The sequence below is a fragment of the Actinomyces bouchesdurhonensis genome (genome assembly GCF_900128465.1).
GTDB lineage: Bacteria > Actinomycetota > Actinomycetes > Actinomycetales > Actinomycetaceae > Pauljensenia > Pauljensenia bouchesdurhonensis.
In genome coordinates, this window is record NZ_LT635862.1 from 7,779 (window position 1) to 64,737 (window position 56,959).

The window sequence follows — 56,959 nt, forward strand, 5'->3', positions numbered from 1 at the left end:
GCGCAGGGCGGGCACGCCGAGGAGGACCTCGCGGCCCTCGCCGTCTTCGGCTGCCCCCACCTGGAGCGGATCCTCGCCGCCTACGACGAGGCCTCGCCCCTGGAGGACGGCTGGCGCGAGCGCATCGCCCTGCACCAGGCGCACATCATGATGATTCACTGCGCCGTTTTCGGGCGCTCCTACGTGCCCGAGGCCATCGCCATCGCCCGCCGGTACGCCTAAGAACGAGGCCGGAGCCAGGTCGCGCTGTGCGACTCAGCCCCGGCCTCGTCCCCGGAGGCCCTCCCGAGGGGACCTACAGGCGCGGGATGTTGCGCATGTTGGAGGTGGCCATCGAGAAGNGTTCTCACCCACTACACGATCACCCCAGAAAGTCAAGGAAGCTGCGCGATTAACCGCCCGAACCTAAATAACAGCGACTTTCGCCCGCAATCCCAACCTAAACCCGGAACTTAAGCACCACGTTCGTGACCGATAGTCCGAAAAATCGGTATTGAAGTTGGTGGCAGCCAACTTGGAGGATGGACAAAACGTGTTGGTTTTGTGGCGACTTTTCGGCTTGCTGGTGCGGGAAAAGCCACATTGAAGTTGGTTGTTTCATCGTGGGGGGTATGAATACCCCCAAATGCCCGGCGTGCGGGCGAACGCGTGGCTTGGTATGGGCACTCAGCTTCAGCGGACAGTTCGCTGAGGTGCACTGGCTGCCTGCGCTTCTCGTCGCGCACTTGGGCAGCGCCGCCCACGCGCATATCGAGAGGTTGGCGTGCGTATCAAGGGGTTAACGCGCATATTCAGCGGTTCGCGTGCGAGCGACACACGAGGCCAGGCATCGCTGCCACCAAGACGCAGGACACCTCGCCCACAACCCCCGTTGTCAGCGTTTTCGGCGAGGTGGCCGGCGATGTGGGCGCCTCCCCACCGCGAACCGTAACACCACCGCCCCGAACGGCAACCTCACTGCCAGCAAACGGGGGGAATTGCACCACTAGAGCCGCGACTCGCCGGACTCCGTCCTCCTGCTGGAGCAGCGGATGGGGGGAATTGCACCATTAGAGGCGCACGGACGAGCTCGCCCCACGTCGAGAGCGCCACCAAACGGGAGAATTGCACTACACGAGGCTCCAGGAGCGGCTTGCCTGCCGATGACACCGCCAGCAAACGGGGGGAATTGCACCATTAGAGGCGCGACACGCCGGCGACACGCCGAAGAAAGGCTCCTAATGGTGCAAAACCCCCACGTCAGCCCGAAATGCACCGCCGGTATGGAGGGCGTCGGAGGAACCGGATCGCGCGGGCAGGCTTCGAGGCACGGGCCTGACCGTGGTGCCCGGTGGGCGGCGGTGGCCTAGCCAAAGGGCAAACCCCGCAGCGCGAACGCCACGCGAACTGGCAGGCCACGCTGCAATCTGACATCCAGAGGAGCGACACTCCAACACGAAGCGTGCTGTGCCCCCAATTTCGCATGCAATCCCTTCGCGACTTGTGTGCAGCACAGAACTGCATCGTTGGAATTGCAACGTTTTCGCGTTATGTTGAAAGTTCAGTCAATCGAATTACATGCGAAAACGCCTCGGTCGCGCCCGAACACCGCGCACTGGGCCCGATAATGTGTGCCTGGGTCCTCTTATCTGCACGTGGGCGCGTTAGTGTACGCCTGGGCAGCGCCGCCCACGTGTAGAACATCGGGTAAGCGTGCGAGATACCGGGTTTACGCGCACAGTGAGGAGCCCACGTGCAAGCGGGCGAGCGTGCCGCTTGCTCCGGTCTTGACACGGCTTCTGGCGCACGTAGAAGCAGGGGCCGCCGCGCGTCGCGCGGCGGCCCCTGCTGTCACAACTTACGAGGCGAATCGGCTCCTGTAGCTGTCCCACAGGTCGCGCAGCTTCTTGCCGTCGGACTCGCGCACGAACACGTCGAGGGCGGCGGCGCTGCTGGTGCCCGTCAGGGCGGCGACAGCCGCCGACGGGGAGGACACTTCCTGGCCGTCAGGCAGGACGATAGTGCCCCCCGGGGAAATGGTCACGACGTAGACGTTGCCGAGGTTGCGGCGCCGCCACGTGAACGTGTCGCCGGGGGAGATGATGCCGGTCGCGACGACGTCAGCCAAGCGCACCTGGCGGCCGCGAGCAGCAGACCGCTTATCCACGGCGGCCTCAAGTTCAGCGCTGGACAGGACAGACAGGTCCACGCCATCGGAATCTCGTCGAATATCCCAGTAGTCCAAGATCAGCTGGGTCAGGTGCCGCTGACGCTCCTCCAGGTCGGCGGCGTGAATCTCGCCCCCGGCGCAGGGCAGGGAGCCGACCGCGAAGTCGCCGAGCGTCATCACGTGGCGGGCGGCGCGCGCCACCGTGTCCCAGTCGGGCGCCTGGTTGACGGTGCGTGACTTGATGGTGGACAGAATGAAGCTCCCCAGGCGCTTGTTCCACGCGCGCAGGTCGATGTCCTCGTCGACGCCGCGAATGTGGCTGGCCGGAAGCCCGCACAGGACGCCCATAGAGCGCGGCAGGCGCGTCGGGAAAGACCCATGCTCGGCGACCATCGCGTGGTAGAGGAGGACCTTGCGGATGGAGGACTGCGGCAGGGGCCTCGAGATCGTCTCGGCGGCCCGGTGGCGAACGCTGTCCGGCACGGAACAGGCGGCGTTGAGGGATTCGCCGTCCTCGAATGCCGCGATGAACTGGGTGACGATCCCGGTGCGCGACGAGGGGCTGAGGCGCGCGGCAACAGCCGTGCCGTAGACGCGCTCGAGGAGGAACAGCAGCGCGGTCTCCTCGTCGCCGCGACCTGCGCGCAACACGCTCATCGCCGCGGGCTTCCAATCCGAGGAGTCATACAGGCGCAAAAGTTCAAGCGGCGTGGCCGCGTGGTGCCCCACCAGAGGCTCCAGCGTCGCCAACGTGTACGCGCGAGCGGAAGGAACCAAGACCTCGTCGATGAACTCCTCGCCGCTCCTGGAGGCGAAGAACGGCGCGAGGACCTGCTCGTCGAACGAGTCGATGAGGGCCCTCCTGGCGGGCGCACGCAGCGTGAGCGTGAGTAGGTGCCCGAAGAACGCGTCCGGGTTCTCCGTGCCCAGCGAGTCGATGCACTGCTCCCACAGGGCCGCGTAGCGGGCGCGGGCGTCGGGCTCCACGCGGGACAGGACGCGCGCCTTGAAAATGTCGGCGGCAGACAGAGGAACGCCGCGCGTGTTGAGCACCGAGAAAATGCGGTGCGCCGCCTGGTAGGAATCGGTCGACACCTCGATGAGGGACACGTGCAGGGTCAGGTAGCGGATAAAGTCGCTGATCTCTCCGGGCATCAGCGTGTCAGGGTTGCCCAGCACGTCGAGCATGGCGCGCGCGTTGGCGACGATGCGGCGCACCGAGGGGCGCGTGAGACTGTCGCCGTCGACGTCGAGCAGGGAGTCGATGTTGTCGCCGATGATGAACGTGTTGAAAAACTCGCGGTCGCATTCGCGCACGCTCAGGCGCGGCCGCTCGTCCAAGCCCTTGATGCGCGACTGCGGAATGAGGAGAAGATCGCCGAGTTCACCGCGCAGCGCGGAATCCTCCTCCAGGTGACGCAGCAGAGACACGAGGATGCACAGGGTGGTGAGGCGCTGCTGCCCGTCGATGATGTCCACGTCGTCGCAGCTGGTGTGCTGCACCAGGACGATCGACCCCAGGAAGTAGTCCCCGTCGTTCGTGCGCCACGCGCCCAACAAGTCATTGACCAGGGTTTCCGCCTGCTGCTCCTCCCACACGTAGGGGCGCTGGAAGTCGGGAATCTGATACTGGCGGTCGCCGTGTAGCAGCTCTTGAATGGACTTCTGTGTCGTCGTGAGGGTCATGGAGACCTACATCCTCATTGTGGCGGACTGTGTTCTCCTGGCAGTATATCGNATCGCGCGGGCAGGCTTCGAGGCACGGGCCTGACCGTGGTGCCCGGTGGGCGGCGGTGGCCTAGCCAAAGGGCAAACCCCGCAGCGCGAACGCCACGCGAACTGGCAGGCCACGCTGCAATCTGACATCCAGAGGAGCGACACTCCAACACGAAGCGTGCTGTGCCCCCAATTTCGCATGCAATCCCTTCGCGACTTGTGTGCAGCACAGAACTGCATCGTTGGAATTGCAACGTTTTCGCGTTATGTTGAAAGTTCAGTCAATCGAATTACATGCGAAAACGCCTCGGTCGCGCCCGAACACCGCGCACTGGGCCCGATAATGTGTGCCTGGGTCCTCTTATCTGCACGTGGGCGCGTTAGTGTACGCCTGGGCAGCGCCGCCCACGTGTAGAACATCGGGTAAGCGTGCGAGATACCGGGTTTACGCGCACAGTGAGGAGCCCACGTGCAAGCGGGCGAGCGTGCCGCTTGCTCCGGTCTTGACACGGCTTCTGGCGCACGTAGAAGCAGGGGCCGCCGCGCGTCGCGCGGCGGCCCCTGCTGTCACAACTTACGAGGCGAATCGGCTCCTGTAGCTGTCCCACAGGTCGCGCAGCTTCTTGCCGTCGGACTCGCGCACGAACACGTCGAGGGCGGCGGCGCTGCTGGTGCCCGTCAGGGCGGCGACAGCCGCCGACGGGGAGGACACTTCCTGGCCGTCAGGCAGGACGATAGTGCCCCCCGGGGAAATGGTCACGACGTAGACGTTGCCGAGGTTGCGGCGCCGCCACGTGAACGTGTCGCCGGGGGAGATGATGCCGGTCGCGACGACGTCAGCCAAGCGCACCTGGCGGCCGCGAGCAGCAGACCGCTTATCCACGGCGGCCTCAAGTTCAGCGCTGGACAGGACAGACAGGTCCACGCCATCGGAATCTCGTCGAATANGGGCCGGGCGCCGCGAACGCCTCACGGTACGCGCCCTCCAGGCGCGACGCGTCCTCGACGCGCTCCGCGTGGAAGCCAATCGCTCGGGCGATCTCCGCGTAATTCGTGTCGGGGACGTCCGTCTGGAAGTCCGGGAGGCCGTTGACCAGCATCTCCAGCTTCACCATGCCCAGCGTCGAGTTGTTGAAGACGACCACCTTGACCGGCAGGTCGTACATCTTAGCGGTGATGAGCTCGCCGAGCAGCATGGACAGTCCGCCGTCACCCGACACCGACACGACCTGCCGGTCCGGGTAGGCGACCTGGGCGCCCAGGGCCATCGGCAGGGCGTTGGCCATCGAGCCGTGCAGCAGCGAACCGATGATGCGGCGCGTGCCGAGCGGATCAATGTAGCGGGCGGTCCACACGTTGCACATGCCCGTGTCCGCCGTAACAATAGCGTCCTTCGCGGCCGTCTCGTTGAGGAGGTGGGCGGCGTACTCGGGGTGGATCGGGCGCATCTTCTCCACGTTGCGCGTGTAGGCGCCCACGGGCGCGTGCATGATCTCCGCGTGCTTCTTGATCTTGGCTTTCAGGAAGGAGTCGGAGCGGCCTGCGCGCAGGTGGGGGAGCAGGGCCTCGATGAAGGGCTTGACCTGCGCGTGAATCGCGAGGCCGACGTCCGTGCGCCGACCCAGCTTCTCCGCGTGCGTGTCCACCTGGATGGTCGGGGTGTCGGGCAGGAACTGGTCGTAGGGGAAGTCGGTGCCCAGCAGGATCAGCACGTCGGCGTCGTTCATGCCCTCCGCGGCCGCGCCGTAGCCCAGCAGGCCCGTCATGCCCACGTCGAAGGGGTTGTCGTACTGGATGAAGTGCTTGCCGCGCAGCGAGTGGCCGATCGGGGCCTTGAGCGCGTCGGCCAGGGCGATGACCTCGTCGTGGGCGCCCTCAACGCCCGCGCCGGCGAAAATCGCGACCTTGTCCGCCTTGTTGAGGAGCGCCGCGGCCTCGTCGATGTCCGCCGGGTTCGGGGTCAGCGTCGCCGGGCGCGCGGGCGCATAGGTGGGAACGTGCTCAACGGCCTTGAGGTCGGTGATGTCTCCGGGCAGCGTGATGACCGCGACGCCTCCCAGGCCGACCGCGTGGCGGATCGCGGAGTTCACGGTGCGCGGGGACTGGGCCGCGGAGGAGATGAGCTCGTTGTAGACCGAGCACTCCTCGAAGACGCGATCCGGGTGCGTCTCCTGGAAGTAGGTGGAACCAATCTGGACGCTCGGGATGTGCGAGGCAATGGCCAGGACGGGTGCGCCCGTGCGGTTTGCGTCGTACAGGCCGTTGATGAGGTGCAGGTTGCCCGGGCCGCACGAACCCGCACACACGGCGAGCTTGCCCGTAAGCTGAGCCTCAGCCGAAGCCGCGAACGCCGCCGCCTCCTCGTGGCGCACGTGGATCCAGTCGATGCCGCCCTTCGCCGAGCCGCCGGTCTTGCGCACGGCATCCACGATCGGGTTGAGCGAATCGCCGACGATGCCGTAGATCCGGTGGACTCCCGCGTCGACGAGCTGAGCCACGATCTGTTCCGCGACGTTCATGCCATCTCCTTACAATAGCTGGCTGTGACCTTGTCAAATCACCATAGGCATGACTAAGGTCCTATGTCGCTGTAGCGTGACCGACAGATCAAGGAGAGGGCGCCGGTGGAAGAGTGTCGCCTTCCTCCGCTAAGATAGCCACGCCCCAATAGCTCAGTCGGTCAGAGCAGCGGACTCATAATCCGTGGGTCGTCGGTTCAAGCCCGACTTGGGGCACCATCAGCCACAACTGGGAGCCGCGCCCGCCGCACCTGACGGGTAAGTCGGCTACGGCCTCATCGATGGTGATGGTCTCAGATAGCGCCTTGTGGTGCTGTTGATCCTCAATATGGTGGATTGTGAGGTCGTTGGGCGGAGGACCGTATGAGCGACGAAATTCCCGATGGTTTCTATGACTTTGACGAGGTGGTGCGCGAAGCGCGCGCCACATACACGCCCGAGGAACTGGCGTGGGAGCGCGAGTTGGAGGAGCGCGCTGAGGAACAGCTTGAACGTGCTGAACTCGTCTACGCGATGCGCACGGGCGCCCCTAGCAGCGTTGTTCATAAACCGTGAAACGATTGTCCAGCCTGTCTCGCGTGGTGGCGGAACCTGTAGTCCGTCGTTAACATAGTGACCCGCGACCAATTGCAAGCGTAGCGATCGGTCGTCAGTTGCCCTGATGTCGGTCGTCGGTTCAAGCCCGACTTGGGGCACCGCCACCCCAGCCCGGGAGCGCCGCCGTCGCGCCTGATGGATCAGCCAGCCACGGCCTCGTCGCCGTGAGACCCTGCACATATCACACGGACCCTTGACTCGCGACGCGACTCACGGTAGTCTGAGTATTTGCGCCTTATCATGCCCGAGGTGACCCGTATCCAGCCGTCGTAACAGGCGCTTGACGGACCAGGACGCGTCAGATAATGGGTGATAAGGAAGCGTGCGCACCGTAACAGCAGGGAAGGACCCCCTTTGGCTGCCAACAGCACCGCCAAACAGCCCAGCCACCGCGTTTCGTTCGCGAAGCTTCGTGAACCCCTCCAGGCCCCCAATCTGCTGGGCCTGCAGGTCGAAAGCTTCGACTGGCTGCTGGGTAACGACGCGTGGAAGGCCCGCGTCGAAGCCGCACAGGCATCTGGCCGAAATGACGTCCCCGACGTCTCCGGCCTCGAAGAAATCTTCCACGAGATTTCCCCCATCGAGGACGTCGCAGGCACCATGAGCCTGTCGTTCCACGACCACCGCCTCGAATCCCCCAAATACTCCATGGAGGAAGCTAAGGCAAAGGACTACACGTACTCCGCACCCATGTACGTGACCGCCGAATTCATGAACTACGAAACCGGCGAAATTAAGTCCCAGACCGTGTTCATGGGCGACTTCCCGCTCATGACCCCCCGCGGCACCTTCATCATCAACGGCACCGAGCGTGTCGTCGTCTCCCAGCTCGTGCGTTCCCCCGGCGTGTACTTCGAGAAGCTCTCGGACCGCTCGACCGACAAGGAAACCTTCGGCGCGAAGATCATCCCCTCGCGCGGCGCATGGCTCGAGTTCGAGATCGACAAGCGCGACGCCGTCGGCGTGCGCATCGACCGTAAGCGTAAGCAGTCGGTCACCCACTTCCTGAAGGCCATCGGCATGACCGAATCCGAGATTCGCGACACCTTCGCCGACTACCCGGTCCTCCTCGAAACCCTCGAAAAGGACACGGTCGCCACGCAGGAAGAAGCCCTGCTCGACATCTACCGCAAGCTGCGTCCCGGCGAGCCTGCGAACGTCGACGCCGCCCAGACGCTGCTCAACAACTTCTACTTCGACTCTCGTCGCTACGACCTGGCCAAGGTCGGTCGCTACAAGATCAACAAGAAGCTGGCCATCGAAGCTGACCCCAAGGCCTCGACCCTCTCCCTCGAAGACATCGTCGCCACCGTCAAGTACCTCCTCGCCCTCCACCAGGGCGACAAGACCTTCGCGGGCACCCGAGGCGGCGAACCCGTTGAGGTCCGCGTCGAAGTCGACGACATCGACAACTTCGCCAACCGTCGCATCCGCGCCGTCGGCGAACTCATCCAGGGTCAAGTGCGCACCGGCCTCGCCCGCATGGAACGCACCGTGCGCGAGCGCATGACCACCCAGGAAACGGACTCGATCACGCCCCAGACGCTGATCAACATTCGCCCCGTCGTGGCCGCGATCAAGGAATTCTTCGGAACCTCCCAGCTCTCGCAGTTCATGGACCAGAACAACCCGCTGGCCGGCCTGACCCACAAGCGCCGCCTGTCGGCCCTGGGCCCCGGCGGCCTGTCCCGTGACCGCGCCGGCATGGAAGTCCGTGACGTCCACCCCTCGCACTACGGCCGCATGTGCCCGATCGAGTCCCCTGAAGGCCCGAACATCGGCCTCATCGGCTCGCTCGCGACCTTCGCGCGCATCAACCCCTTCGGCTTCATCGAGACGCCCTACCGCGTCGTCAAGGATGGCAAGGTCACCGACGAAATCCGCTACCTCACCGCGGACGACGAGAAAGGCCACTTCATTGCCCAGGCCTCGTCGCCCCTGACGACCGACGGCTCCTTCGCCGAGCACGACGTCCTGTGCCGTGTCGCCGGCGAAGACCCAACCCTGATCGCCCGCGATCGCGTCGACTACATGGACGTGTCCGCACGTCAGATGGTGTCCGTCGCCGCGGCCTTCATTCCCTTCCTCGAGCACGACGACGCGAACCGAGCCCTCATGGGCGCGAACATGCAGCGTCAGGCCGTGCCGCTGCTCACCACGGAAGCGCCGCTGGTCGGCACCGGCATGGAGCTGCGCGCCGCGCACGACTCCGGCGAAATGATCCTCGCCGCCCACTCCGGCGTCGTCTCCGAGGTCTGCGCGGACCTGATCGTCGTCTCCACAGACGAGGGCGGCCGCGACTCCTACCGCCTCGAAAAGTTCGAGCGCTCCAACCCCGGTAACTGCACCAACCAGCGCGTTATCGTCGACGAGGGCGACCGCGTTGAGGTCGGCGACGTCCTCGCCGACGGCCCCGCCACCTCCAACGGTGAGGTCGCGCTCGGCAAGAACCTGCTCGTCGCCTACATGTCATGGGAAGGCCTCAACTACGAGGACGCCATCATCCTGAGCCGCCGCGTCGTCGAAGAGGACATCCTGACCTCCATCCACATCGAGGAGTACGAGGTCGATGCCCGCGAGACGAAGCTCGGTGAGGAAGAAATTACCCGCGACATCCCCAACGTCTCCGAGGAATCTCTCGCCGACCTGGACGAGCGCGGCATCATCCGTATCGGCGCCGAAGTCACCGCCGGCGACATCCTCGTCGGTAAAGTCACCCCGAAGGGCGAAACCGAGCTGACCTCCGAGGAACGCCTGCTGCGCGCCATCTTCGGCGAGAAGGCCCGCGAAGTACGTGACACTTCCCTGCGTGTTCCCCACGGCGAAGAAGGCATCGTCATCGGCGTGCGTGAATTCAACGACGACGAGGACGACCTCAACCCCGGCGTCCGCCAGACCGTGCGCGTCTACGTCGCCCAGCGACGCAAGATCACGATCGGCGACAAGATGGCCGGTCGCCACGGCAACAAGGGCGTCGTGTCCAAGATCCTCCCGATCGAGGACATGCCCTTCCTGGAAGACGGAACCCCCGTCGACATCATCCTCAACCCGCTGGGCGTCCCCGGTCGAATGAACGTCGGCCAGGTGCTCGAGTACCACCTCGGATGGCTCGCCCACCAGGGCTGGGATGCCTCGGCCGCTGTCGAGGCCGGCGAAGAGTGGGCAGCGCACCTGCCCGCCGACGGCATCAAGACCGAACCCGGAACGCGCGTCGCGACCCCCGTCTTCGACGGCCTCGAGGCCGACGAACTCGCGGGCCTTCTGCGCAACGTCAACCCGAACCGCGACGGCGACGTCCTCACCAACTACGAAGGCAAGGCGCGCCTGTTCGACGGACGCTCCGGCGAGCCGTTCCCGTACCCGATCTCGGTGGGCTACACCTACATGCTCAAGCTCCACCACCTGGTCGACGACAAGATCCACGCCCGCTCAACGGGTCCGTACTCGATGATCACGCAGCAGCCGCTGGGCGGTAAAGCCCAGTTCGGCGGCCAGCGCTTCGGCGAAATGGAGGTGTGGGCCCTGGAAGCCTACGGCGCCGCCTACGCCCTCCAGGAACTGCTGACCATCAAGTCCGACGACACCACCGGTCGCGTCAAGGTGTACGAGGCCATCGTCAAGGGCGAGGACATCCCCGAGCCCGGCATCCCCGAGTCCTTCCGAGTCCTCATCCAGGAAATGCGTTCGCTGTGCCTAAACGTCGAAGCACTCGACGCGGTCGGCAACGTCATTGACCTGCGTGAGCAGGACGAGGACTTCAATGCGCGTGAGGACCTGGGTATCACCCTCGATGCCCGTCCGAACGCTGCGGCGACCATCGATGCGATCTGATAGGGAGAGATAACTTTGCTGGACGCCAAAACGTTCGACAGCCTGAAGATCACCCTGGCCACCGGCGACGACATCGCCACCTGGAGCCACGGTGAAGTCAAGAAACCGGAGACCATCAACTACCGTACGCTCAAGCCCGAGCGCGACGGCCTGTTCGGTGAGCAGATCTTCGGCCCCACCCGTGACTGGGAGTGCGCGTGTGGCAAGTACAAGCGCGTGCGCTACAAGGGCATCATCTGCGAGAAGTGCGGAGTCGAGGTCACTCGTTCCCGCGTCCGCCGTGAGCGTATGGGTCACATCGACCTGGCCGCCCCCGTCACGCACATCTGGTACTTCAAGGGTGTTCCCTCGCGCCTGGGCTACGTGCTCAACCTCGCGCCCAAGGACCTCGAGAAGGTCATCTACTTCGCTGCCTACATGATCACCGAGGTCGACGAATTGGGTCGCCATGAGGATCTGGCTGAACTGCGCGCCGAACTCGAGGTGCAGAAGAAGCAGATGGAGAACAACCGCGACGCCACGATCAACGACTTCGCGGAGCAGCTCGAATCCGACATCGCCGCTCTGGAGAAGGACGGCGCCTCGCAGGCTGAGCGTGAGCGCGCACGCAAGCAGGGCGAGCGCGAAATGGCCAAGATTCGCCGCCGCTTCGACGGTGACATCGACGGCCTCGAAGCCGTGTGGGAGCGCTTCAAGGACCTCAAGGTCGGCGACCTCGAGGGCGACGAGCGCCTCTACCGTGCGATGGTGGCCCGCTACGGCACCTACTTCAAGGGCGACATGGGCGCGTCTGCCATCCAGAAGCGCCTGGAAACTTTCGACCTGGAGGGCGAGGTTGCCGCGCTACGCCAGACCATCTCCTCCGACTCTGGTCCGCGTAAAGCTCGTGCCATCAAGCGCCTGAAGGTCATTAACGCCTTCGTCGCCACCGGCAACTCGCCGGCCTCGATGGTGCTCACCAAGATCCCCGTAATCCCGCCGGACCTGCGGCCCATGGTTCAGCTCGACGGTGGCCGCTTCGCGACCTCCGACCTCAACGACCTGTACCGTCGCGTCATCAACCGCAACACTCGACTCAAGCGCCTCCTCGAGCTGGGCGCCCCCGAGATCATCGTCAACAACGAGAAGCGTATGCTTCAGGAGTCTGTTGACGCCCTCTTCGACAACGGTCGCCGCGGTCGCCCCGTCGCTGGCCCGGGCAACCGTCCGCTGAAGTCGATCTCGGACATGCTCAAGGGTAAGCAGGGTCGTTTCCGTCAGAACCTGCTCGGTAAGCGCGTCGACTACTCGGGTCGTTCCGTGATCGTCGTCGGCCCGCAGCTGCAGCTGCACCAGTGCGGTCTGCCGAAGCAGATGGCCCTGGAGCTGTTCAAGCCCTTCGTCATGAAGCGCCTGGTCGAGAAGAACTACGCGCAGAACGTCAAGGCCGCCAAGCGCAAGGTGGAGCGCCAGCGCCCAGAGGTGTGGGACGTCCTCGACGACGTTATCCGCGAGCACCCGGTGCTGCTCAACCGTGCACCTACGCTGCACCGCCTCGGCATCCAGGCGTTCGAGCCCCAGCTGATCGAGGGTAAGGCCATCCAGTTGCACCCCCTCGCCTGTGGCGCGTTCAACGCCGACTTCGACGGCGACCAGATGGCTGTCCACCTGCCGCTGGGCGCTGAGGCGCAGGCCGAGGCCCGTATCCTCATGCTGTCGACGAACAACATCTTGAAGCCTTCCGACGGTCGCCCCGTGGCCATGCCATCGCAGGACATGATCATCGGATTGTTCCACCTGACTTCGAACCCCGACCCGTCGGTCCCGGTCGAGAAGGACGAAGACGGAAATCCCGTGATTCCGTACTTCTCCAGCCAGGCGGAAGCCCAGATGGCGTTCGACGCCGGCAACCTGGACCTGAACGCGACCGCGCGCATCCGCTTCGCCGACGGCACCGTGCCGCCCGAGGGGTGGGAAGCCCCCGAGGGCTGGGAAAGCGGCGATGATTTGATCCTCGAGACCAGCCTTGGCCGCGCGATCTTCAACGAGCAGCTGCCCACCGACTACCCGTTCGTCAACGAGGTCGTCGGTAAGAAGCAGCTCGGTAACATCGTGAACACGCTCACCCAGCGTTACCCGAACGTGCTTGTCGCGGACTGCCTCGACGCGCTGAAGTCGGCCGGTTTCCACTGGTCGACCTGGTCGGGCATCACGATTGCGTTCTCTGACATTCAGGCCTCGCCGCGTAAGCGCGAGATCCTGGCTCGCTACGAAGCCAAGGCCGCTGAGATCGTCGAGCAGTTCGAGACGGGTATTATCCTCGAGGAGACCCGCTACGAGGAACTCGTGAAGCTGTGGCTGCAGTGCACCGAAGAGGTCGCTGAGGATATGCGCGCGAACTTTACTGAGCGCAACACTGTGTACCGCATGGTGAACTCGGGTGCCCGCGGTAACTGGTCGCAGGTTCAGCAGATCGCCGGTATGCGTGGCCTTGTGTCCGACCCGAAGCAGAAGCTGATCGAGCAGCCCATTAAGGCGAACTACCGCGAGGGTCTGACGGTTCTCGAATACTTCATCGCTACGCACGGCGCCCGTAAGGGTCTGGTCGATACGGCTCTGCGTACCGCCGAGTCGGGCTACCTGACGCGTCGTCTGGTCGACGTCTCGCAGGACGTCATCGTCCGCGAGGCCGACTGTGGTACTCGCGCCGGCCTGAAGATCGACATCGCTCATAAGAACGAGTTCGGCGAATGGGAGGCGTCCGAGACAATCGAGACGACGGCTTACGCCCGTAATCTCGCGCGCGACGCCGTTAACGAGGCCGGAGAGGTCGTTTTGCCCGCGGGCACCGACCTGGGTGATGACCAGCTCGCGCAGCTTGTCGCTGCCGGCGTCGAGCAGATCGTGTGCCGTTCCGTCCTCACCTGTGAGTCGCAGGTCGGCACCTGCGCGGCATGCTACGGTCGCTCGCTGGCCACCGGTAAGCAGGTCGACATCGGTGAGGCCGTCGGCATTATCGCCGCCCAGTCGATCGGCGAACCCGGAACCCAGCTGACGATGCGTACCTTCCACACTGGTGGCGCCGCTTCCGCTGCGGATATTACTCAGGGTCTGCCCCGCGTTCAGGAACTCTTCGAGGCCCGCAGCCCGAAGGTCGAGGCCAAGATGAACGAGGCCGCCGGCCGCGTCCACATCGACGACGAAGACCCGAGCGCTCGCAAGGTGATCATCACCCGCGACGACGGCAAGGAAGACCTGGTCATCGAGGTGTCGCGGCGCCAGAAGCTCCTCGTCTCGGAGGGTCAGCACATCGGTGCCGGCACCCCGCTGACCGAGGGCCAGCTGGACCCCAAGGAAATCCTGCGCATCATGGGCCGCAACGTCGCCCAGAAGATGCTCGTGGACGAGGTCCAGAAGGTGTACCGCGACCAGGGCGTGGGCATCCACGCCAAGCACATCGAGGTCATCGTCCGTCAGATGCTGCGCCGCGTCACCATCCTGGAGCCTGGCGACACGACGTTCATGCCCGGCGAGCTCGTCGACCGCATGGCGTACCTGACGCAGAACCGCCGCGTCGCAGCCGAGGGCGGCCAGCCCGCCTCGGGCCGCCAGATGCTGATGGGCATCACGAAGGCCTCGCTGGCCACGGATTCGTGGCTGAGCGCTGCGTCCTTCCAGGAGACCACCAAGGTCCTGACCGAGGCCGCCATGAACGGCAAGTCGGACTCCCTGGTGGGCCTGAAGGAGAACGTCATCCTCGGTAAGCTCATCCCGGCTGGCACCGGCTTGTCGCGCTACAACGACGTCATCGTTGAGCCGACGGCTGAGGCCATGGCGAACTCGAACTACTCCGAGGCCGACTTCGGTGACGGCTCCGTGTCCGAGGACTTCCTCGACGCGCTGGGCGCCATCGACTTCGGCATGAACTTCCGCGAGTAATCCGGTTCGTGACCGCTTGGGGCCCCGGCCTCGTCCGTGACAGCGTGACGAGGCTGGGGTCCTTTTGCGATTTGGGGAGCGGGTAGTGGCTCCGGGTTGGGTGGGTTTTGTTGTGCCTATAGGTGGAGCTGTGGGCCTGATATGTGGGGCTGAACCTATTCATGCGCACGTTAACCCGATGCGTGGCAGTGTAGGCAGCCTGCCCATGCTGCCACCAGTAGGGTTTAGCTGCGCGTGGAAGGGCTGACGCTGCCAGTTGTCGGGCCCTGGTGTTGTGCTGCACTACCGTTTACGATCGAGAATCTGCCTCTTGCTTAACGATGGGCCGACTTAGTGGGCCAAAGCCGTAGACACTCTTGCGGCAACTTAAGGTGCTCAATTCCCAGCTGGGATGCAAGGTTTGTCCGAAACCGAGCAAGGTCCTTGGTGTCCTGCCAGCGTGAGCGAATAACGTGCCAACCTTCATTGACGAGTTCGTGTTGGCGACGGAGCCACTTACCGGTGTTATCCCGTACTTCCTGCTCATTGTTGCCAAACTTTGTACGTCCGTCAGGCTCGATGATCACTTTGAGATCTGGAAGAACGATGTCACCGAAATACGTGTTAGCTCGGACAGTAATTGGATACTGAGTGACAACGTTCCCAGAATAGAGACTCTTGACGACCCACAGGACTGCTGCTTCGAAGATGTTGTCACACCCCCCGTCGGCAGCTCGGACGATAGCTTGTGCGCGCGGGAGTCCGTGGTGAGTTGGGTGTTGCGTGAGCTCCCGTAGCATTGCTTCCCGAACCTGGTTGCTTCTTTCCCGGGACTCTTCGAGAGAGAATCGATCAAAGTGTGATATGGCGTGTATGACCATGCTTACTGCGCAAAACGCCTCAACAGGTTCTCCGTTCAGCGCTAGACGCACCGCTGCCTCGATAGGTGCCTCTGCTTCAAGTGTGCCGATTGCGCTAACTGAACGCGGCTTGACTCTTCGGCACACGACTTTTGCAGGTGGAACGGTTGTGCGGGGGTGATGGACGGGACGAAAGGGAGCGACGCGTAGGCGCGTCTCGCTGGGCCAGACCTCGACGTTGGGATTAGCGGACCACGTTGGAATTCCATGTAACAACAAAGCGCTGTTGCCGGTGAAAACTATGCGTTGTGTTGTTTGGTACTCAAGTGCATGCACTCGTGCGACGTTGACGATACGCCAGATTTCCCAGGGTGCTGCTGTGTCGTCATTATGCAAACGAATGCGGTAGCCACGTCGAATTGTAAAAACGTTCGGGTCGTCAACGACGTTGGCGCGGCTGTGTCGATGGGTGCGGAATGATTCGATGGTTATCATACGTCAGATATAAAAAGTGAAGGCGCACACGGTCCAGCGCATCGACCCTACCTGTGGATAGCTATCAGCCGACCAAACAGGCTGTGCACAGAGGGTAGATGCTGCGGCGTTGGGAGATTGATCATCCGTGGAGGGTGGCGGCTTAGCCGCGTGTTCATTTATGTCAACCGCATGGGTGGGAATGTCCGCCCCTTGATGCGCGTATTAACCCGATGGATGGCAGTGTGGGCAGCCTGCCCATGCTGCCACCAGTAGGGTTTAGCTGCGCATCGAGGGGTTAAGGCAGCCAGTCGTAGGGTCCAGCTGCCGTTCGGCCTGGACAAAAGCCGCACAAACAAACCGTCAACAACTTGCGCACAACCCCAGCCGGGACGTAGGAAGGTTTGGAATGTAGGGAAAGGGGGAATGCGGAACCTTGTGCTGCAATCCACGAGGCATGTGACCTTCTGAAACTGGACGTGTTGCAGATTGAGCCGATGCTAACGGGCGCGCCAGAAGGGGGCGAACAACATGCTGCTCACCACGCGATGGTCTCGCGTGAAGAAGTAGCAAACAGTGAAAGTATCGGACAATAGCACCCCCATCCCACGACAGATTGTGCGCACAATCCGACAGAACGCACGAGGCCCCACGGCGCAGGGGCGACCGTGCGGTTGAATAGGTGGTGGCGGTTCCCATCTGCCCTCTGGTCTGCGGCGACCCACGTCTATGGAGACACAAACGGGATGGACAGGGAGCTGGTCTGGCTCTGGGATGCAGGGTTTCGGAACTGAAAGAGGACATCAACAATGCTTTCCATCAACTGGTCTGATGTGTGGAAGATGGTTGAGTCGATCAAGGTCCCCTTGATCGTCATCGGCGTGGCGCTGGCGCTCGCCATTATCGTCTCCCTCGCTGTTTTCAAGGTGGGCGAACCGGCCCGCAAGCTCACGCGCTCGACGGCCTGGCTCGCGGCGCTCGTCGCGATCGTCGTCGCAGTCGTGTCGATGATGTACGGCGGCTTCAAGACGGTGCTTGACCTGGCTGCCGGCACCGGCGCGCTGACGGACGCGTCGAAAGCCCAGGTCGAAGAGCTGGGTAACGATATTTCGAACGAGGGCATGGTCCTCCTGAAGAACAACAACAGTGCCCTGCCCCTGGCCAAGGGCTCGGCGATCAACGTGTGGGGCTGGGGCTCGACGAACCCGATCTACGGCGGCACAGGCTCCGGCTCGCTGTCGAAGGACAATCCGACGACCTCCCTCCTGGACGGCCTCCACAACGCGGGCTTCACCACGAACGACGAGCTGACGAACCTGTACACCTCCTACCGCGCGGAGCGCCCCGAGGTGGGCATGTTCAAGGCCGATTGGTCGCTGCCTGAGCCCACGCAGGACAAGTACTCTGATGACTTGCTCTCGAACGCCACCGCCTTCGGTGACACCGCCGTGGTGACGATCGCGCGCTCGGGCGGCGAGGGCTTCGACCTGCCGCGCGACGTCGACCAGGAGATGATGAACAACCCATACTTCAGCTACACGAACAACTCCGAGGAGTACTCGGACTTCGAGGACGGCCAGGGCTACCTGGAGCTGACGCGTCCCGAGAAGGACATGATTGAGCTGGCGAAGAAGACATCGACGAAGACGATCGTCGTCATCAACGCCGCCAACGCCTTCCAGCTTGGCGAGCTCCAGGACGACCCGGAGATCGACGCGATCGTGTGGGCGATCCCCGGCGGTCAGGTGGGCTTCAACGCTCTGGGTCGCATCCTGGACGGCGAGGTGAACCCGTCGGCGAAGACCCCCGACACCTTCGCGCGTAACATCAAGGCGGGCCCCGCGGCTAACAACTTCGGCGACTTCCAGTACACGAACATGACGGAGTTCGCTCAGGAGGATCCCTTCAACAAGGGCACCCAGACGCAGCCGTCCTTCGTGAACTACTCTGACTCGATTTACGTCGGCTACCGCTGGTATGAGACGGCCGCCGCTGAGGGCGTCATCGACTATGGTAACGAGGTCGTCTACCCCTTCGGCTACGGACTGTCCTACACGACGTTCTCCCAGTCGATGAGCGATATTACGGTCGACGAGGCCTCGGGCACCATGTCCGCAGACGTGACCGTCACGAACACGGGCCAGGTCGCGGGTAAGGATGTCGTACAGATCTACGACAACCCGCCCTACACGGACGGCGGTATCGAGAAGGCTGCCGCGAACCTGGTGGCCTACGACAAGACCAAGGAACTCGCACCCGGCGAGTCTCAGACGCTGACGATCACCTGGAACCGCGATGCGCTCGCATCCTACGACGCGACCAGCGCCAAGGCCTACGTGCTCGAGGCCGGCGACTACAAGATCTCCGCGCGCTCCAACTCGCACGACGTCATCGACGAGAAGACGTACACGGTGGACGCGACGCAGACCTTCAACACTTCGGACAACACGCACGACGGTGACCAGGTCGTGGCCACCAACCGCTTCGACGACGCGAAGGGTGACGTCACCTACCTGTCGCGCGCCGGCCATTTCGCGAACGTCGCGGAGGCCACCGCTGCCCCCACGAGCTTTGAGAGGAGCGAGGCCAATAAGGCGAAGTTCCTTGCGACGTCCAACTACGACGCGGCTGCCGCCGACGCCGACAGCAGCGCGACGATGCCGACGACGGGCGCCAGGAACGGCCTCGTCCTGGGTGACCTCGCGGGCCTCGATTACGACGACCCGAAGTGGGATCAGCTCCTCGACCAGCTGAGCATCAAGGAGATGAACACCCTCATCTCCAAGGGTGGCTACGGTTCGCCTGCGATCTCCTCGGTCGGAAAAGTGCGCGTGTCGGATGTGGATGGCCCGGCCTCGCTGAACAACAATTTCACGGGCGTCGGCTCGATCGGCCTGCCCTCCGCGGTGTCTGTGGCGGCGACCTTCAACAAGGAACTTGCGCACTCCTTCGGTGACGCGATCGGAACGATGGCGCACGACATGCAGGTCTCGGGCTGGTACGCGCCGGCAACGAACACGCACCGCTACGCCTACGCGGGCCGTAACTTCGAGTACTTCTCGGAGGACCCGGTCCTGGCTGGAACGCTGGTCGCCGAGGAGATCAAGGGCGCCCAGGCGAGGGGCGTGTACGCCTTCCTCAAGCACTTCGCCCTTAACGATCAGGAAACCAACCGCACGCACATGCTGGCGACCTGGACGAACGAGCAGGCGATGCGTGAAATCTACCTGCGTCCCTTCGAGATCGGAGTCAAGGACGGTGGTGCGCACGCAATCATGAGCGCGTTCAACTACATCGGCCCGGAGTACGCGGGTGCGAACTCGGCGCTTCTGAATAACGTTCTGCGCGACGAGTGGGGCTTCCGCGGCATGGTACTCACCGACTACTTCGCGGGCTACGGCTACCAGAACGCCGACCAGATCACGCGGGGTGGTGGTGACCTGATGCTCGCGACGCTCGACATGCCGATCTCCACCGTCAACGTGCAGGACGCCACGGGTGTGACAGCCCTTCGTAACGCCTCGCATAACATCCTCTACACGGTTGCTAACTCGTGGATGTATGAGAATGGCCAGCCCGAGGTGACCCGCAACGCGTGGGAGTACATCACGTGGGTGGTGGCAGGACTCCTGATCCTGTCGCTGCTGGGCCTCGAGGTGGTGGCGATCCGCCGCTACCGCACCCGCAAGGCGGAGGCCGTGGTCGCCGTTGAGTCCAACGCTTCGATCGACGAGGCCGGGGCTGAGAATACGGAAGAGTGACCGATCCGGGAACGGCCGGAATGCGCACGACTCTCTGGAGATGGTGAGCATCGCCGACCCGTAGGGGAGGGGCCCGCAGGCGAGTGCCTGCGGGCCCCTCCGCGCTGCAAGTCGGATGAAATGAGCGCTCAAGAAAACAAAAGAACGCTGGGAGAGCAGCCAAGAGGAGAAGACATAGCGTCGGAGTAGGAGGCGAATCACCCCAGTACCGAAGAGTGCGAGCGCCTCTCAGCCCCGGCCTCGTCGATGAGGGGGGAACCACACGTCAGCCCCTTTGACGAATGGCGACGTTTCCCACTATCCTTGAGGATGGTTCCCGCCACTGTGGAACCTCTGTGCCCGGGAAACCGGGAGCGGGCTCCGTCCGTCGGAGCTCCGGGCGTCATTCTCTGACCCTCGTGGTTATCATGGCGCGCCGGCCCCCAGCGGACACGTGTGCCCACGCGGGGGTTATGCAGTCGCGGAAGACTGACAATCAGGGCCACCCCTCGACGTGAGGGGAGGCCGCCGACGGAAAGAAACTGGAGACCCAGTGCCTACCATTCAGCAGCTCGTCCGCAAGGGACGTGTCTCGAAGCGCGCGAAGGTGAAGACCCCCGCGCTGAAGGGCTCCCCCCAGCGTCGCGGCGTGTGCACCCGCGTGTACACCACCACGCCGAAGAAGCCGAACTCGGCTCTGCGAAAGGTCGCTCGTGTGCGCCTTTCATCCGGCATCGAAGTCACCGCGTACATCCCCGGTGAGGGCCACAACCTGCAGGAGCACTCGATCGTGCTCGTGCGCGGTGGTCGTGTGAAGGACCTGCCCGGCGTGCGTTACCGCATCGTGCGCGGCTCGCTCGACACCCAGGGTGTCCGCGGCCGCCAGCAGGCTCGTTCCCGTTACGGCGCGAAGAAGGAGAAGAAGTAATGCCTCGTAAGGGCCCCGCTCCCCGTCGCCCCCTCGTCGACGACCCGGTCTACGGCTCCAAGGTCGTGACCCAGCTGGTCAACCGCGTCCNACCGAGCGTCTCGCCAATGAGATCCTCGACGCCTCCAACGGCCTCGGTGCCGCTGTGAAGCGCCGTGAGGACATGCACAAGATGGCTGAGTCCAACCGCGCCTTCGCGCACTACCGCTGGTGATGTAAAGACGAGGCCTGGGTAACCGGGCCTCGTCTCACGCAGCATAAACACCCATTACTTCGAACGAAGGAACCACACTCGTGGCACTAGAGGTGCTGACGGACCTCAACAAGGTCCGCAACATTGGCATCATGGCTCACATCGATGCCGGCAAGACGACCGTGACCGAACGAATCCTGTTCTACACGGGCATCAACTACAAGATCGGCGAGACGCACGACGGCGCATCGACGACCGACTGGATGGAACAGGAAAAGGAACGCGGCATCACGATTACGTCCGCCGCCGTGACCTCTTTCTGGAACGGTAACCAGATCAACATCATCGACACCCCCGGTCACGTTGACTTCACCGTTGAGGTTGAGCGCTCGCTGCGCGTCCTCGACGGCGCTGTCGCTGTGTTCGACGGCAAGGAGGGCGTGGAGCCCCAGTCCGAGACCGTGTGGCGTCAGGCCGATAAGTACGACGTCCCGCGTATCTGCTTCATCAACAAGATGGATAAGATGGGCGCCGATTTCTACTTCTCGGTTGGCACCATCAAGGAACGCCTCCACGCGACCCCCATCGTCATGCAGCTGCCCATGGGCGCCGAGAGTGATTTCGTCGGCAACATTGACCTGCTGACCATGGAGGCCCTGACCTACCCGGCCAAGGACGACAAGGGCAACGACACGCTCGGCTCCCTCGTCGTGCGAGGCCCCATTCCGGAGGAGTACCAGGAGCAGGCCGAGGAGTACCGCGAGGCGCTCGTCGAAGCCGCTGCTGAGGGCTCCGACGAACTCACCGAAGCCTACCTGGAGAACGGCGACCTGACGCTCGAGCAGATCAAGGAAGGCATTCGCCTCCTGACCATCAACTCGCGCGCGTTCCCCGTCTACTGCGGTACCGCCCTGCGTAACATGGGCGTGCAGCCCGTCCTCGACGCCGTCGTGGACTTCCTGCCCTCCCCGCTCGACATCGGCTACGTTCGTGGCTTCCTCCCCGGGTCTGAAACCGAAGAAGAGACCGAGGTCCGCCACCCCGACGAGAAGGAACCCTTCTCCGCTCTGGCCTTCAAGATCGCCGCGCACCCCTTCTACGGCAAGCTCACCTTCATCCGCGTGTACTCCGGTAAGGTCGAGTCCGGCTCTCAAGTCCTCAACTCGACCAAGGGCAAGAAGGAACGCATCGGTAAGATCTTCCAGATGCACTCCAACAAGGAGAACCCCGTCGACGTGGCGCACGCTGGCCACATCTACGCGGTCATCGGCCTGAAGGACACGACCACGGGCGACACGCTTGCCGCAATTGACAAGCCGATCGTCCTCGAGTCGATGACGTTCCCCGCCCCCGTTATCCAGGTCGCCGTCGAGCCCAAGTCGAAGGCCGACCAGGAGAAGATGGGTATCGCCATCCAGAAGCTCGCGGAAGAGGATCCGACGTTCACCGTCGAACTTGACCCCGAGACTGGTCAGACCATCATCGGTGGTATGGGTGAGCTCCACCTCGACATCATCGTCGACCGTATGCGCCGCGAATTCAAGGTCGAGGCCAACGTGGGTAACCCGATGGTTGCCTACCGCGAGACCATCCGCAAGAAGGTCGAGAAGTACGAATACACGCACAAGAAGCAGACCGGTGGTTCCGGTCAGTTCGCGCGTGTCATTATCGCCCTTGAACCCCTTCCGGCCGACTCCGAGGAAGAGTACATGTTTGAGGACAAGGTCACCGGTGGCCGCGTCCCGCGCGAGTACATTCCCTCTGTCGACGCGGGTATCAAAGACGCCATGCAGTCCGGCGTTCTCGCCGGCTATCCGATGGTTGACATCAAGGCCACGCTGCTTGACGGCGCCTACCACGAGGTTGACTCCTCCGAAATGGCGTTCAAGGTTGCTGGTTCGATGGCGCTGAAGGAAGCCGCGAAGAAAGCGAACCCCGTCCTCCTCGAGCCCATCATGGCCGTCGAGGTGCGTACTCCCGAGGAGTACATGGGCGACGTCATCGGCGACCTTAATTCCCGTCGTGGCCAGATCTCTTCGATGGACGAGCAGCACGGCGTTCGCGTCGTCAAGGCTCAGGTGCCGCTGTCCGAGATGTTCGGATACGTGGGCGACCTGCGTTCCAAGACGCAGGGCCGCGCTGTCTACTCCATGGAGTTCGATAGCTACGCCGAGGTTCCGCGCGCCGTCGCGGATGAAATCGTCGGCAAGTCTCGGGGCAACTGAGTCCCACCGGGGGTTCGCCCGGGCAGGGGAAACCTGCCCCTGCGAGCCGCCTCACACACAAGTAAACCTAGTAGGTCTCTAGCCCCAGGGGTGTTAAGCTGACACCTAGCCGTAGGCTGAGAATATCTACCCGAGTCCAGGAGGACACAAGTGGCGAAGGCCAAGTTTGAGCGCACCAAGCCGCACGTCAACATCGGCACGATTGGTCACGTTGACCACGGCAAGACGACGCTGACGGCAGCTATCACGAAGGTGCTGCACGACAAGTACCCCGACCTCAACGAATACACCCCCTTCGATCAGGTCGACAACGCTCCTGAGGAGCGCGATCGTGGCATCACGATCAACGTTTCCCACGTCGAGTACCAGACCGAGAAGCGTCACTACGCTCACGTTGACGCTCCCGGCCACGCCGACTACGTCAAGAACATGATCACCGGCGCGGCCCAGATGGACGGCGCGATCCTCGTGGTCGCAGCCACCGACGGCCCCATGGCCCAGACCCGCGAGCACGTCCTGCTCGCCCGTCAGGTCGGCGTCCCCACCATCCTCATCGCCCTCAACAAGTCCGACATGGTCGACGACGAGGAAATGATGGAACTGGTCGAGGAGGAGTGCCGCGACCTGCTCGAGTCTCAGGACTTCGACCGCGACGCCCCGATCATCCAGGTCTCTGCCCTGAAGGCCCTCGAAGGCGATCCCGAGTGGGTTGCTAAGATCGAGGAACTCATGGACGCTGTGGATACCTACATCCCCACGCCTGAGCGTGACATGGACAAGCCCTTCCTCATGCCGATCGAGGACGTCTTCACGATCACCGGTCGTGGCACGGTCGTTACCGGTCGTGTTGAGCGTGGCAAGCTGCCCATCAACTCTGAGGTCGAGATCCTCGGTATCCGTGAGCCCCAGAAGACCACGGTCACCGGCATTGAGATGTTCCACAAGTCCATGGACGAGGCCTGGGCTGGCGAGAACTGTGGTCTGCTGCTGCGCGGCACCAAGCGCGACGAGGTCGAGCGCGGCCAGGTTGTGGCCGTCCCCGGCTCCATCACGCCCCACACCCAGTTCGAGGGCCAGGTCTACATCCTCAAGAAGGAGGAGGGCGGTCGTCACAACCCCTTCTTCTCGAACTACCGTCCCCAGTTCTACTTCCGTACCACGGACGTGACCGGCGTCATCACCCTCCCCGAGGGCACCGACATGGTTATGCCTGGCGACACCACCGAAATCTCCGTTGAGCTGATCCAGCCCATCGCCATGGAGCCCGGTCTCGGCTTCGCTATCCGTGAGGGTGGCCGCACCGTTGGTTCCGGTCGCGTCACCAAGATCATTAAGTGAATCACTCGCTGAGGTCTACTCAGATTTGATTCGCTGCTGATCCAGCGGCATTGAGGGCCCCGCCTCTTCCAAGAGGCGGGGCTTCTCGCTGTTTTCTGCGCTGCGAGTCGATGGATCATCCGAGTCTCGTGGATGTTGCTCCCCGTCAGTCCGCTTTTGCGGCAACTCGGAAAAGAGCTACGGCCGAACCGTGATTCTTCGTTTTTGCGCGCAGCGGCGTCGGCCTCGTCGAAGCTTTGTGACCGATCCCCAGTTGCGACACGCCCGAGTGCGGGGTACGGTAGTTCCTTGGTGACGGTCGACCTGTCATTTGCGGTTCGACCAGCGCCGACGCCACTCTGTCGGTGGTTTCACATGCGAGAACGCTCCCTTGGGATTGTGCTTGCGGGTGGAACTCTGACAGAATGGCACGGTTGCCCCAGCGTCTCTGGGGTGGCCCATGCGTGCCATCACGTATGGGTCGGGCAATATGCCCAAGATCTTTGGACAAGACGTCGGTTCCGCGCGAGTTTTCGCGCCAGCAACGGCTGCGACACGCCCGAGTGCGGGGACCGGCGGCGAATCTGTACGAGAAGAGGTAAGACGGCATGGCGGGACAGAAGATCCGCATCCGGCTCAAGTCGTATGACCACGAGGTCATCGACAGCTCCGCGCGCAAGATCGTGGACACCGTACAGCGTGCTGGCGCCACGGTCGTGGGCCCGGTGCCGCTGCCGACCGAGAAGAACGTATTCGTTGTTATTCGGTCGCCCCACAAGTACAAGGACAGCCGCGAGCACTTTGAAATGCGTACGCACAAGCGGCTCATCGACATCATCGATCCGACCCCCAAGGCCGTCGACTCGCTCATGCGCCTCGACCTGCCTGCGGACGTCAACATCGAGATCAAGCTCTGAGGACATCTGCAATGACTAACAAGAAGCAGCACGCTGCCGCGCCCGTCAAGGCGCTGCTCGGCCGCAAGATCGGCATGACCCAGGTGTGGGACGCCGACGGCCACCTCGTGCCCCTGACTGTTGTGCAGGTCGGCACCAACGTCGTGACCCAGGTTCGTACCCCCGAGGTCGACGGCTACTCCGCTATTCAGCTTGGCTTCGGTGAGATCGACTCCCGTAAGGTCACCAAGCCCCTCCAGGGCCACTTCGAGAAGGCCGGGGTTGCACCCCGCCGTCACCTCGCTGAGGTCCGTACTTCCGAGAACGACTCCTACGAGCTCGGCCAGGAACTCGACGCCAACACCTTCGAGGCCGGCCAATCCGTCGACGTTTCCGGCACCACCAAAGGCAAAGGCTTCGCCGGTGTTATGAAGCGTCATGGCTTCGCCGGTGTTTCCGCCTCCCACGGTGCGCACCGCAACCACCGCAAGCCCGGCTCGATCGGCGCCTGCGCCACCCCCGGACGCATCTTTAAGGGCCTGCGCATGGCCGGTCGCATGGGCGGCAACCGTCGTACTGTTCAGAACCTGACGATCCAGGCCGTGGACACCGAGAAGGGCCTGCTGCTTATCAGCGGCGCCATCCCGGGTCCGAAGAACGGCGTGGTCCTGGTTCGCTCCTCTGTGAAGGGCGCGTGATCATGACTGACGATCGTAACGTTGACATCATCGACGTCGAGGGCAAGAAGGCGGGTTCCGTCGTTCTCCCCGGTTCGATCTTTGACGTTCCCACCAACATTCCGCTGATGCACCAGGTTGTCGTTGCTCAGCTTGCGGCTGCCCGTCAGGGCACGCACGCGACGAAGACCCGCGGCGCGGTCTCCGGCGGCGGTAAGAAGCCGTTCCGTCAGAAGGGCACCGGTAACGCCCGCCAGGGTTCCATCCGCGCGCCTCACTTCACCGGCGGCGGCATCGTCCACGGCCCTCAGCCGCGTGACTACGACCAGCGCACCCCCAAGAAGATGAAGCAGGGTGCCCTGCGCTCCGCTCTGTCCGATCGTGCGCGCGCCGACCGCATCCACGTTGTCACCGCCCTGTTCGAAGGCGACAAGCCCTCGACCAAGACCGCTCTGGCAGCCCTGCGCGCCATCGTCGAGGACCGTCAGGCTCTTGTCGTCCTTGAACGTGGCAACGAACTGACCGCGCTGTCCCTGCGCAACGTTCCCGAGGTTCACGTCCTGTGGGCCGACCAGCTGAACACGTACGACGTCCTGGACGCCGATGACATCGTCTTCACGCAGGCTGCCCTCGAGTCCTTCCTCGGTACTAAGGAGGAGACCAAGTGAGCACGATCGAAGCGGGTAAGAACCCCCGCGACATCATTCTGAAGCCGGTCACCACCGAGAAGTCGCTCGCCCTGATGGACCTGGGCAAGTACACCTTCGAGGTTGACCCCCGCGCGAACAAGACCGAGATCAAGATTGCCCTCGAGCGTATCTTCGGCGTCAAGATCGGTTCCATCGCGACCCAGAACCGCAAGGGCAAGACCTACCGCACCCGTAACGGGATCGGTAAGCGCAAGGACGTCAAGCGTGCCATCGTCACCGTGCGTGAGGGCACCATCGACATCTTCGGCGATCAGGCCTGAGGACCGAAGGGACATTTGAACAATGGGAATTCGCAAGTACAAGCCCACGACTCCGGGCCGTCGCTTCTCGTCCGTCTCTGACTTCGTCGAGATCACCCGCGACACCCCCGAGAAGTCGCTGCTGCGCCCGCTGCACAAGACCGGTGGCCGTAACAACAACGGTCGCGTGACCTCCCGCCACCGCGGCGGCGGTCATAAGCGCCAGTACCGCGTGATCGACTTCCGTCGTCACGACAAGGACGGCGTCCCGGCGACGGTCGCTCACATTGAGTACGACCCCAACCGCACGGCTCGCATCGCGCTCCTCCACTACGCGGATGGTGAGAAGCGCTACATTCTCGCTCCGACCGGTTTGAAGCAGGGCGACCGCATCGAGGCAGGCGTTGACGCCGACATTAAGCCCGGCAACTCGCTGCAGCTGCGCAACATCCCCCTGGGCACCGTTGTGCACGCTGTTGAGCTCTACCCCGGCGGCGGCGCTAAGATCGCCCGCTCGGCTGGCACCTCCGTTCAGCTCGTCGCTAAGGAGGGTCGCTTCGCTCAGCTGCGTATGCCCTCTGGCGAGATCCGCAACGTCGAGGCCACCTGCCGCGCCACCATCGGCGAGGTTGGCAACGCCGAACAGTCGAACATCAACTGGGGCAAGGCCGGCCGTATGCGCTGGAAGGGCAAGCGCCCGCACGTCCGTGGTGTCGTCATGAACCCGGTCGATCACCCGCACGGCGGTGGTGAAGGCCGCACGTCCGGTGGTCGTCACCCCGTGTCGCCTTGGGGCAAGCCCGAGGGCCGTACCCGTCGTCCGAAGAAGGCGTCCGATCGTCTGATCGTCCGCCGTCGCAAGACCGGCAAGAACCGCTGAGTAGGAGTCGATTGAAATGCCGCGTAGTTTGAAGAAGGGCCCGTTCGTCGACGACCACCTGCTCAAGAAGGTCGATGCCGCGAACGAATCCGGCTCGAAGAACGTCATCAAGACCTGGTCGCGTCGCTCGGTCATCACCCCGGACTTCCTGGGTCTGACCATCGCCGTCCACGACGGCCGTAAGCATGTGCCCGTTTTCGTCACCGAGTCGATGGTGGGCCACAAGCTCGGCGAGTTCGCTCCCACGCGTACTTTCCGCAGCCACGACAAGGACGATCGTAAGGGACGTCGGCGCTGAGCCGGCCCCACGGAAGAAGAGGCAGATACATGGAAGCCAAGGCGCAGGCGCGATTCATCCGCGTCACGCCCCAGAAGTCCCGCCGTGTTGTGAACGAGGTTCGCGGCAAGCGTGTTCTGGAGGCCGCCGACATTCTGCGGTTCGCCCCGCAGGCCGTCGCTACCGATGTCCGCAAGGTGCTGCTGAGCGCAGTCGCCAACTCGAAGGTTAAGGCCGAGAACGCCGGAGAGACCTTCAACGAGGCCGACCTGCTCGTGCTCGAAGCATACGTGGACGAGGGGCCGACGATGAAGCGCATCCGTCCCCGCGCTCAGGGACGCGCTGGTCGTATCCTCAAGCGCACCTCCCACATCACCATCGTGGTGGGGACCAAGGAAGACAAGAAGAAGGGAGACCGCTGATATGGGTCAGAAGGTCAACCCCCGCGGGTTCCGTCTGGGAATCACCACTGACCACCGGTCTCGCTGGTTCTCCGACTCCACCACCAAGGGACAGCGCTACGCGGACTACGTGGCCGAAGACGTCGCGATCCGCAAGTTCCTGACCGACAACCTCGAGCGCGCCGGTATCGCCGAGGTGGCAATCGAGCGCACGCGTGACCGCGTTCGCGTCGACCTGCACACCGCTCGCCCGGGCATCGTCATCGGTCGCCGTGGTGCCGAGGCCGACCGCCTGCGCGTTCAGCTCGAGAAGCTGACGGGCAAGCAGGTTCAGCTCAACATCCTCGAGGTCAAGAACCCCGACCTCGAAGCGCAGCTCGTTGCGCAGGGCATCGCCGAGCAGCTCGCTGCGCGCGTGTCCTTCCGTCGTGCGATGCGTAAGGGCATTCAGTCCGCGCAGCGCGCTGGCGCCAAGGGCATTCGTGTCCAGGTGTCCGGTCGTCTGGGTGGCGCCGAAATGTCCCGCTCCGAGTTCTACCGCGAGGGACGCGTGCCGCTGCACACCCTTCGCGCGAACATCGACTACGGATTCCACGAGGCCCGTACGACCTTCGGTCGCATCGGCGTCAAGGTGTGGATCTACAAGGGCGACATCACCGAGCGCGAGTTCGCTCGCCAGCAGGCTGAGCAGGCTCAGCGTGGTGGCCGTCGCGACGGCCGCCGCGGCCCTCGCCGCGGTGGACGCCCCAACCAGGAGACCGCTGCGCAGCAGGCTCCCCGTGAGGCTAGCGCCTCCGAGGCCTCTGCGCCCACGACCGGATCGGAGGCCTGAGCCCAATGCTCATTCCCCGTCGGACTAAGTACCGCAAGCAGCACCGTCCCCACCGCACTGGCTTTGCGTCCGGTGGCACCGAACTGGCGTTCGGCGACTTCGGCATCCAGGCTCTCGAAGGTGCGTACATCACCAACCGTCAGATTGAGGCGGCTCGTATCGCTGTGACACGTCACATCAAGCGCGGCGGTAAGGTCTGGATCAACATCTTCCCGGACCGCCCGCTGACCAAGAAGCCCGCCGAAACCCGAATGGGTTCCGGTAAGGGCGCTCCGGAGTGGTGGGTTGCCCCCGTCAAGCCCGGACGTGTCATGTTCGAGCTGGCAGGCGTCTCGGAGGAACTCGCTCGCGAGGCCCTCAGCCGTGCCCAGCACAAGCTTCCTATCAAGACCCGTTTCGTGGTCCGAGAGGGTGGTGACATCTGATGGCAGATAAGGGTCTGACCACCGAGGCGCTCGACGCCATGGACAATGCCCAGCTCTCCAAGGAGCTGGAGAAGGCCAAGGCCGAGCTGTTCAACCTGCGTTTCGCGCAGGCCGTTGGCAACCTCGAGGATCACGGTCGTATGAAGATCGTGCGCCGCGACATTGCCCGGATCTACACCATCGCGCGCGAGCGGGAGCTTGGCTACCGCACCGCCCCGAGCACTGAGGAGTGAGCCTGATGGCAGAAACTACCGCTCGTAACGAGCGCAAGGTCCGTCGCGGCTACGTCGTCAGCGACAAGATGGACAAGACCGTTGTCGTCCAGATCGAGGACCGCGTCAAGCACGCCCTCTACGGCAAGGTCATGCGCAAGAACAAGAAGGTCAAGGTTCACGACGAGCACAACGAGTGCGGCGTCGGCGATCTCGTCCTCATCATGGAGACCCGCCCGCTGTCGGCCACTAAGCGCTGGCGCGTTGTGGAGATCCTCGAAAAGGCGAAGTGACCTTCGCTCACAGACCGAAATCCGTTCGGCAAGGCTCGACCGGTAGTATCCGGAAGAGAACCGGCACGACGACAGGAGTCAATAGAAAATGATCCAGCAGGAGTCGCGACTGAAGGTCGCCGACAACACAGGGGCCAAGGAGATCCTGACCATCCGTGTTCTCGGTGGCTCGGGTCGGCGCTACGCGGGTATCGGCGACACGATCGTCGCCACCGTGAAGGACGCCATCCCCGGCGGCAACGTCAAGAAGGGCGAAGTCGTCAAGGCAGTGATCGTTCGCACGCGTAAGGAAACCCGCCGCCCCGACGGTTCCTACATTCGTTTCGACGAGAATGCGGCCGTCATCATCAACAACAATGGCGAGCCGCGTGGCACGCGTATCTTCGGCCCCGTGGGCCGCGAGCTGCGTGACAAGAAGTTCATGCGTATCGTCTCCCTCGCTCCGGAGGTGATCTGATCCATGGCAGCCAAGATTCGTAAGAATGACCTCGTCGAGGTCGTTCGCGGACGCACGTCCGACGAGAAGGCACTGGCAAAGCGTAACGCCCGCCGCGCTGAGGAGGGTCTCGAACCCTTGAAGCCCGGTGATAAGGGCAAGCAGGGCCGAGTCATCAAGGTGTTCCCGGCTGAGGGTAAGGTCCTCGTTGAGGGCATCAACCTCAAGACGCGTCACGTGCGCCAGGGACAGCAGGGCAGCGCCGGTGGCATCGAAACTGTCGAAGCCCCTATCTCGCTGTCCAAGGTCGCTCTGGTCGACCCCGAGACTAAGAAACGCGTTCGCGTTGGTTTCCGTGAGGACACCGTTGAGCGCGGTGGCCGCACTCGCACCGTCCGAGTCCGCGTGACCCGTGGCGGCGCGAAGCGCGGCGTTGAGCAGGGCAAGGAGATCTGAGTATGGCCCCGCGTCTGAAGGAAAAGTACGTCTCCGAGATCCGCGAGGCGCTCCGTGCTGAGTTTAAGCACGAGAACGTCATGCAGGTCGGCGGACTGACGAAGATTGTCGTCAACATGGGTGTCGGCGAGGCCGCTCGCGACTCGAAGGCACTCGAGGGCGCTATCCGCGACCTCACTGCGATCACCGGGCAGAAGCCCGTGACCACCCGAGCCAAGAAGTCCATTGCGCAGTTCAAGCTGCGCGAGGGCCAGGCTATCGGTGCGCACGTCACGCTCCGCGGCGACCGCATGTGGGAGTTCCTGGATCGCCTCCTCTCGACGGCGCTTCCCCGTATCCGTGACTTCCGCGGGCTGTCTTCCAAGCAGTTCGACGGTCACGGTAACTACACCTTCGGTCTCACGGAACAGTCGATGTTCCACGAGATCGACCAGGACTCGATCGACCGAGTGCGCGGCATGGACATCACGGTTGTCACCTCGGCCACCACCGACGAAGAGGGTCGCGCCCTTCTGCGTCACCTCGGCTTCCCGTTCAAGGAGGACTGATCCATGGCCAAGACATCCCTGAAGGTCAAGGCTGCCCGCAAGCCGAAGTTCGGCGTGCGTGCCTACACCCGGTGCAACCGTTGCGGTCGTCCGCACTCGGTGTACCGCAAGTTCGGACTGTGCCGCGTGTGCCTGCGCGAGCTCGCCCACCGTGGCGAACTCCCCGGTGTCACCAAGAGCAGCTGGTAAAACGAACGTCGCAGGTCCCGGGTAACCGGAGAAACCGCGACGAGGAAGGGGAATAAACCCCCATGACAATGACAGACCCGATTGCAGATATGCTGACGCGTCTGCGCAACGCGAATCGTGCGCACCACGATGCGGTTTCCATGCCGTACTCGAAGCTCAAGAACGCGATTGCGAACATCCTGGTCGAGGAAGGCTACATTGCCTCGACCTCCGTCGAGGATGCCCGCGTGGGTAAGACTCTGACGATCAACCTGAAGTACGGTTCGCACCGTGAGGCTGCGATCCAGGGGCTTAAGCGCGTGTCCAAGCCCGGTCTGCGCGTGTACGCCAAGTCCACCAACCTGCCTAAGGTCCGTGGCGGCCTCGGCGTGGCGATCCTGTCCACGTCGTCCGGCCTGCTCACCGACCGCCAGGCAGCCGAGAAGGGTGTGGGTGGGGAAGTCCTCGCCTACATCTGGTGACGAGGAGGTTGAACAATGTCGCGAATTGGTAAGAACCCCATCGCCATCCCCGCCGGCGTCGACGTCCAGATCGACGGCCAGAACGTGACCGTGAAGGGCCCCAAGGGCACCCTCTCTCACGTTGTTGCTGAGCCGATCACTGCGACAGTGAACGAGGGCCAGGTTGTTGTTGAGCGTCCGAACGATGAGCGCTCCTCACGTTCGCTTCACGGACTGTCCCGTACCCTCATCGCCAACATGATTGTTGGCGTGACCGAGGGCTACAAGAAGGACCTCGAGATCACGGGTACCGGTTACCGCGTGGTTGCTAAGGGCAAGGACCTGGAGTTCTCCCTGGGCTTCTCTCACACGATCACCGTCACCCCACCCGAGGGCATTGAGTTCACGATTGCTCCGAAGTCTCAGACGCTGTTCACGGTGTCCGGAATCGACAAGCAGCTTGTCGGTGAGACTGCTGCTCGCATCCGCAAGCTGAAGAAGCCGGAGCCTTACAAGGGCAAGGGCATCCACTACGTGGGCGAGACCATCCGTCGCAAGGTCGGAAAGGCTGGTAAGTGATGGCTTACTCGATCAAGGGCAAGGGCAAGTTCGTCGCTCGCAAGCGCCGTCACCTCCGCCTCCGCAAGAAGATCAACGGCACGCCCGAGCGTCCCCGTTTGGTCGTCACCCGCTCGAACCGCCACATGGTGGCTCAGGTCATCGACGACACGGTTGGCCACACCTTGGTTTCGGCCTCCGACATCGAGGCAGAGCTCGCTGGCGCCGAGGGCACGAAGACCGACAAGGCCCGCAAGGTCGGCGCGCTGATCGCCGAGCGTGCGAAGGCTGCCGGTATCTCCGCTGTCGTCTTCGACCGTGGTGGTAACAAGTACACGGGTCGCGTTGCGGCCGTTGCCGAGGCCGCCCGCGAGGGCGGACTTGAGCTGTGAACGAGCCGAAAGAAAGAGAGATCATCTGATGGCTGCACAGCAGCGAGACAGGAACGGTTCGGGCGCAGGCGAGAACAACGAACGCCGTGAGCGCCGCTCCGGTCGCGGCAACGATCGCGATAACCGCCGGAACAACGAAAACAAGAACGAGTACATCGAGCGCGTCGTGACGATCAACCGCGTCTCCAAGGTCGTGAAGGGTGGACGTCGTTTCTCCTTCACCGCCCTGGTTGTCGTGGGTGATGGCGAAGGCACGGTCGGTGTCGGCTACGGAAAGGCCAAGGAAGTTCCTCAGGCCATTTCCAAGGGCGTCGAGGAGGCGAAGAAGAACTTCTTCCGCGTCCCGATGATTCGCCGCACGATTACGCACGTGGTGCAGGGGCGCGATACCGCCGGTATCGTCCTGCTCCGTCCGGCTGCCCCCGGTACCGGTGTTATCGCCGGTGGTCCGGTGCGCGCCGTCCTGGAGGCCGCGGGCGTCCACGACGTGCTCACCAAGTCGCTGGGCTCGTCCAACGCGATCAACATCGTCCACGCGACGGTTGACGCACTGAAGCAGCTCGAGCAGCCCGAGGCGGTTGCCGCTCGCCGCGGCCTGCCCCTCGAGCGCGTTGCTCCCTCGTCCATGCTGCGCGCTCGCGCAGAGGGCGAGGCCGAGAAGCGCGCTGCTGCCGAGGCCGCCGAGGCCGACAAGGCCGCTGCAGGGGAGGCTAAGTGATGGCGAAGAACATCAAGATCACGCAGGTCAAGTCCTCTGCTCACGCGAAGCAGAACATGAAGGACACGCTGCGCACCCTCGGGCTGCGCAAGATCGGCCAGAGTGTCGTGCGCGAGCAGACGGAAGCCGTTCTGGGCGCCGTCCGTACCGTGCGTCACCTGGTGACCGCTGAGGAGGTCGACTGACAATGGCGGACTCCACGAAGAAGACGCAGATCGTTAAGCTTCACCACCTGCGTCCTGCCCCCGGGGCGAAGACCGCTAAGACCCGTGTGGGTCGCGGTGAGGCTTCGAAGGGCAAGACCGCGGGCCGTGGCACCAAGGGCACGAAGGCCCGTTACCAGGTTGCCGCCGGCTTCGAGGGTGGCCAGATGCCGATCCACATGCGTCTGCCGAAGCTTCGCGGCTTCAAGAATCCCTTCCGCGTTGAGTACCAGGTAGTGAACGTTGGCATGCTCGGAGAACTCTTCCCCGAGGGTGGCAAGGTCACGGTCGAGGATCTCGTCGCTAAGCACGCAGTTCGCGATTCCGCGCCTGTCAAGGTGCTTGGCACCGGCGAGCTGAGCGTCAAGCTCGAGGTTGAGGTCGATTCTTGGTCGTCCTCAGCCGAGGCGAAGATCACTGCCGCTGGCGGGTCTATCTCGGCTCGCTGACGCTCGACGGGGGTGGTCCTTCATAGGACCACCCCCGTTGTCTTTGTCATGATTCGCATGTTCAGGGTGTCAAGTAGTGCCTGACAGGCGACATGACAGGGCCGTAAGTGCGGGCCCGCGTACGACGCGTTCCGTTTGGTACGCGTTAGTGCGTCCTTTTTAATGATTGGATCTCGCCATTTGTTACCCGTGTCGGGTAAGCTAAATCAGTCTAGGGGCTTTGCCCCGCTGCCCATCACCCGTAGGAGGAAGCCTTGCTCGGTGCATTTGCCCAGGCGTTCCGTACCCCCGACTTGCGTCGGAAGCTGCTCTTTACACTGTTCATTATGGCTGCGTTTCGGCTTGGGTCGTTCATTCCGACACCCGGCGTCGACTCGCAGGCCGTGCAGCGCTGTATGGCGCAGGAGACTCAGGCTTCGTTGCTTGACCTTGTGAACTTGTTCTCGGGTGGTGCTCTGCTGCAGCTGTCGATTTTCGCGCTGGGCATCATGCCCTACATCACCGCGTCGATCATTATTCAGTTGCTGAGGGTCGTGATCCCGCGTTTTGATGATCTTCACAAAGAAGGACAGACCGGTCAGGCTAAGCTCACCCAGTACACGAGGTACCTGACGATCTTCCTTGGTGTTCTCCAGGCGACGACGACGATTTCTCTGGCTCGCAGCGGCCAACTGTTCCAGGCGTGTTCCGAGGACGTGATTCGTGATCGCTCTGTCCTGACTTTCATCATGATGATCATTGTGATGATGGCTGGTACCGGCGTCATTATGTGGCTGGGTGAGCTCATCACGGAGCGCGGAATCGGCAATGGTATGTCCCTGTTGATCTTTACTTCCATCGCTGCCCGGTTGCCTGAGCAGCTGCTTTCCATTGGCCAGGCCGGAAAGTGGGGTTCTGTCGCAGCTATTGTCGCCCTGCTTCTTGTTGTCGCTATCGCCGTCGTATACGTGGAGCAGGCACAGCGCCGTATCCCGGTGCAGTACGCCAAGCGTATGATTGGGCGTCGTCAATATGGTGGAACGACCACCTACATCCCGCTGAAGATCAACATGTCGGGTGTTATCCCCGTCATCTTCGCGTCCTCGATCCTGGCGTTGCCTCCGATGGTCGCGCAGTTCGGAAAGCCGCAGGATGCGTGGGTTCAGTGGATTTCTGCGCACTTTACGCAAGGTAGTTCGTTCTACCTGACGATTTACGCGCTCATGACATTGTTCTTCGCCTTCTTCTACACGGCGATTACGTTCAATCCGGACGAGGTCGCGGACAACATGAAGAAGTACGGAGGATTCATCCCCGGGTACCGTGCGGGCCGACCCACGGCCGAGTACCTGCGGTACGTGATTAATCGAATCACGTCGGCGGGTGCCCTTTACCTGGTGATCATTGCCCTCCTGCCGTCGCTGGCGATCATCCCGTTGAAGTTGTCGAGTTCGCAGATGCCTTTCGGTGGCACGACGCTGCTCATTATCATCGGTGTTGGTTTGCAGACGGTGAAGGAAATTAACACTCAGTTGCAGCAGCATCACTACGAAGGATTCCTGAAATGACAGTTGTCATCCTCCTCGGCCCCCCCGGGGCCGGTAAAGGTACCCAGGCCTCGCGTATTGCGGAGCGTTTGAATATTCCCGCCATCTCGACTGGCGACATCTTCCGCGCCAACATGGCGGAGGGGACGGAGATCGGCAAACAGGCGCAGGCCTACATGGATCGCGGTGAGTTCGTTCCTGACTCGGTCACGAACGCGATGGTGAAGGCTCGCTTGGCTGCCCCGGACACCGCGAAGGGCTTCCTGCTGGATGGCTACCCGCGTTCGGTGGAGCAGGCGCACGTGCTGCGCGACATGCTCCTCGACCTGGGTAAGTCGATTGATGTCGTCCTGGAGATTCAGGTCGATGAAGACGAGGTCGTGGAACGTATGCTCAAGCGCGCGCAGGAGCAGCATCGTACGGATGATACCGAACCCGTGATGCGTCACCGCCTCGAGGTCTACCACCAGCAGACGGAACCAGTGGCCACGTACTACGTGGATCAGGACTTGCTCGAGGTTGTGGACGGTCGCGGAACGATCGACCAGGTGACGGAGCGCATTTTTGCGATCCTGGATTCGGTGGCGAAGTAGCCGATGCCCCACATCGAGCTTAAAACTGTCGAACAGCTGCGTTGGATGCGCGAGGCGGGTCTGGTTGTCGCGTCGATTCACGAGGCCTTGCGCGGAGCGGTGCGTCCCGGCATCACGACGCGCGAGCTGGACGAGGTGAGCGCCCAGGCCATCGCTGACGGCGGTGCCACGTCGAATTTTCTCGGCTACTACGGTTACCCGGCGACGGTGTGCATATCCGTTAATGACGTTATCGTCCATGGTATCCCCGGCGACTATGAGCTGGCTCCGGGTGACCTCGTATCCTTTGACTGTGGTGCCTACCTCGAACGCGGCGGGTGTCAGTGGCACGGTGATGCAGCGTTCAGTGTTATCGTGGGCGAGTCCTTCATCGAGGACGCCGATTTTGCTGTCGGCACCCGCGCTTCGGGCGCGATCGCCGGCGTCGACGAGAAGACGCTGCGCGAGCGTCGCGAGCTTGATGCGGTGACCCGTGAGTCGCTTTGGGCGGCACTGGCTGGTCTGGCGACAGGTAAGCGCATTAGTGCTGTCGGCAAGGCGGTCGAGACCGTCGTTGCGGAGAATGCTCTTGTTAACGGCTGGGAGGCGGGCATTGTCGAGGAGTTCGTTGGCCATGGCATCGGAACCAGGATGCACATGCCTCCGGATGTCCTTAATTACAACGTGCGCGGCATCCAGGCGCGCCTGAAGCCCGGCATGGTTTTGGCTGTTGAGCCGATGCTGACCCGCGGCGACATCGCTTCGAGCACGGATGATGATGAGTGGACTGTGCGCACGGTTGATGGTCGCGATGCTGCTCATTGGGAGCATTCGATTGCGATCATGGCGGACGGCGTGAGCGTGTTGACGGCTCGTGATGGGGGAGTGGCGGGCCTTGCGCCCTATGGCGTCACGCCTATCTCGCTCGACTGATACGTTAGGCGTGAGGACCCGGTACTCGTACGAGTGCCGGGTCTTTCATTGTTCATTGACGAGGCCGTGGCTGGGTTGCCGGTGTCCCTGCTGGCTGCGTCGCCGGTCGGGCGCCGCTGGGCCCTCTATCAATTTCGCACGTAATTCCCTCGCGACTATTTCAAACGTTGAATTCGCAGCGTTGGAATTGCAACGTTTTGAGGCGTAGTCGAAAAGTGACCGTGGGGAATTACGTGCGAGGTTATTCGGTAAGGTCCGGTGGTCCCGCTGCGGCTCGGGCAGTCCCCGCGCTGGTGTGTCGTGAATGGTCTGCGGTGCGTGGTGCGCGGTGTGTGGTGCTGGTCTGGTCCATCTCAGCTGTAGTCCTCGTGTCCCTCAACCGCTGAGTCTTCACCACTTTCGCACGTAATTCCCTCGCGACTATTTCAAACGTTGAATTCGCAGCGTTGGAATTGCAACGTTTTGAGGCGTAGTCGAAAAGTGACCGTGGGGAATTACGTGCGAGGTTATTCGGTAAAGTCCGGAGGTATCTTCGGAAAATGTGACGGATTAAACGTGAGCGAACCGACAGGCATCCTGGCTACCGCGCGGGGGTGCGCATGCCGTAGAGTAGTTCCTTGGGCGTATCTGCATGTCAACCACGACATCGCGACGCCTAGCGGCATCCGCCGCAACCTATCCGAGACATGTAGAGGATAAACGGAGGATATGGCGAAGAAAGACGGCGTCATTGAGATGGAAGGCACGGTTATTGAGGCCCTGCCTAACGCGATGTTCCGTGTGGAACTGAAGAATGGCCACGTGGTTCTCGGCCACATTGCGGGAAAGATGCGTCAGCACTATATCCGCATCCTGCCCGAGGATCGAGTTGTCGTCGAGCTGAGCCCCTACGACCTTTCCCGAGGCCGTATCGTCTACCGCTACAAGTGACCCGACACAAACTGCCCGACCGGCAGTGGAGGTAACAACCATGAAGGTCAAGCCGAGTGTCAAGAAGATCTGTGACAAGTGCAAGGTGATTCGTCGCCACGGCAACGTCATGGTCATCTGCGACAACCCCAGGCACAAGCAGCGTCAGGGCTGAAGCCTGCTGCGACCGCGGGGCATCATGCCCCACAGCATCACTCTAAGCGCCCACACGCGGGCGACCCTCGGTTCGGAGGCCGGGGCCGGGCTGCTCGCCCGGATTGAGCGATGACGACCTCCGATGAACAACTGGAGCAACATCACCATGGCACGTATTGCCGGCGTCGACCTCCCCCGCGAAAAGCGGCTCGAGATCGCGCTCACATACATCTACGGAGTCGGCCGCACTCGCGCGGCAGAGACCCTCGCCGCCACCGGCGTCAGCCCGGACACTCGCGTCAAAGACGCGACGGAAGAGGAACTCGTCAAGCTTCGTGACTACATTGAGGCAAACTTCAAGGTTGAGGGTGACCTCCGCCGTGAGGTTCAGGCCGACATTCGTCGCAAGATCGAAATCGGTTCGTACCAGGGCCTTCGCCACCGTCGTGGCCTGCCGGTCCACGGTCAGCGCACCAAGACCAACGCGCGTACCCGCAAGGGTCCCAAGCGCACCGTTGCAGGCAAGAAGAAGGCCAAGTAAGGCCTAGGAACGCTCACCCCCTCAGGGTAGCTTTCCGCGACAAGAAGGAACTGAACCAGAAATGGCAGCAGCAAAGACCTCGCGCACGGGCGGTGCCCGCAAGCCGCGTCGCAAGATTTCGAAGAACGTCACCAACGGCCACGCCTACATCAAGTCGACGTTCAATAACACCATTGTTTCCCTGACGGATCCCACGGGCGCGGTTGTCGCCTGGGCATCCTCCGGCCAGGTTGGTTTCAAGGGTTCGCGTAAGTCCACCCCCTTCGCCGCGCAGCTCGCGGCTGAGGCTGCGGCTCGCCGCGCCCAGGAGCATGGCATGAAGAAGGTTGACGTTTTTGTGAAGGGACCTGGTTCCGGTCGTGAGACCGCGATCCGTTCTCTGCAGGCCGCCGGCCTGGAGATCGGTTCGATCCAGGACGTCACGCCCCAGGCCTTCAACGGCACTCGCCCGCCGAAGCGCCGCCGCGGCTGACATGCGGACGGGAGGGTCCTGCCCTCCCCACGTCTGAACCTTACGGTTCACACTCCCTTAGCCTGCTCATGCAGGTTCCCATACCCGGTGTCATATAGCGGGCACCGGTCAGAAAGGAATAGACGTGCTCATTGCAGAGCGACCCATCCTGACCGAAGAAAAGGTCAGCGACCTACGCTCCCGTTTCACCCTGGAGCCTCTCGAGCCCGGGTTCGGCTACACGCTCGGTAACTCCTTGCGTCGTACCCTCCTGTCCTCGATTCCGGGTGCAGCGGTGACGTCCATCCGTATTGATGGCGTCCCCCACGAGTTCCGCACGATCGAAGGTGTGAAGGAAGATGTCGCTGAGATCATCCTGAACATCAAGCAGATCGTCCTATCCAGCGAGAACGACGAGCCTGTCGTCATGTACCTGCGTAAGGCTGGTCCCGGTGAGGTTCTCGCTGGAGACATCACGCCTCCCGCCGGTGTCGAAATCCACAACCCCGAGCTTCGCCTCGCCACTCTTAACGAGAAGGGCAAGCTGGAGATCGAGCTGACCGTTGAGCGTGGCCGCGGCTACGTGTCGGCAGCTCAGAATAAGGATCCGCAGGCCGAGATTTCTCGCATCCCGATTGACTCGATCTACTCGCCTGTCGTTAAGGTGACCTACAAGGTTGAGGCGACGCGTGTCGAGCAGCGCACCGACTTTGATCGCCTCGTCATCGACGTGGAGACCAAGCCGGCGATCACCCCGCGCGATGCCCTGGCGTCGGCAGGCAAGACGCTCGTGGAGCTGTTCGGCCTCATGCGTGAACTGAACGAGGAAGCGGAAGGCATCGAGGTGGGACCCTCCACCACCGACGCTACCCTCGCGGCCGATCTGGCTCTCCCCATCGAGAACCTGAACCTGCAGTCGCGTTCCTACAACGCGCTGCGTCGCCGCGGTATCCTGACCGTCGGCGAGCTGGTTGCACATTCGGAGGCCGACCTGCTCGACATCCGTAACTTCGGTACCAAGTCGATCGAAGAGATCAAGGAGTCTCTTGCGGCTCTCGGTATGACGCTGAAGGACTCGGTGATGCCGAGCTTCGGTGACTCGGAGTCCGCCGCGATCTTTTCGGACGACCAGTCCATCTGACCCCGTGCGTCCGATGGACGCATTGAATCCGTAGGAGAAACACATGCCCACCCCCAAGAAGGGTGCTCGTCTGGGCGGTAGCCCGGCACACCAGAAGCTGATTCTGTCGAATCTGGCGGCTCAGCTCATTGAACACCGCGGCCTCACGACCACGGAGGCGAAGGCCAAGATGCTGCGCCCCTACGTCGAGAAGCTCATCACGAAGGCCAAGCGCGGCGATCAGCACGCTCGCCGTACGGTCCTGAAGAAGATCCCGAACAAGGGCATCGTTGCGATCCTGTTCGAGGAACTGGTTCCCGCCATGGATTCCGAACGTGCCGGCGGTTACACCCGTCTGATTCGCGTCGGCAACCGCAAGGGTGACAACGCCCCTCTGATGCGCATCGAGCTCGTCATGGAAAAGGTTGAGAAGAAGGCTGTCGTCAAGGCGGCCGAGAAGACGGCTGAAAAGGCCGCTGAGGCCGAGGTTGCCGCTGAGGCCGAGGAGGCCGCTGAGGCTGCCGCCGAGCGCGCCGAAGAGGCCCGTGAGGACGGCGATCTGGCCAAGGCTAACGAGGCTGAGGAAATCGCTGAGGAGGCCGGCAAGGCTGAAGATGCCGCCGAGCAGGCCGCCGAGGAGAAGTGACGACTCGTCACTGAGTTGCGCGAGCGCAGGGTCGGGTATCCCCAACGGGGTGCCCGGCCCTCGTCGTATCCGGTAGCCTGAAGGCATGACTCGCGAGATGACGTTGGCGATTGACTGCGGTGGCGGGGGTATCAAGGGTTCCGTTGTGGATGAACGTGGGACCATGATGGCTCCGGCACGCAGGGTGCCCACTCCCTACCCTTTGCCCCCCGAGCTGCTTGTTGAGACCGTCGTCGGTCTGGCGAAGGTGTTGCCTCCTGCGACGCGTGTGACGATGGGGATGCCCGGCATGATTCGCCACGGTGTCGTTATTGCGACGCCGCACTACATTACGCGTGATGGTCCCCGGTCGCGTGTCTTGCCTGAGCTGGTGGAGCGTTGGGATCATTTCGACATGGGCCGGGCCATTGAGGCGGCTCTTGGTTTGCCCACGAAGGTTCTTAACGACGCTGAGGTTGCGGGTGCCGGTGCGATTACGGGGCGGGGCCTGGAAATGATTATCACGCTGGGCACGGGTTTGGGTAACGCGGTTTTTGATGGGGGGCAGTTGGCGCCCCACGTCGAGGTGTCGCAGGGTCCGGTTCGATGGGGTTTAACATACGACGACTACATTGGTGAGCATGAGCGTTTGCGTCTGGGGGACGTGCACTGGTCGCGGCGGGTTCGTCGCGTCGTGGATGGTTTGCGTCCTATGTATATGTGGGATCGCCTCTACTTGGGTGGCGGTAACTCGAAGCGCATCACGGCTTCGAACCTGCGCCTGATGGGCGAGGACGTCATCGTCGTGCCTAACGATGCGGGCATCATCGGCGGCGTGCGGGCGTGGGAGCTGTGAGCGCTCGCCGCCTGCGCCTGGACCTCGGCTACGACGGCACGGACTTTCGCGGGTGGGCCGCCCAGCCTGGGCTGCGTACCGTCCAGGGTGAGATTGAGGCGGCGCTCGCGATGGTCTCGCGCGAGGACGTCGTGACGACGGTCGCCGGTCGCACCGATGCGGGGGTGCACGCGCGCCACCAGGTCTGTCACCTCGATGTCGACGACGAGGTCTGGGCGCGGTTGGTTCCTCGGCGTGGACCGGGCGGGGAGGAGGCCACGGCCTCGTTACTGGTGCGTCGCCTCAATAAAATCCTCTCGGGGCGCTACGGGGAGCGTGCGCGTGCGCGCGGCGTGGCCGTTGCACACGGCACGTGCGACGTGCGCATCTACTCGGCGGCGGTCGTCGATCCGAGCTTTGACGCGCGCTTCAGTGCGCTCGGACGTCGCTACGCGTACCGTGTGTCTGATCGACCTGAACCGCTGCGCAGGTGGGATCGCCTGTGGGTTGATAGTGCCCTTGATGAGGACGCCATGAACGAGGCGGGGGCTGCCCTCCTCGGGGAGCACGACTTTCTGGGGTTCTGTCGTCCGCGTGAGGGGGCCACGACGATCCGAACGCTGCGCACGCTGCGTGCCGAGCGCGACTTCGAGGGGACCCTCGTTTTTACTGTCGAGGCTGATGCTTTTTGCCATTCGATGGTCCGTTCGCTCGTGGGGGCGCTCCTCCCCGTCGGGCGGGGGGCGCGTGATGTCGGCTATCCGGCGCGGATCCTGCGTGCCTGCTCGCGTCGTGAGGCTGCGCCGGTTGCCCCAGCCCATGGGCTCACACTTGAAGGTGTCGACTACCCAGACCCGACCCAGTGGGCGGCGCGAGCGAGCCAGACCCGTGCGAGGCGCGACAGCTGTTGTAGCGACGGCGGCTGAGGAATGTGACACAGTAGCCGACGTGCTTTGACCGTTGGCCCACGTGCCGATAATATGGCAAGTGCTGTGCGTTGGCAGAGTACCTGGTGTCTCCCACTCGCTAGGAGCGCTCGCCGACGCCTCGCGCGAACCGTTTCATCGCGGACGCCCCCGAAAACTCGGCGCGGCGTCCCATGACCAAACAAGAATTGAAGGTTACGCCCGTGCGCACCTATTCACCCAAGCCTGGGGACGCGGACAAGAAGTGGTACGTCATTGATGCCACTGACGTCGTCCTCGGTCGCCTGGCAGCCCAGACCGCTGCCCTCCTTCGTGGGAAGCACAAGCCGACGTTTGCCCCTCATATGGACATGGGCGACTACGTCATCATTATCAACGCGGACAAGGTTGCCCTGACCGGCAAGAAGCTCGACCAGAAGATGGCGTACCGCCACTCCGGTCGTCCCGGTGGCCTGACCGCGACCGCCTACCGTGACCTCCTCGCCGCGGCGCCCGAGCGCGCCGTTGAGAAGGCTGTTAAGGGCATGCTTCCTCACAACTCCCTCGGCCGCGCGCAGTTCAAGAAGCTGCACGTCTACGCTGGCCCGGAGCACCCCCATGCCGGCCAGTCGCCGGTTCCCTACGAACTGACCCAGGTCGCGCAGTGACCTGTGGTCGCTGAGCACCTTTTACACTGAGGAGAACCGTGGCTGAGACCATCGTTTCCGCTGAGCTGGATGAGGAAGTCGTCCCCAGCTCTTACACGTCCGAGACCGAGTCGGCCCCCGCGGGTGCCGGCCAGTCCATCACTGCGCCCGGCGCGGGCCTGGGTCGCCGCAAGGAGGCCGTCGCCCGCGTTCGTTTGGTTCCTGGCTCCGGCAAGTGGACCATCAACGGTCGCACCCTCGAGGATTACTTCCCCAACAAGTTGCACCAGCAGCTGGTGAAGTCGCCTTTCGTGCTGCTCGACATTGACGGTCGTTTCGACGTCGTTGCCCGCATCAACGGTGGCGGCGTCTCCGGCCAGGCCGGTGCTCTGCGCCTCGGCGTGTCGCGCGCACTCAACGAGATTGACCGCGACGCGAACCGTCCGGCCCTGAAGAAGGCTGGCTTCCTGACCCGCGACGCCCGCGCCACCGAGCGTAAGAAGGCTGGCCTGAAGAAGGCCCGCAAGGCTTCGCAGTTCTCGAAGCGCTGATCGTATCGGGCAACCGTTGCGTTGGCCGCGCCCCGCGACAGCGGGGCGCGGCTTTCGTTTGCCCATCTGTGTGCCGTGGGATGCGTGCCTTTCCTGTCCGTGCGCTGGCCTCGTGTGAATGAGTGAGCGTAGTCGCGGTACTCTTAGTGCTGTCGTATGACCCACTGAACGGAGAAGCTATGCCCAGGATGTTTGGCACGGATGGCGTGCGAGGACTGGCGAACGTTGACATTACAGCGGAACTCGCGCTGCAGCTTGGCGAGGCAGCTGCCCGCCAGTTCGGTGGGAGGGCGCGAGCGGACGGTTCGAAGCCACGGGCGATCATTGGTCGTGATACGCGTATTTCTGGCGAGTTCCTTGACCATGCTCTTGCGGCGGGTCTGGCGAGCGCTGGCATGGATGTGACGCGTATTGGTGTTGTTACCACGCCGACCGTCGCGCATCTGACAGCCACCGAGGACACTGTGGACCTGGGTGTCATGATTTCGGCGTCTCATAATCCGATGCAGGACAACGGCATCAAGTTCTTCGCTCACGGTGGCTACAAGCTCGCCGATGCGGTTGAGGACCAGATCGAGGCGCTCGTGGGCGTGCAGTGGGATCGTCCGACTGGCGCTTCCGTGGGGGGCGTTAATGCGAACCACGCGTGGGCTCGCGAGTCCTACCTTGAACACCTGATTAAGGCGATTGGCACGGACCTGCGTGGCATGAAGATCGCCATTGACTGCGCGAATGGCGCTGCGTACGAGTTTGCTCCGGCTGTGTTCCGTGAACTCGGCGCGGACATCACTGTCATCAATGCGTCCCCGGACGGACGCAACATCAACCTGAATGCCGGTTCTACTCACCCCGAAGGATTGCAGGCAGCGGTGGTGGAGTCGGGATGCGACTTCGGTGTCGCGTACGACGGGGATGCGGATCGGTGTCTGGCTGTCGACCACGAGGGTCATCTCATTGACGGCGACAAGATCATGGGTGCTCTGGCCGTGAACGCGCGTAGCCGCGGTGCCCTCGCGAAGGACACGCTGGTCGTGACCGTCATGAGCAACCTGGGCCTGCTGATCGCGATGCGTGAGGCGGGTATCAGGACCGTGCAGACGGGTGTCGGTGACCGCTACGTGCTGGAGGAGATGCTGGCATCCGGGTATTGTCTCGGCGGGGAGCAGTCTGGGCATATCATCGCCCGCGACCATGCGACAACCGGTGACGGTATTCTCTCTTCTCTGCTTGTGTCGCGTATGGTCAAGGAGTCAGGTCGTTCACTGGCTGATCTCACGTCTTTCGTCAAGCGACTGCCTCAGACCCTCATTAATGTTGGCGGCGTCGATCGTGGCGCTGCTGCCACGAACCAGGCTGTAGCTGATGCTGTGGCTGCTGCTGAGGCGCGTCTTGGTGAGACGGGACGTGTGCTCCTGCGTCCCTCGGGCACGGAGCCTCTTGTGCGCGTCATGGTTGAGGCTGCCACTCAGGAAGAAGCTGACGCCGTGGCTAGCTCGCTGGCTGACGTCGTCAAGGAGAATTTGTCGCTGTAAGCGTTGCTTTTCTACAGCGCGGTGGGCGGGTGCCGGTTGGCGCCCGCCCACCGCGTATCGCGTGGGCGTTGTCCCTCTCGTCGCCGTTGATACCAACGCGTTGGCCGTCAGGACATGTTCGAGGGGTAGAAGCGGGACCGGAAACCATCGAAGAAGTTCATGTTTTTCACGGCAAGCTCCACGAGCCGGTCCGCGGCCAGATTTGGGGTCGTGAAAAGCTCCTGAACGTCGGGGTGGTTGCCACGGGTGATGACACCGAACTCGCCGTCGGGAGCGCAGTAGAACAGGTCCTTGCTGAGCGTGTGCGAAGGGGTGGCTTGGAATCGCCGCATGAAGTCTATGCGAAGATAGTCGAGGAGGCGAAGGTACTGCTGGGTGATGGAGGAAGGGTCGGCGGGCGCGTACAGGAGGACAGAGCGTTCGGGGATCGATAGGAACAAGCCGTGGGGTGCGTCGATGTGCAGTGTTGCGACCAGGTTGGCGACGTGTGCAGCTTTCGATGCGATGAACAGCGATTCCCCGGCGATTCCGGTGAAGGGACCCGCGCAAGCGGACTCGTCGATGGGTTCGTTGTCGGTGTTGATCTGGCCGTAGTGAAAGAGTTCGTCTGCTGACAGGGGGAGTTGCGCGAGTTCGTTATCCGTGATTGTGGTGACCGTGCTCGGGAAGTCGAGGCACAGGCCCAGAGCGAGGCCGCCGGGGAAGGGACGCGTGTAACTGAAGTGAGTATTGGCGGCTAGATCCGGGGCGAGGATGCGGGTGCGCACGCGCCCACGCAATTCGTCGGGGTCAGTGATCGGCGTCTTGGTGACGCGGCCAAACTCGATGACGAAGGCAACCCAGCGTTCGATCCGTTCCGTGTGCGTGGCAGGGGCCGACACTGCGAGTTCGTTGACGAGGTTTTCGACGCTTAGGAGGCCGCCATCTTCGAGCACCAGCGCCGACTGGTCCGTCGTCGGGTCGACGGTCGCAGTTGCCTCGATTCCGGCGTCGTGCAGTCGCCGGATGAGGAAGGATAAGGTGTGTTCGACGAGTTCCGGTCGCTCCATGGTCCGATTCTACAGTGCGCCCGCGGGCACTGTAGATGAGGGTTAGTCCTTGCGGATCGCGAGGGATTCGACTCGGTGGTTGGCGCCCTTGGTGAAGATGAGTGTGGCGCGCTCGCGGGTGGGCTGGATGTTTTCGCGAAGGTTTGGCAGGTTGATCGCGTTCCACACCATGTGGGCGGTGGAAACGGCTTCGGTGTCGGTCAGGGATGCGTAGGTTTTGAAGAAGGAGTCCTCGCGTGAGAAAGCGGTTGCGCGCAGTTTCAGGAAGCGGTCGACGTACCACTGTTCGATGTGCAACTCGTCGGCATCGACGTAGATGGAGAAATCGAAGTAGTCGGAGACGGCAACCGAGATGGAACCGGGCGTCGAGCGCGGGGGTTGGAGGACGTTGAGGCCCTCGACGATGAGAATGTCGGGCCGGTCCACGTCGATGGAGGTGCCGGGCACGATGTCGTAGGTGACGTGGGAGTAGACGGGTGCCTTCGCGTGAGGCTTCCCCGCTTTGACGGCTGCGAGAAAGGAGATGAGAGCGGCGCGGTCGTAGGATTCGGGGAATCCTTTGCGGGCGATCAGTGAGCGTTCCTGGAGAGTACGGTTGGGGTAGAGGAAACCGTCGGTTGTCACTAGGTCGACCCGCGGGGTGGAGTCCCAACGCGAGAGGAGGAGCTGGAGGAGACGCGCGACGGTGGACTTGCCGACTGCAACCGACCCGGCGATGCCGATGACGAAGGGTGTGGAGTGGGCGTCGGGTTCGCCCAGGAATGCGTGGCGCTCCGCTGAGATGCGCTTGCGCCCGTCGATGTAAAGCTGGAGAAGAGCGGACAGTGGTCGGTAGATCGCGTTGACTTCGGTCATGTCGATGGGGTCGCCGAGGGACGCGATCTGATCGATGTCGTCTTGCGTCAGTGGCAGGGGAGTGCGGTCCGCTAGGGCGTCCCAGGTGCGTCGGTCGAAGCGCGCGTAGGGGCTGGGGTTTGCTCGCCATCCAACGTTCGGGGTTGTTTCCGACGAGGCCGGGGCTGCGTTGGGCGAGGAAGCGTCAGTGGTGCTCACGGGCTTATTGTCCCTCACTCGTGCCCCTGCGCGCGCCATGTGCAACACACGTGCGTCACGTGAAGCGACACACGTTCGTGATGCCGGGTGGGGGCGGATGTGTTGGAATTAGAGGCATGTGCGGAATTGTTGGACATATTGGATGTAAGGCGTCCCAGCGCAGTCGTGAGGTAGTCCTCGGCGGGCTGGCACGCCTGGAGTATCGCGGTTATGACTCGGCGGGTATCGCCCTTGCCTCCGACAGCGGCCTGTACGTGCGCCGCGCGGTCGGCAAGCTCGTGAACCTGATCGAGGAAGTCGACGCGGATGGTCCCATCGACGCGATTGCCGGCATCGGGCACACGCGGTGGGCCACCCACGGGCGCCCCACGGTCGCTAACGCTCACCCCCAGATGAGTCCCGACGGGCGCTTCGCGCTCGTGCATAACGGCATCATCGAAAACGCGGACATCCTGCGAGCAGCCCTCATCGCTGACGGCGAGGCTTTCGCCTCCGAGACCGACACCGAGGTCGTCGTCCACCTGTTGGCGCGCGCTTACGACGACGTTACCCCGGCCTCGTACCTGGGGCCGGTCGCCGGACTAACTGGTGCCGACGAGGAGGTCGCCCGCCGACTCGTTGGTGCGATGCGCGCGGTCACCGAACAGCTGCACGGCACGTTCACGCTACTGGTTGTCTCCAACCAGTCGCCGAACGTCATCGTCGCTGCCCGCCGCTCCTCCCCGCTGGTTATCGGCCTGGGCGAGGGAGAGAACTTCCTGGGGTCCGACGTGCTGGCCTTCGTTGAGCACACGAACCGCGCCGTCGAGATCGGTCAGGATCAGGTCGTCGTCGTATCCGCGACCGACGTGACCGTCATCGACCCCGACGGAAGTCCCGTTGCCCTTAAGGAGTACGAGGTTGACTTCTCTTCGGATCGCGCCACCAAGAACGGCTGGCCGACCTTCATGGAGAAGGAAATCCACGAGCAGCCCGACGCCGTGCGCGCGACACTGGCTGACCGTATCGACTCCCACGGCCACCTGGCCCTGGACGAGGTGCGCATCCCTGAGCACGTTCTGCGCTCAGTCGACAAGGTCATCATGATCGGCTGTGGCACCGCCTCTTACGCGGGACAAGTCGCCCGCTACGCCATTGAGCACTGGTGCCGCATCCCCGTCGAGGTCGAGCTCTCCAGCGAATTCCGTTACCGCGACCCGGTCGTCGGCGAGAAAACGCTGGTCGTCGCCATCTCCCAGAGCGGCGAAACCATGGACACCATTCAGGCGATCCGTCATGCCCGCGAACAGGGAGCGAAGGTCGTCGCCATCGTCAACACGCCCGGCTCAACGATCTCACGAGAGTCGGACGCTGTGATCCTCACCCACGCGGGTCCCGAAATCGCTGTCGCCTCCACGAAGGCCTTTACCGCGCAAGTCGCTGCATGTTACATCTTGGGCCTGTACTTGGCGCAGGTGCGCGGCAACAAGTACGCCGATGAGATTGCCGACTACATGGACAAACTCGCCCGCGTACCTGACGCCATCGCCCGTATCCTGGAGAACGGAGAGACGGTCCGTCAGTTCGCCCGCACGATGCAAGACGCGACCTCTGTCATCTACCTGGGCCGCCACGTCGGCTTCCCTGTCGCCCTCGAAGGGGCGCTGAAACTCAAGGAAATCTGCTACATTCACGCCGAAGGCTTCGCCGCCGGAGAACTCAAACACGGCCCCATCGCCCTGGTGGACGAGGGGCAGCCCGTCATCGTCATCGTGCCGACCCCGCGCCGCCCCGAGCTGCACGGTAAGGTCCTGGCCAACATCGCCGAGGTCCGCGCTCGCGGCGCCCGCACGATCGTGGTCGCCGAGGAAGGGGACACCTCCGTCGATGAGTTCGCAGAGGTCGTTTTCCGCGTGCCCCCCGTGCCGACCCTGTACGCGCCACTCCTGACCGTCGTGCCGCTGCAGATTTTCGCGTGCGAACTCGCCACAGTCAAGGGGCTGGACGTCGACCAGCCGCGCAACCTTGCCAAGTCCGTGACCGTGGAATAGCCACCCGCGCGGGGTGGGCGCCCCGTGAACGTTCCCGGGCCTCGTTCCTCATCCAGGGACGAGGCCCGGGCTGCGTCGTGTGGCTGGGCAGCGGTCACCCACACCTGAGTGTGCTGCACCATTGATGAGAGCTGATCCGGTGAACGGATTGACGGTGAGCCTGTGAAACAGTAGCCAAAACCGTGATTGGCTGTGCACAGGTGGGGCAGGTTTCGACTAGCGTGGAAGAGGTGGCGGCCAGCCCGCCGCGCTCAACAACACAAGCAAGCTCCGGCCTCGTCAATCGGGGCCGCGACCACCCCAGGAGGTGCGCACATGACCCTGTCCACGATCCTTATCGGCATCCTGCCCTCTGTCTTCTTTGGCGTCGCCACGACGCTCATGGGCAAGACCGGCGGCTCGGACCGCCAGCGAGTCATGGGCGCCGTCCTCGGCGGCCTGCTCATGGCCGCCGTCGCCACTCCCTTCCTGCACCCCGCGTGGACGCCGCTGAACCTGGGCGTCTCCTTCCTGACCGGCCTGCTCCTGGGCGTCGGCGTGTGCGACCAACTGCGCTCCTATTCGGTCCTGGGTATGAGCCGCACGATGCCGCTGTCGACCGGCGGTCAGCTGGTCCTCATGTCCCTGGCGGGCATCGCGATCTTCGGCGAGTGGCTCCACGGCGGGGCGCTGCCCTACGGTATCGCCGCGATCATCGTCCTGATTGTCGGCATCTGGTTTCTGTCCCGCTCCGAGTCGGGCTCTGACGCGGCGTCGCTGGACTGGAAGCGCGGCGCGTTCCTGCTGACGACCTCCACGCTGGGCCTCGTCGCTTTCCCGCTCATCATCAAGTGGTTCGGCATCCAGCCCGCCGAGTTCCTGCTGCCTCAGGCGATCGGCTACACCGTGTACTGCGCGATCTTCTTCGCGATCCAGGGGCGCGGCGGCGTCGACCCTGAGGATTCGCTGCGCCACCGCCGTATGCTCCCCTCGACCTTCAACGGCGTCCTGTGGGGCACCGCGATCCTGCTCCTTCAGCTCAACTCGAACAACCTGGGGGCGGGCACCGGCTTCACGCTCTCCCAGCTGGGAATCCTGATCTCGACGCCTCTGGGAATCCTCTGGCTCCACGAGACCCGCACGCGCAAGGANCCCGCCGCGCCGATCGTGGCCCCCAGCTCCGCACCGTAGGTCGCGCCGGCCCAACTGGCGACACCCGTCGCAACCCCCTTGACTCCGGCGCGCGTGATCTTCTCACCTTCACCCATGTCCGGATGGTTGATGGTGTCGGACTGGTAGGAGTTGTAGGCGTTGATGCCGCCTTCTGCGACGGCTCCGACGACACCGGCTACCTTGCCGACCTTTTCGAGTCCTTCGACGGCACCGGGTATCTTCGGAGCCTCGCCCGCGCGGTGCATTCCGTATCGTGTCCAATTGGACAGGTCGCCTTTCGCGGTGAACTGTTTCCACTTCGATAACTGCGCAAAGTCCTCGGGAGGGGCATAGTGGCCGTTATGGAACCACGCGTGCCCAGCGCGCCACGTGTTGCTAACAAGGTCAGCCCAACCGCCTGCGACGCCCGGCGCCGTGGCAAGGGGATGTTCGGAACTGGGAATGAAGTTCCCCTTGAACTGGTCCATGAGCGCCCGAAGAGTTTTGTCCCATATGGTTGCGTCCACGTTGCTCAGAGCAGTGGCAAACTCTTGCTCTGCTGTGCGCTGTAGGCTCTGAACGCCACTGAGCTGTGAGCGAGCGGAGTAGTAGGAGCTGACGTTCGCAGAGGGCGCGTTAGCCTGAAGCGTGACCGTGCAATTTGTGTAGTCGCCACTGACTAAGAGACCAGCTGCCTGCGCATCGGTGACGAGCTCCTTATACTTCTCGCGTACGACGCCCATCGCGCCCGCGAAGGAGCCAAGGGCAGAACGGAGCTTCGCGGCCTGTGCGCTTACGTCCGCGCACACGTCGGATAGACTCGAGTAATCATCCGTGATGACCGGGACACACGTCGCGCTTTGATGCGACATGAGGTCCCTTGCCCCTCGGATGTTAGTATCGGCGTCTGTCAGCTTCTGGTCAAAAGTAGTGAACTGAGAATCAGCTGCCGATGCGGCGTTGGGATCTACCGAGAAAGCCCATGAAAATGACTGCTCCGCGTTCGGGGTCGCGTTCGGGGCGGGGCCAGGTGAGGGGCATGGCGTGCTCATTGCGTTGCCTCGGACGGTGTGCATTCCATGGGTAAACTCCCGATTTCTCTACAGCGCACGGAACTTTAACATTCGGTAGTTTACACCGCTCGGTTGCTCTGTGCGAAGACTTCGTCCATCCTGCGAGGATGAATCCGTCCCTTCGGTTGTCCACTGGTTGTTCTCGCATGCGTCGTCATTCTCTCACCTGTAGTGCAACGCTCGCACTCGATGACACGTCTGCAGGCGATGGCGACGCATCGGGCCAACGAAAGATTCAGTAGGCAGGCCGTGATGAAGATTATTGTGAAACAATGTGCGCATGTTAACACTTGATGGTCCATCTGTGACATTCGAGCAGGCGCGCGCAATCGAAGAACAGTTTGTCTGCGAGGCCGCGCAGATCGATGACCCGGACCTGTACATGCGCCAGGTTGGTGACGCGGTTGCGCACCGTGTTGCCCTTCTCGTGGCAGACGCGGCCCCTCTGCCGAACGAATCTCACGGACCCGTCATGCCAGGCCCGCGGGTGGACGTTGTTGCCTTCGTCGGTGGAGGCGACAACGGTGGCGATGCACTCTACGCCTGCGCGACACTGGCCGATATGGGTCTCTCGGTGGCGGCGATCCTGCTCAAGCGCAAGCGCCATACCCGTGCTCTGCGCGCCGCCAGACAAGCCGGGGTACAGGTCACGGACCTCAAAGGTGGTTCGATCACTACGATCTTTGACTCTCCACAACTTTCCCTGGTGGCATTCGCGAAAGTGTGGATCGACGGCATCGTTGGCATCGGTGGGAAGGGGGCCCTCAAGGGGAACCTCGCTGAGGCTGTTGAGTATCTCAACGGATTCTCGAGCCTGACGCGCCCCGCCGTTGTGTCGATTGATGTGCCGTCGGGCCTGACTGACGATGAAGGTCGGGTGAAGGGCGCCGTCATGCGTGCCACGCACACGATGGCCGTGGGCACCTTCAAGCGCGCCCAGATCCTGGCGCCCGCCGCGCAATACTGCGGCGCGCTGTCTCTTATCGAGATGGAATGGACGGGGCTGAGCGGTTTCCTACCACCCGACGACGGTGCGAGCGCCNTGACGGGCCTCCACCTGAGCGAGGCGGGTGCGCGGCACCGGGATTCCCGGCCGCGCGCCCGTTCGTCGTTGTCACGGCGGCCCGTTGCGGTTTGGTGACGTCGGCCTTGTTCAGGAATGCGGGGGCCTGACAGAACAGTTATCAGAATGTGTCTCCGCCGCGTTCTGCGAGAATGCGTTCAATGTCTGCATCTGGGAGGGGCTTACCCGTTGCGTCTAGTAGGCCGTGACGCTTCAAGTACTGATAATACGGATCAGCAAAACGAGGCAGAGGAAACGGCAACAAATACACGACACCAATGACAAGGGCGAGCAGACCAGCAGCCCCGAACGAGTACCAGAGGAATGTGGGAGCTCCGATCTTCTGCAGGAGCATCCCAAATCCGGCACCGAGGAACATGAGGCCGACGCAGGGGCGCAGTATTGCTTGAGCGCTGCGCGTGGGGGACATTGCCGCAGACATCCTCCGCCACGATCTGGCAAGTGGCGAGTCTGTGTATGTCTCGAACCACCACGCATGAATAAGGAGGCAACCAAACACTACGCAGCCAATTCCGCCCCACATGTTTCGTGTCCTTTCCGAACGCCCTACACGCTCCGTCAGCTATATGGTCCCTTGAGTGGGTATGCGCGCAGCGTCGGGTTGGTCCAATTGTTCGTTCGTATCACCTTGGTTACTTTCGTGATGCCGTGAGGTAGCGTACGGATGCTACGATGTCGGCTTTATTTTTATCGTCGATTTCTCGAAATGCTTTGTCCGCGCGGTCTACTCCCTCTTGCATGAAGCCGAGAACCTGCGCTATAACGCTCACGGCATGCGTGATCTTGTTGACCTTCTCATCCAGGGTAGCTTGATGCTCGCTGCCTGTTGCGGGCGAATTGAGCGTGATCTCTTGCATCGTCGTCTGTGCCGAGGCGGCGTCTTGTTGGGCTTTGCTCACTTCACCGAAATCCCACGAAATCATGCCGGTTCACTATCCTTTGTATCGCCAGAGTGGGGCGTGAAGAGTTGTGCAAGCTGCCCCCACAGGACGGTTTGGAGGACGGGTTCCATAGTGGCTTGCTCGTCGGAAGAATCGTCCTGTGGTGGAGTGACCAGGTAGGAACCCGTGGGGGTAGAGAGGGCACTGAGTGTAGCCCAGGGGACCACGCCGTTGGGGGTGATATTGTCGCGGGTCCAGGTGGTGTATTCCCAATGGCCGTTGAGCAGGGCATGGGAGAAGAGAGAGCTAGCGGGCCCGAAGGTGGTTAGGTGGGACAAAATGGCCTGGGCGGTGTCAAGGTTGCCGTCGGTGGCGGCCTCGATGAACTCTGTGGGCAGGTAGGGCGGTCCGTCGAAGGTCTCGGGGCGCGGGCCGAGCGGGGAGTTCGCGGCGACGACGTGGGGGATTTCCTCGGTGTCGATACGGTAGACGTGGATCTTTTCACCCCGCGCGCGAGCGACAGTGGCGTAGGGGCGGCCCAGCCAAATTCGTAGGTTGCGGTGGGTTGGTTGGGTGGGGGTTAGGGACGCCATCGTCATGATGGCGCTGGCCTGGTTCATGGGTTCCCACAGGGCCACCGCCGTTTCGCTGAAGCCGTTGCCGTCGACGGCGGGCGTTGTGCTAAGGCCCAGGTCGCGGGCGGTGTTGAGTTGGTCGGCTTGGGGGATGTTGCGCGGGGCCAGGGATAGGAATGCCATTGCCTGTTCGCTGGGGAGGCTCAGGGCGGGGCGGAAGGAGTCGTTGGGGCTCATAGGGCGACCTCAATGGTGGGAACGATGGTGACGATGTCGTCGGCAACGAAGGGGAACTGGTCGGTCGTTGACGTGGCCGTCGCCGTGACGAGGAAACGCTGGCCGCCCTGGGAGCGGTGGACCCACGCCCACTGGCACATCGTGATGGGTACCGTTCCCTCAATGTAGATGCCGGTGCGCAGGAAAGCGCCGCTCGGGGTAGCGGGCCACGCCATGTCCTCCAGCATGATGAAACCGCCGATGTCTTGACGAATCAGGCGCGCCGAGTCGGCCAGGACCACCGCGTCGTCCTGATCGTCAGGGATAGTGGTGGCCACGGTCATGATCGTGGCCGCGAAACTGTGGGTGGGGTCAAGAGGACCGGCCAAGCCACCAAGGACACGCGTGCCTGCCTGCGTGCCAGTCGGGGCGATAGCCGCGAAGGCCTCCTCGGGCAACACAGACCACCGATCGGGAGCCTGATAAGAACAAGTCATGAGAATGTATCTCCTTCGCGCTGAGCAAGAATGCGTTCAATGTCTGCATCCGGGAGGGGCTTACCCGTTGCGTCCAGCAGGCCGTGACGCTTCAAGTACTGATAATACGGATCAGCGAAACGAGGCAACGGCAGGGGCAACAGGTACACCACGCCAATAACGAGGAAGAGTAAGGCAAGGAACGCGAACAGGGTAAGGAGCGGTGTCGGTGCGCCGACCTGCTCGAGGACCACACCTACCCCTCCGAAGACAAGCATGAGCCCGGTGCAGGGACGCAGCATCGCCTGTGCGTTGCGCGTGGGGGACATTGCCGCAGACATCCTCCGCCACGACCTGGCAAGCGGCGAATCAGTGTACGTCTCCATCCACCACGCATGGACAATGAGCGCGCCGAGAACCGCTCCCGCAACAGAAAACCACATATCGCTATCCTCCAAACCACTTGGCGACGCGACTCACCAGGTGATCGTTAGCATAATCAGCTAACATACCGCCGGCCTTGCTTGCTACGAATCCGCCGACGACACCTCCGATGACGCCTCCGACAACAATACCGACCGGTCCGCCCGCCGCGCCGATCGTGGCCCCCAGCTCCGCACCGTAGGTCGCGCCGGCCCAACTGGCGACACCCGTCGCAACCCCCTTGACTCCGGCGCGCGTGATCTTCTCACCTTCACCCATGTCCGGATGGTTGATGGTGTCGGACTGGTAGGAGTTGTAGGCGTTGATGCCGCCTTCTGCGACGGCTCCGACGACACCGGCTACCTTGCCGACCTTTTCGAGTCCTTCGACGGCACCGGGTATCTTCGGAGCCTCGCCCGCGCGGTGCATTCCGTATCGTGTCCAATTGGACAGGTCGCCTTTCGCGGTGAACTGTTTCCACTTCGATAACTGCGCAAAGTCCTCGGGAGGGGCATAGTGGCCGTTATGGAACCACGCGTGCCCAGCGCGCCACGTGTTGCTAACAAGGTCAGCCCAACCGCCTGCGACGCCCGGCGCCGTGGCAAGGGGATGTTCGGAACTGGGAATGAAGTTCCCCTTGAACTGGTCCATGAGCGCCCGAAGAGTTTTGTCCCATATGGTTGCGTCCACGTTGCTCAGAGCAGTGGCAAACTCTTGCTCTGCTGTGCGCTGTAGGCTCTGAACGCCACTGAGCTGTGAGCGAGCGGAGTAGTAGGAGCTGACGTTCGCAGAGGGCGCGTTAGCCTGAAGCGTGACCGTGCAATTTGTGTAGTCGCCACTGACTAAGAGACCAGCTGCCTGCGCATCGGTGACGAGCTCCTTATACTTCTCGCGTACGACGCCCATCGCGCCCGCGAAGGAGCCAAGGGCAGAACGGAGCTTCGCGGCCTGTGCGCTTACGTCCGCGCACACGTCGGATAGACTCGAG

Annotated in this window: 55 protein-coding genes, 1 tRNA gene and 3 pseudogenes; 48 read left to right on the forward strand and 11 right to left on the reverse strand. The window is 62.9% G+C overall.

The genetic code is table 11. The annotated features are described in order from the left end of the window. A partial coding sequence (locus BQ7477_RS00040) for a fructosamine kinase family protein (protein WP_200783434.1) occupies window positions 1–222 on the forward strand: 222 nt, incomplete at its 5' end. 1,615 nt (window positions 223–1,837) lie between these two features. Here the strand turns inward: BQ7477_RS00040 and BQ7477_RS00045 are convergent. The 3 genes and pseudogenes from BQ7477_RS00045 to BQ7477_RS00055 all read right to left on the reverse strand — a co-directional run. Continuing rightward, on the reverse strand, window positions 1,838–3,835 hold the full coding sequence (locus BQ7477_RS00045; RefSeq protein WP_073982338.1) for a GmrSD restriction endonuclease domain-containing protein: 1,998 nt from the start codon (window positions 3,833–3,835) through the stop codon (window positions 1,838–1,840). A gap of 604 nt (window positions 3,836–4,439) precedes the next feature. Next, window positions 4,440–4,811 (reverse strand): annotated as a pseudogene (locus BQ7477_RS00050) (restriction system modified-DNA reader domain-containing protein); the annotation flags it as partial. A gap of 4 nt (window positions 4,812–4,815) precedes the next feature. After that, window positions 4,816–6,384, reverse strand: a pseudogene (locus BQ7477_RS00055) (thiamine pyrophosphate-dependent enzyme); the annotation flags it as partial. Between the two features lie 142 nt (window positions 6,385–6,526). Between BQ7477_RS00055 and BQ7477_RS00060 the strand changes: the two are divergent. From BQ7477_RS00060 to glmM, 44 genes and pseudogenes are all read left to right on the forward strand, one after another. After that, window positions 6,527–6,603, forward strand: a tRNA-Ile gene (locus tag BQ7477_RS00060). A 144-nt stretch (window positions 6,604–6,747) separates the two neighbouring features. Further along, window positions 6,748–6,939 carry a hypothetical protein gene (locus tag BQ7477_RS00065; RefSeq protein WP_073982340.1) on the forward strand — a complete coding sequence of 64 codons (192 nt, stop codon included), beginning with the start codon at window positions 6,748–6,750 and terminating at the stop codon, window positions 6,937–6,939. A gap of 396 nt (window positions 6,940–7,335) precedes the next feature. Then, complete coding sequence (gene rpoB, locus BQ7477_RS00070; protein WP_073982341.1) at window positions 7,336–10,812, forward strand: DNA-directed RNA polymerase subunit beta; 3,477 nt, start codon at window positions 7,336–7,338, stop codon at window positions 10,810–10,812. A gap of 15 nt (window positions 10,813–10,827) precedes the next feature. Then, window positions 10,828–14,730, forward strand: a complete 3,903-nt coding sequence (locus tag BQ7477_RS00075; RefSeq protein ID WP_073982342.1) for a DNA-directed RNA polymerase subunit beta' — start codon at window positions 10,828–10,830, stop codon at window positions 14,728–14,730. A gap of 2,122 nt (window positions 14,731–16,852) precedes the next feature. Next, the gene (locus BQ7477_RS00085; RefSeq protein ID WP_073982343.1) at window positions 16,853–19,804 is read left to right on the forward strand and encodes a glycoside hydrolase family 3 N-terminal domain-containing protein; all 2,952 of its coding nucleotides are present in this window, start codon (window positions 16,853–16,855) and stop codon (window positions 19,802–19,804) included. A 532-nt stretch (window positions 19,805–20,336) separates the two neighbouring features. After that, on the forward strand, window positions 20,337–20,711 hold the full coding sequence (rpsL, locus tag BQ7477_RS00090) for a 30S ribosomal protein S12 (protein WP_003790639.1): 375 nt from the start codon (window positions 20,337–20,339) through the stop codon (window positions 20,709–20,711). After that, a pseudogene (locus BQ7477_RS12720) lies at window positions 20,711–20,925 on the forward strand (hypothetical protein). The gene rpsL and the pseudogene BQ7477_RS12720 overlap by 1 nt, the downstream one beginning before the upstream one ends. Window positions 20,926–21,005: 80 nt before the next feature. Then, on the forward strand, window positions 21,006–23,129 hold the full coding sequence (fusA, locus tag BQ7477_RS00100) for an elongation factor G (protein ID WP_073982344.1): 2,124 nt from the start codon (window positions 21,006–21,008) through the stop codon (window positions 23,127–23,129). A gap of 150 nt (window positions 23,130–23,279) precedes the next feature. Continuing rightward, window positions 23,280–24,467: an elongation factor Tu gene (tuf, locus tag BQ7477_RS00105; protein WP_073982345.1), complete on the forward strand. Its 1,188-nt coding sequence runs from the start codon at window positions 23,280–23,282 to the stop codon at window positions 24,465–24,467. A gap of 587 nt (window positions 24,468–25,054) precedes the next feature. After that, window positions 25,055–25,363 (forward strand): 30S ribosomal protein S10, encoded by a 309-nt coding sequence (rpsJ, locus tag BQ7477_RS00110; RefSeq protein ID WP_003790631.1) that lies wholly within the window; start codon window positions 25,055–25,057, stop codon window positions 25,361–25,363. An 11-nt stretch (window positions 25,364–25,374) separates the two neighbouring features. Then, a complete protein-coding gene (rplC, locus tag BQ7477_RS00115) occupies window positions 25,375–26,040 on the forward strand; it encodes a 50S ribosomal protein L3 (RefSeq protein ID WP_073982346.1) in 666 nt (221 codons plus the stop codon). Between the two features lie 2 nt (window positions 26,041–26,042). After that, window positions 26,043–26,687, forward strand: coding sequence for a 50S ribosomal protein L4 (gene rplD / locus BQ7477_RS00120; RefSeq protein ID WP_073982482.1), 645 nt, complete (start codon window positions 26,043–26,045; stop codon window positions 26,685–26,687). Continuing rightward, the gene (gene rplW / locus BQ7477_RS00125; RefSeq protein ID WP_003790626.1) at window positions 26,684–26,989 is read left to right on the forward strand and encodes a 50S ribosomal protein L23; all 306 of its coding nucleotides are present in this window, start codon (window positions 26,684–26,686) and stop codon (window positions 26,987–26,989) included. Before rplD ends, rplW begins: the two co-directional genes overlap by 4 nt. Before the next feature lie 22 nt (window positions 26,990–27,011). Beyond that, window positions 27,012–27,848 (forward strand): 50S ribosomal protein L2, encoded by an 837-nt coding sequence (rplB, locus tag BQ7477_RS00130; RefSeq protein ID WP_073982347.1) that lies wholly within the window; start codon window positions 27,012–27,014, stop codon window positions 27,846–27,848. Window positions 27,849–27,864: 16 nt separating this feature from the next. Beyond that, window positions 27,865–28,146 (forward strand): 30S ribosomal protein S19, encoded by a 282-nt coding sequence (gene rpsS / locus BQ7477_RS00135; protein WP_003790621.1) that lies wholly within the window; start codon window positions 27,865–27,867, stop codon window positions 28,144–28,146. A gap of 29 nt (window positions 28,147–28,175) precedes the next feature. Next, window positions 28,176–28,547 carry a 50S ribosomal protein L22 gene (rplV, locus tag BQ7477_RS00140; RefSeq protein ID WP_003790620.1) on the forward strand — a complete coding sequence of 124 codons (372 nt, stop codon included), beginning with the start codon at window positions 28,176–28,178 and terminating at the stop codon, window positions 28,545–28,547. A gap of 1 nt (window position 28,548) precedes the next feature. Then, window positions 28,549–29,358, forward strand: a complete 810-nt coding sequence (gene rpsC, locus BQ7477_RS00145; RefSeq protein ID WP_073982348.1) for a 30S ribosomal protein S3 — start codon at window positions 28,549–28,551, stop codon at window positions 29,356–29,358. A gap of 5 nt (window positions 29,359–29,363) precedes the next feature. Continuing rightward, window positions 29,364–29,783 carry a 50S ribosomal protein L16 gene (gene rplP / locus BQ7477_RS00150; RefSeq protein ID WP_073982349.1) on the forward strand — a complete coding sequence of 140 codons (420 nt, stop codon included), beginning with the start codon at window positions 29,364–29,366 and terminating at the stop codon, window positions 29,781–29,783. Beyond that, window positions 29,783–30,016, forward strand: coding sequence for a 50S ribosomal protein L29 (gene rpmC, locus BQ7477_RS00155; protein WP_073982350.1), 234 nt, complete (start codon window positions 29,783–29,785; stop codon window positions 30,014–30,016). The genes rplP and rpmC overlap by 1 nt, the downstream gene beginning before the upstream one ends. A gap of 5 nt (window positions 30,017–30,021) precedes the next feature. Then, entirely contained in the window at window positions 30,022–30,288 is a 267-nt protein-coding gene (gene rpsQ, locus BQ7477_RS00160) for a 30S ribosomal protein S17 (RefSeq protein ID WP_003790611.1), read from the forward strand. A gap of 88 nt (window positions 30,289–30,376) precedes the next feature. Further along, window positions 30,377–30,745 (forward strand): 50S ribosomal protein L14, encoded by a 369-nt coding sequence (rplN, locus tag BQ7477_RS00165; protein WP_003790609.1) that lies wholly within the window; start codon window positions 30,377–30,379, stop codon window positions 30,743–30,745. Window positions 30,746–30,748: 3 nt separating this feature from the next. Continuing rightward, window positions 30,749–31,180: a 50S ribosomal protein L24 gene (rplX, locus tag BQ7477_RS00170; RefSeq protein WP_073982351.1), complete on the forward strand. Its 432-nt coding sequence runs from the start codon at window positions 30,749–30,751 to the stop codon at window positions 31,178–31,180. Between the two features lie 2 nt (window positions 31,181–31,182). Beyond that, complete coding sequence (gene rplE, locus BQ7477_RS00175; protein WP_009058550.1) at window positions 31,183–31,728, forward strand: 50S ribosomal protein L5; 546 nt, start codon at window positions 31,183–31,185, stop codon at window positions 31,726–31,728. 3 nt (window positions 31,729–31,731) lie between these two features. After that, window positions 31,732–31,917: a type Z 30S ribosomal protein S14 gene (locus BQ7477_RS00180; protein WP_003790603.1), complete on the forward strand. Its 186-nt coding sequence runs from the start codon at window positions 31,732–31,734 to the stop codon at window positions 31,915–31,917. Between the two features lie 62 nt (window positions 31,918–31,979). Then, on the forward strand, window positions 31,980–32,378 hold the full coding sequence (rpsH, locus tag BQ7477_RS00185; RefSeq protein WP_009054660.1) for a 30S ribosomal protein S8: 399 nt from the start codon (window positions 31,980–31,982) through the stop codon (window positions 32,376–32,378). A 15-nt stretch (window positions 32,379–32,393) separates the two neighbouring features. Then, on the forward strand, window positions 32,394–32,936 hold the full coding sequence (gene rplF / locus BQ7477_RS00190; protein WP_073982352.1) for a 50S ribosomal protein L6: 543 nt from the start codon (window positions 32,394–32,396) through the stop codon (window positions 32,934–32,936). Further along, window positions 32,936–33,307, forward strand: coding sequence for a 50S ribosomal protein L18 (rplR, locus tag BQ7477_RS00195; protein ID WP_073982353.1), 372 nt, complete (start codon window positions 32,936–32,938; stop codon window positions 33,305–33,307). The genes rplF and rplR overlap by 1 nt, the downstream gene beginning before the upstream one ends. Window positions 33,308–33,335: 28 nt before the next feature. Further along, window positions 33,336–34,025 carry a 30S ribosomal protein S5 gene (rpsE, locus tag BQ7477_RS00200; protein WP_073982354.1) on the forward strand — a complete coding sequence of 230 codons (690 nt, stop codon included), beginning with the start codon at window positions 33,336–33,338 and terminating at the stop codon, window positions 34,023–34,025. After that, window positions 34,025–34,210, forward strand: coding sequence for a 50S ribosomal protein L30 (gene rpmD / locus BQ7477_RS00205; protein WP_034505670.1), 186 nt, complete (start codon window positions 34,025–34,027; stop codon window positions 34,208–34,210). The genes rpsE and rpmD overlap by 1 nt, the downstream gene beginning before the upstream one ends. 2 nt (window positions 34,211–34,212) lie before the next feature. Further along, window positions 34,213–34,677, forward strand: a complete 465-nt coding sequence (gene rplO / locus BQ7477_RS00210) for a 50S ribosomal protein L15 (RefSeq protein WP_073982355.1) — start codon at window positions 34,213–34,215, stop codon at window positions 34,675–34,677. A 254-nt stretch (window positions 34,678–34,931) separates the two neighbouring features. After that, window positions 34,932–36,224 (forward strand): preprotein translocase subunit SecY, encoded by a 1,293-nt coding sequence (gene secY, locus BQ7477_RS00215; RefSeq protein ID WP_073982356.1) that lies wholly within the window; start codon window positions 34,932–34,934, stop codon window positions 36,222–36,224. Further along, a complete protein-coding gene (locus BQ7477_RS00220) occupies window positions 36,221–36,796 on the forward strand; it encodes an adenylate kinase (protein ID WP_073982357.1) in 576 nt (191 codons plus the stop codon). The genes secY and BQ7477_RS00220 overlap by 4 nt, the downstream gene beginning before the upstream one ends. A gap of 3 nt (window positions 36,797–36,799) precedes the next feature. Beyond that, window positions 36,800–37,708, forward strand: a complete 909-nt coding sequence (locus BQ7477_RS00225) for a type I methionyl aminopeptidase (RefSeq protein WP_073982358.1) — start codon at window positions 36,800–36,802, stop codon at window positions 37,706–37,708. Between the two features lie 708 nt (window positions 37,709–38,416). Next, window positions 38,417–38,638 carry a translation initiation factor IF-1 gene (infA, locus tag BQ7477_RS00230; protein WP_073982359.1) on the forward strand — a complete coding sequence of 74 codons (222 nt, stop codon included), beginning with the start codon at window positions 38,417–38,419 and terminating at the stop codon, window positions 38,636–38,638. A 40-nt stretch (window positions 38,639–38,678) separates the two neighbouring features. Then, complete coding sequence (gene rpmJ, locus BQ7477_RS00235) at window positions 38,679–38,792, forward strand: 50S ribosomal protein L36 (RefSeq protein ID WP_003790577.1); 114 nt, start codon at window positions 38,679–38,681, stop codon at window positions 38,790–38,792. Between the two features lie 147 nt (window positions 38,793–38,939). Continuing rightward, the gene (gene rpsM, locus BQ7477_RS00240; RefSeq protein WP_005872704.1) at window positions 38,940–39,314 is read left to right on the forward strand and encodes a 30S ribosomal protein S13; all 375 of its coding nucleotides are present in this window, start codon (window positions 38,940–38,942) and stop codon (window positions 39,312–39,314) included. Between the two features lie 61 nt (window positions 39,315–39,375). Continuing rightward, window positions 39,376–39,786 carry a 30S ribosomal protein S11 gene (rpsK, locus tag BQ7477_RS00245; protein WP_009057967.1) on the forward strand — a complete coding sequence of 137 codons (411 nt, stop codon included), beginning with the start codon at window positions 39,376–39,378 and terminating at the stop codon, window positions 39,784–39,786. Window positions 39,787–39,910: 124 nt separating this feature from the next. Continuing rightward, entirely contained in the window at window positions 39,911–40,906 is a 996-nt protein-coding gene (locus tag BQ7477_RS00250; RefSeq protein ID WP_073982360.1) for a DNA-directed RNA polymerase subunit alpha, read from the forward strand. A gap of 43 nt (window positions 40,907–40,949) precedes the next feature. Next, on the forward strand, window positions 40,950–41,531 hold the full coding sequence (rplQ, locus tag BQ7477_RS00255; protein ID WP_073982361.1) for a 50S ribosomal protein L17: 582 nt from the start codon (window positions 40,950–40,952) through the stop codon (window positions 41,529–41,531). An 85-nt stretch (window positions 41,532–41,616) separates the two neighbouring features. After that, on the forward strand, window positions 41,617–42,366 hold the full coding sequence (locus BQ7477_RS00260) for an ROK family protein (RefSeq protein ID WP_073982362.1): 750 nt from the start codon (window positions 41,617–41,619) through the stop codon (window positions 42,364–42,366). Continuing rightward, window positions 42,363–43,271: a tRNA pseudouridine synthase A gene (locus BQ7477_RS00265; RefSeq protein WP_073982363.1), complete on the forward strand. Its 909-nt coding sequence runs from the start codon at window positions 42,363–42,365 to the stop codon at window positions 43,269–43,271. Before BQ7477_RS00260 ends, BQ7477_RS00265 begins: the two co-directional genes overlap by 4 nt. 203 nt (window positions 43,272–43,474) lie before the next feature. Then, complete coding sequence (gene rplM / locus BQ7477_RS00270; protein WP_073982364.1) at window positions 43,475–43,918, forward strand: 50S ribosomal protein L13; 444 nt, start codon at window positions 43,475–43,477, stop codon at window positions 43,916–43,918. Window positions 43,919–43,956: 38 nt separating this feature from the next. Further along, entirely contained in the window at window positions 43,957–44,448 is a 492-nt protein-coding gene (rpsI, locus tag BQ7477_RS00275; RefSeq protein WP_073982365.1) for a 30S ribosomal protein S9, read from the forward strand. A 179-nt stretch (window positions 44,449–44,627) separates the two neighbouring features. Next, the gene (glmM, locus tag BQ7477_RS00280; RefSeq protein WP_073982366.1) at window positions 44,628–45,980 is read left to right on the forward strand and encodes a phosphoglucosamine mutase; all 1,353 of its coding nucleotides are present in this window, start codon (window positions 44,628–44,630) and stop codon (window positions 45,978–45,980) included. A 107-nt stretch (window positions 45,981–46,087) separates the two neighbouring features. Here the strand turns inward: glmM and BQ7477_RS00285 are convergent, their stop codons facing one another. Beyond that, the gene (locus BQ7477_RS00285) at window positions 46,088–47,029 is read right to left on the reverse strand and encodes a hypothetical protein (RefSeq protein ID WP_073982367.1); all 942 of its coding nucleotides are present in this window, start codon (window positions 47,027–47,029) and stop codon (window positions 46,088–46,090) included. A 42-nt stretch (window positions 47,030–47,071) separates the two neighbouring features. Continuing rightward, the gene (gene coaA / locus BQ7477_RS00290) at window positions 47,072–48,121 is read right to left on the reverse strand and encodes a type I pantothenate kinase (RefSeq protein ID WP_073982368.1); all 1,050 of its coding nucleotides are present in this window, start codon (window positions 48,119–48,121) and stop codon (window positions 47,072–47,074) included. A 77-nt stretch (window positions 48,122–48,198) separates the two neighbouring features. Here coaA and glmS point away from each other — a divergent pair, with 77 nt between their 5' ends. The 3 genes from glmS to BQ7477_RS00305 all read left to right on the forward strand — a co-directional run bounded on the left by glmS (window position 48,199) and on the right by BQ7477_RS00305 (window position 53,457). Continuing rightward, on the forward strand, window positions 48,199–50,112 hold the full coding sequence (gene glmS, locus BQ7477_RS00295; RefSeq protein ID WP_073982369.1) for a glutamine--fructose-6-phosphate transaminase (isomerizing): 1,914 nt from the start codon (window positions 48,199–48,201) through the stop codon (window positions 50,110–50,112). Between the two features lie 381 nt (window positions 50,113–50,493). Continuing rightward, complete coding sequence (locus BQ7477_RS00300; protein ID WP_478209440.1) at window positions 50,494–51,282, forward strand: GRP family sugar transporter; 789 nt, start codon at window positions 50,494–50,496, stop codon at window positions 51,280–51,282. A gap of 1,506 nt (window positions 51,283–52,788) precedes the next feature. Beyond that, entirely contained in the window at window positions 52,789–53,457 is a 669-nt protein-coding gene (locus BQ7477_RS00305) for an NAD(P)H-hydrate epimerase (protein ID WP_478209441.1), read from the forward strand. 43 nt (window positions 53,458–53,500) lie between these two features. Here BQ7477_RS00305 and BQ7477_RS00310 read toward each other — a convergent pair whose 3' ends face one another. The 6 genes from BQ7477_RS00310 to BQ7477_RS11180 form a co-directional block, all read right to left on the reverse strand. Continuing rightward, on the reverse strand, window positions 53,501–53,809 hold the full coding sequence (locus BQ7477_RS00310) for a hypothetical protein (protein ID WP_073982371.1): 309 nt from the start codon (window positions 53,807–53,809) through the stop codon (window positions 53,501–53,503). A gap of 223 nt (window positions 53,810–54,032) precedes the next feature. Then, window positions 54,033–54,323: a hypothetical protein gene (locus BQ7477_RS00315; RefSeq protein ID WP_073982372.1), complete on the reverse strand. Its 291-nt coding sequence runs from the start codon at window positions 54,321–54,323 to the stop codon at window positions 54,033–54,035. Next, the gene (locus tag BQ7477_RS00320; RefSeq protein WP_073982373.1) at window positions 54,320–55,093 is read right to left on the reverse strand and encodes a hypothetical protein; all 774 of its coding nucleotides are present in this window, start codon (window positions 55,091–55,093) and stop codon (window positions 54,320–54,322) included. Before BQ7477_RS00320 ends, BQ7477_RS00315 begins: the two co-directional genes overlap by 4 nt. Beyond that, window positions 55,090–55,569, reverse strand: coding sequence for a hypothetical protein (locus BQ7477_RS00325; protein WP_073982374.1), 480 nt, complete (start codon window positions 55,567–55,569; stop codon window positions 55,090–55,092). The genes BQ7477_RS00320 and BQ7477_RS00325 overlap by 4 nt, the downstream gene beginning before the upstream one ends. Then, a complete protein-coding gene (locus tag BQ7477_RS11935) occupies window positions 55,566–55,877 on the reverse strand; it encodes a hypothetical protein (protein ID WP_200783436.1) in 312 nt (103 codons plus the stop codon). The genes BQ7477_RS00325 and BQ7477_RS11935 overlap by 4 nt, the downstream gene beginning before the upstream one ends. 118 nt (window positions 55,878–55,995) lie before the next feature. Continuing rightward, on the reverse strand, window positions 55,996–56,959 hold a 964-nt coding region (locus BQ7477_RS11180; RefSeq protein ID WP_159430565.1), incomplete at its 5' end, for a hypothetical protein.

What these genes read in the sequence shown, in the direction of transcription:
- BQ7477_RS00180 (WP_003790603.1), top strand. Translation starts at nt 31,732, where the DNA reads ATGGCCAAGACATCCCTGAAGGTCAAGGCTGCCCGCAAGCCGAAGTTC.
- rplE (WP_009058550.1), top strand. Translation starts at nt 31,183, where the DNA reads ATGGCCCCGCGTCTGAAGGAAAAGTACGTCTCCGAGATCCGCGAGGCG.
- infA (WP_073982359.1), top strand. Translation starts at nt 38,417, where the DNA reads ATGGCGAAGAAAGACGGCGTCATTGAGATGGAAGGCACGGTTATTGAG.
- BQ7477_RS00315 (WP_073982372.1), bottom strand. Translation starts at nt 54,323, where the DNA reads ATGATTTCGTGGGATTTCGGTGAAGTGAGCAAAGCCCAACAAGACGCC.
- rpsM (WP_005872704.1), top strand. Translation starts at nt 38,940, where the DNA reads ATGGCACGTATTGCCGGCGTCGACCTCCCCCGCGAAAAGCGGCTCGAG.
- BQ7477_RS00285 (WP_073982367.1), bottom strand. Translation starts at nt 47,029, where the DNA reads ATGGAGCGACCGGAACTCGTCGAACACACCTTATCCTTCCTCATCCGG.
- rplB (WP_073982347.1), top strand. Translation starts at nt 27,012, where the DNA reads ATGGGAATTCGCAAGTACAAGCCCACGACTCCGGGCCGTCGCTTCTCG.
- rpmD (WP_034505670.1), top strand. Translation starts at nt 34,025, where the DNA reads ATGGCGAAGAACATCAAGATCACGCAGGTCAAGTCCTCTGCTCACGCG.
- BQ7477_RS11935 (WP_200783436.1), bottom strand. Translation starts at nt 55,877, where the DNA reads ATGTCCCCCACGCGCAACGCACAGGCGATGCTGCGTCCCTGCACCGGG.
- BQ7477_RS00320 (WP_073982373.1), bottom strand. Translation starts at nt 55,093, where the DNA reads ATGAGCCCCAACGACTCCTTCCGCCCCGCCCTGAGCCTCCCCAGCGAA.
- rpsS (WP_003790621.1), top strand. Translation starts at nt 27,865, where the DNA reads ATGCCGCGTAGTTTGAAGAAGGGCCCGTTCGTCGACGACCACCTGCTC.
- rpmJ (WP_003790577.1), top strand. Translation starts at nt 38,679, where the DNA reads ATGAAGGTCAAGCCGAGTGTCAAGAAGATCTGTGACAAGTGCAAGGTG.
- glmS (WP_073982369.1), top strand. Translation starts at nt 48,199, where the DNA reads ATGTGCGGAATTGTTGGACATATTGGATGTAAGGCGTCCCAGCGCAGT.
- rplQ (WP_073982361.1), top strand. Translation starts at nt 40,950, where the DNA reads ATGCCCACCCCCAAGAAGGGTGCTCGTCTGGGCGGTAGCCCGGCACAC.
- rplF (WP_073982352.1), top strand. Translation starts at nt 32,394, where the DNA reads ATGTCGCGAATTGGTAAGAACCCCATCGCCATCCCCGCCGGCGTCGAC.
- BQ7477_RS00325 (WP_073982374.1), bottom strand. Translation starts at nt 55,569, where the DNA reads ATGACTTGTTCTTATCAGGCTCCCGATCGGTGGTCTGTGTTGCCCGAG.
- BQ7477_RS00220 (WP_073982357.1), top strand. Translation starts at nt 36,221, where the DNA reads ATGACAGTTGTCATCCTCCTCGGCCCCCCCGGGGCCGGTAAAGGTACC.
- rpsC (WP_073982348.1), top strand. Translation starts at nt 28,549, where the DNA reads ATGGGTCAGAAGGTCAACCCCCGCGGGTTCCGTCTGGGAATCACCACT.
- rplV (WP_003790620.1), top strand. Translation starts at nt 28,176, where the DNA reads ATGGAAGCCAAGGCGCAGGCGCGATTCATCCGCGTCACGCCCCAGAAG.
- rplO (WP_073982355.1), top strand. Translation starts at nt 34,213, where the DNA reads ATGGCGGACTCCACGAAGAAGACGCAGATCGTTAAGCTTCACCACCTG.
- rpmC (WP_073982350.1), top strand. Translation starts at nt 29,783, where the DNA reads ATGGCAGATAAGGGTCTGACCACCGAGGCGCTCGACGCCATGGACAAT.
- BQ7477_RS00225 (WP_073982358.1), top strand. Translation starts at nt 36,800, where the DNA reads ATGCCCCACATCGAGCTTAAAACTGTCGAACAGCTGCGTTGGATGCGC.
- rpsQ (WP_003790611.1), top strand. Translation starts at nt 30,022, where the DNA reads ATGGCAGAAACTACCGCTCGTAACGAGCGCAAGGTCCGTCGCGGCTAC.
- rplX (WP_073982351.1), top strand. Translation starts at nt 30,749, where the DNA reads ATGGCAGCCAAGATTCGTAAGAATGACCTCGTCGAGGTCGTTCGCGGA.
- BQ7477_RS00310 (WP_073982371.1), bottom strand. Translation starts at nt 53,809, where the DNA reads ATGTCCCCCACGCGCAGCGCTCAAGCAATACTGCGCCCCTGCGTCGGC.
- rplD (WP_073982482.1), top strand. Translation starts at nt 26,043, where the DNA reads ATGACTGACGATCGTAACGTTGACATCATCGACGTCGAGGGCAAGAAG.
- coaA (WP_073982368.1), bottom strand. Translation starts at nt 48,121, where the DNA reads ATGGCGCGCGCAGGGGCACGAGTGAGGGACAATAAGCCCGTGAGCACC.
- BQ7477_RS00065 (WP_073982340.1), top strand. Translation starts at nt 6,748, where the DNA reads ATGAGCGACGAAATTCCCGATGGTTTCTATGACTTTGACGAGGTGGTG.
- rpsH (WP_009054660.1), top strand. Translation starts at nt 31,980, where the DNA reads ATGACAATGACAGACCCGATTGCAGATATGCTGACGCGTCTGCGCAAC.
- rpsK (WP_009057967.1), top strand. Translation starts at nt 39,376, where the DNA reads ATGGCAGCAGCAAAGACCTCGCGCACGGGCGGTGCCCGCAAGCCGCGT.
- BQ7477_RS00085 (WP_073982343.1), top strand. Translation starts at nt 16,853, where the DNA reads ATGCTTTCCATCAACTGGTCTGATGTGTGGAAGATGGTTGAGTCGATC.
- BQ7477_RS00260 (WP_073982362.1), top strand. Translation starts at nt 41,617, where the DNA reads ATGACTCGCGAGATGACGTTGGCGATTGACTGCGGTGGCGGGGGTATC.
- rpsE (WP_073982354.1), top strand. Translation starts at nt 33,336, where the DNA reads ATGGCTGCACAGCAGCGAGACAGGAACGGTTCGGGCGCAGGCGAGAAC.
- BQ7477_RS00045 (WP_073982338.1), bottom strand. Translation starts at nt 3,835, where the DNA reads ATGACCCTCACGACGACACAGAAGTCCATTCAAGAGCTGCTACACGGC.
- rplR (WP_073982353.1), top strand. Translation starts at nt 32,936, where the DNA reads ATGGCTTACTCGATCAAGGGCAAGGGCAAGTTCGTCGCTCGCAAGCGC.
- rplP (WP_073982349.1), top strand. Translation starts at nt 29,364, where the DNA reads ATGCTCATTCCCCGTCGGACTAAGTACCGCAAGCAGCACCGTCCCCAC.
- rplC (WP_073982346.1), top strand. Translation starts at nt 25,375, where the DNA reads ATGACTAACAAGAAGCAGCACGCTGCCGCGCCCGTCAAGGCGCTGCTC.
- rpsJ (WP_003790631.1), top strand. Translation starts at nt 25,055, where the DNA reads ATGGCGGGACAGAAGATCCGCATCCGGCTCAAGTCGTATGACCACGAG.
- rplN (WP_003790609.1), top strand. Translation starts at nt 30,377, where the DNA reads ATGATCCAGCAGGAGTCGCGACTGAAGGTCGCCGACAACACAGGGGCC.
- glmM (WP_073982366.1), top strand. Translation starts at nt 44,628, where the DNA reads ATGCCCAGGATGTTTGGCACGGATGGCGTGCGAGGACTGGCGAACGTT.